51 protein-coding genes (1 of these 51 running past the window's edge) are annotated in these 57,671 nt (G+C 61.8%); 34 read left to right on the top strand and 17 right to left on the bottom strand.

Annotated elements, in window-relative coordinates; genetic code table 11:
* The 4 genes from R2855_14905 to R2855_14890 form a co-directional block, all read right to left on the bottom strand.
* Window positions 1-548 carry the 5' portion of a sigma-70 family RNA polymerase sigma factor gene (locus tag R2855_14905; protein ID MEZ4532290.1) on the bottom strand. 466 nt of this gene lie to the left of the window's left edge, so only the first 548 of its 1,014 coding nucleotides appear in the window; it begins with the start codon at window positions 546-548; its stop codon lies off the left edge, out of view.
* A 424-nt stretch (window positions 549-972) separates the two neighbouring features.
* Window positions 973-1,362 (bottom strand): iron-sulfur cluster insertion protein ErpA, encoded by a 390-nt coding sequence (erpA, locus tag R2855_14900; GenBank protein MEZ4532289.1) that lies wholly within the window; start codon window positions 1,360-1,362, stop codon window positions 973-975.
* Between the two features lie 100 nt (window positions 1,363-1,462).
* The gene (locus R2855_14895; protein MEZ4532288.1) at window positions 1,463-2,356 is read right to left on the bottom strand and encodes a polysaccharide deacetylase; all 894 of its coding nucleotides are present in this window, start codon (window positions 2,354-2,356) and stop codon (window positions 1,463-1,465) included.
* The gene (locus tag R2855_14890; protein ID MEZ4532287.1) at window positions 2,353-3,399 is read right to left on the bottom strand and encodes a hypothetical protein; all 1,047 of its coding nucleotides are present in this window, start codon (window positions 3,397-3,399) and stop codon (window positions 2,353-2,355) included. Before R2855_14890 ends, R2855_14895 begins: the two co-directional genes overlap by 4 nt.
* A gap of 143 nt (window positions 3,400-3,542) precedes the next feature.
* Here R2855_14890 and R2855_14885 point away from each other — a divergent pair, with 143 nt between their 5' ends.
* On the top strand, window positions 3,543-4,340 hold the full coding sequence (locus R2855_14885) for a hypothetical protein (GenBank protein MEZ4532286.1): 798 nt from the start codon (window positions 3,543-3,545) through the stop codon (window positions 4,338-4,340).
* Between the two features lie 378 nt (window positions 4,341-4,718).
* On the opposite strand, the gene R2855_14880 is transcribed toward R2855_14885, so the two are convergent.
* Together R2855_14880 and R2855_14875 are read right to left on the bottom strand one after the other, a co-directional pair.
* Complete coding sequence (locus R2855_14880) at window positions 4,719-7,175, bottom strand: LuxR C-terminal-related transcriptional regulator (GenBank protein ID MEZ4532285.1); 2,457 nt, start codon at window positions 7,173-7,175, stop codon at window positions 4,719-4,721.
* Window positions 7,176-7,273: 98 nt separating this feature from the next.
* On the bottom strand, window positions 7,274-9,268 hold the full coding sequence (locus R2855_14875) for an FAD-dependent oxidoreductase (protein MEZ4532284.1): 1,995 nt from the start codon (window positions 9,266-9,268) through the stop codon (window positions 7,274-7,276).
* 351 nt (window positions 9,269-9,619) lie between these two features.
* Here R2855_14875 and R2855_14870 point away from each other — a divergent pair, with 351 nt between their 5' ends.
* The 6 genes from R2855_14870 to R2855_14845 all read left to right on the top strand — a co-directional run bounded on the left by R2855_14870 (window position 9,620) and on the right by R2855_14845 (window position 16,580).
* Complete coding sequence (locus tag R2855_14870; GenBank protein ID MEZ4532283.1) at window positions 9,620-9,982, top strand: hypothetical protein; 363 nt, start codon at window positions 9,620-9,622, stop codon at window positions 9,980-9,982.
* A 206-nt stretch (window positions 9,983-10,188) separates the two neighbouring features.
* Entirely contained in the window at window positions 10,189-12,912 is a 2,724-nt protein-coding gene (locus R2855_14865) for a LuxR C-terminal-related transcriptional regulator (protein MEZ4532282.1), read from the top strand.
* 263 nt (window positions 12,913-13,175) lie between these two features.
* The gene (locus R2855_14860; protein ID MEZ4532281.1) at window positions 13,176-13,304 is read left to right on the top strand and encodes a hypothetical protein; all 129 of its coding nucleotides are present in this window, start codon (window positions 13,176-13,178) and stop codon (window positions 13,302-13,304) included.
* Window positions 13,301-13,960: a response regulator transcription factor gene (locus R2855_14855; GenBank protein MEZ4532280.1), complete on the top strand. Its 660-nt coding sequence runs from the start codon at window positions 13,301-13,303 to the stop codon at window positions 13,958-13,960. Before R2855_14860 ends, R2855_14855 begins: the two co-directional genes overlap by 4 nt.
* Before the next feature lie 90 nt (window positions 13,961-14,050).
* Complete coding sequence (locus R2855_14850) at window positions 14,051-15,547, top strand: arylsulfatase (protein MEZ4532279.1); 1,497 nt, start codon at window positions 14,051-14,053, stop codon at window positions 15,545-15,547.
* A 115-nt stretch (window positions 15,548-15,662) separates the two neighbouring features.
* On the top strand, window positions 15,663-16,580 hold the full coding sequence (locus R2855_14845) for an HAD family hydrolase (GenBank protein MEZ4532278.1): 918 nt from the start codon (window positions 15,663-15,665) through the stop codon (window positions 16,578-16,580).
* A gap of 98 nt (window positions 16,581-16,678) precedes the next feature.
* On the opposite strand, the gene R2855_14840 is transcribed toward R2855_14845, so the two are convergent.
* The 6 genes from R2855_14840 to R2855_14815 form a co-directional block, all read right to left on the bottom strand.
* Window positions 16,679-17,674, bottom strand: a complete 996-nt coding sequence (locus tag R2855_14840; protein ID MEZ4532277.1) for a D-glycerate dehydrogenase — start codon at window positions 17,672-17,674, stop codon at window positions 16,679-16,681.
* 996 nt (window positions 17,675-18,670) lie between these two features.
* Window positions 18,671-19,327, bottom strand: a complete 657-nt coding sequence (locus tag R2855_14835) for a hypothetical protein (GenBank protein ID MEZ4532276.1) — start codon at window positions 19,325-19,327, stop codon at window positions 18,671-18,673.
* A gap of 332 nt (window positions 19,328-19,659) precedes the next feature.
* Window positions 19,660-20,451 (bottom strand): TerC family protein, encoded by a 792-nt coding sequence (locus R2855_14830; GenBank protein MEZ4532275.1) that lies wholly within the window; start codon window positions 20,449-20,451, stop codon window positions 19,660-19,662.
* A 116-nt stretch (window positions 20,452-20,567) separates the two neighbouring features.
* On the bottom strand, window positions 20,568-21,089 hold the full coding sequence (locus tag R2855_14825; protein ID MEZ4532274.1) for a MarR family transcriptional regulator: 522 nt from the start codon (window positions 21,087-21,089) through the stop codon (window positions 20,568-20,570).
* 24 nt (window positions 21,090-21,113) lie between these two features.
* Window positions 21,114-21,782: a hypothetical protein gene (locus R2855_14820; GenBank protein ID MEZ4532273.1), complete on the bottom strand. Its 669-nt coding sequence runs from the start codon at window positions 21,780-21,782 to the stop codon at window positions 21,114-21,116.
* Between the two features lie 66 nt (window positions 21,783-21,848).
* A complete protein-coding gene (locus R2855_14815; GenBank protein ID MEZ4532272.1) occupies window positions 21,849-23,669 on the bottom strand; it encodes an FAD-dependent oxidoreductase in 1,821 nt (606 codons plus the stop codon).
* 359 nt (window positions 23,670-24,028) lie between these two features.
* Between R2855_14815 and R2855_14810 the strand changes: the two genes are divergently transcribed.
* The 13 genes from R2855_14810 to dgoD all read left to right on the top strand — a co-directional run bounded on the left by R2855_14810 (window position 24,029) and on the right by dgoD (window position 37,404).
* Window positions 24,029-24,484, top strand: coding sequence for a transcriptional repressor (locus tag R2855_14810; protein ID MEZ4532271.1), 456 nt, complete (start codon window positions 24,029-24,031; stop codon window positions 24,482-24,484).
* Between the two features lie 139 nt (window positions 24,485-24,623).
* Window positions 24,624-25,433, top strand: a complete 810-nt coding sequence (sufC, locus tag R2855_14805; GenBank protein ID MEZ4532270.1) for a Fe-S cluster assembly ATPase SufC — start codon at window positions 24,624-24,626, stop codon at window positions 25,431-25,433.
* 113 nt (window positions 25,434-25,546) lie between these two features.
* Window positions 25,547-26,959, top strand: a complete 1,413-nt coding sequence (gene sufB, locus R2855_14800) for a Fe-S cluster assembly protein SufB (protein ID MEZ4532269.1) — start codon at window positions 25,547-25,549, stop codon at window positions 26,957-26,959.
* A 118-nt stretch (window positions 26,960-27,077) separates the two neighbouring features.
* Window positions 27,078-28,415, top strand: coding sequence for a Fe-S cluster assembly protein SufD (gene sufD, locus R2855_14795; GenBank protein MEZ4532268.1), 1,338 nt, complete (start codon window positions 27,078-27,080; stop codon window positions 28,413-28,415).
* A gap of 130 nt (window positions 28,416-28,545) precedes the next feature.
* Entirely contained in the window at window positions 28,546-29,802 is a 1,257-nt protein-coding gene (locus tag R2855_14790) for a cysteine desulfurase (protein MEZ4532267.1), read from the top strand.
* A gap of 6 nt (window positions 29,803-29,808) precedes the next feature.
* Window positions 29,809-30,195 carry an SUF system NifU family Fe-S cluster assembly protein gene (locus R2855_14785; GenBank protein MEZ4532266.1) on the top strand — a complete coding sequence of 129 codons (387 nt, stop codon included), beginning with the start codon at window positions 29,809-29,811 and terminating at the stop codon, window positions 30,193-30,195.
* 101 nt (window positions 30,196-30,296) lie between these two features.
* Window positions 30,297-30,707 (top strand): non-heme iron oxygenase ferredoxin subunit, encoded by a 411-nt coding sequence (locus R2855_14780; protein MEZ4532265.1) that lies wholly within the window; start codon window positions 30,297-30,299, stop codon window positions 30,705-30,707.
* Between the two features lie 190 nt (window positions 30,708-30,897).
* Window positions 30,898-31,593 (top strand): GntR family transcriptional regulator, encoded by a 696-nt coding sequence (locus tag R2855_14775; GenBank protein MEZ4532264.1) that lies wholly within the window; start codon window positions 30,898-30,900, stop codon window positions 31,591-31,593.
* Between the two features lie 237 nt (window positions 31,594-31,830).
* Entirely contained in the window at window positions 31,831-33,180 is a 1,350-nt protein-coding gene (locus R2855_14770) for an extracellular solute-binding protein (GenBank protein ID MEZ4532263.1), read from the top strand.
* 93 nt (window positions 33,181-33,273) lie between these two features.
* Window positions 33,274-34,191 carry a sugar ABC transporter permease gene (locus R2855_14765; protein ID MEZ4532262.1) on the top strand — a complete coding sequence of 306 codons (918 nt, stop codon included), beginning with the start codon at window positions 33,274-33,276 and terminating at the stop codon, window positions 34,189-34,191.
* Window positions 34,191-35,072: a carbohydrate ABC transporter permease gene (locus R2855_14760; protein MEZ4532261.1), complete on the top strand. Its 882-nt coding sequence runs from the start codon at window positions 34,191-34,193 to the stop codon at window positions 35,070-35,072. Before R2855_14765 ends, R2855_14760 begins: the two co-directional genes overlap by 1 nt.
* A 25-nt stretch (window positions 35,073-35,097) precedes the next feature.
* Window positions 35,098-36,198 (top strand): Gfo/Idh/MocA family oxidoreductase, encoded by a 1,101-nt coding sequence (locus R2855_14755; protein ID MEZ4532260.1) that lies wholly within the window; start codon window positions 35,098-35,100, stop codon window positions 36,196-36,198.
* A 42-nt stretch (window positions 36,199-36,240) separates the two neighbouring features.
* Window positions 36,241-37,404, top strand: coding sequence for a galactonate dehydratase (dgoD, locus tag R2855_14750; GenBank protein ID MEZ4532259.1), 1,164 nt, complete (start codon window positions 36,241-36,243; stop codon window positions 37,402-37,404).
* A gap of 142 nt (window positions 37,405-37,546) precedes the next feature.
* On the opposite strand, the gene R2855_14745 is transcribed toward dgoD, so the two are convergent.
* The 4 genes from R2855_14745 to R2855_14730 all read right to left on the bottom strand — a co-directional run bounded on the left by R2855_14745 (window position 37,547) and on the right by R2855_14730 (window position 41,304).
* Window positions 37,547-38,443, bottom strand: coding sequence for an SH3 domain-containing protein (locus tag R2855_14745; protein MEZ4532258.1), 897 nt, complete (start codon window positions 38,441-38,443; stop codon window positions 37,547-37,549).
* A gap of 402 nt (window positions 38,444-38,845) precedes the next feature.
* A complete protein-coding gene (locus R2855_14740) occupies window positions 38,846-39,817 on the bottom strand; it encodes a M23 family metallopeptidase (GenBank protein ID MEZ4532257.1) in 972 nt (323 codons plus the stop codon).
* A gap of 270 nt (window positions 39,818-40,087) precedes the next feature.
* A complete protein-coding gene (locus R2855_14735; GenBank protein ID MEZ4532256.1) occupies window positions 40,088-40,540 on the bottom strand; it encodes an NUDIX domain-containing protein in 453 nt (150 codons plus the stop codon).
* Entirely contained in the window at window positions 40,537-41,304 is a 768-nt protein-coding gene (locus tag R2855_14730) for a hypothetical protein (GenBank protein MEZ4532255.1), read from the bottom strand. Before R2855_14730 ends, R2855_14735 begins: the two co-directional genes overlap by 4 nt.
* A gap of 511 nt (window positions 41,305-41,815) precedes the next feature.
* Between R2855_14730 and R2855_14725 the strand changes: the two genes are divergently transcribed.
* Both R2855_14725 and R2855_14720 read left to right on the top strand, forming a co-directional pair.
* On the top strand, window positions 41,816-42,202 hold the full coding sequence (locus R2855_14725) for a hypothetical protein (GenBank protein ID MEZ4532254.1): 387 nt from the start codon (window positions 41,816-41,818) through the stop codon (window positions 42,200-42,202).
* A 95-nt stretch (window positions 42,203-42,297) separates the two neighbouring features.
* Window positions 42,298-43,527, top strand: a complete 1,230-nt coding sequence (locus R2855_14720; protein MEZ4532253.1) for an AI-2E family transporter — start codon at window positions 42,298-42,300, stop codon at window positions 43,525-43,527.
* A 45-nt stretch (window positions 43,528-43,572) separates the two neighbouring features.
* Here the strand turns inward: R2855_14720 and R2855_14715 are convergent, their stop codons facing one another.
* Window positions 43,573-43,857: a protein-L-isoaspartate o-methyltransferase 1 gene (locus R2855_14715; GenBank protein MEZ4532252.1), complete on the bottom strand. Its 285-nt coding sequence runs from the start codon at window positions 43,855-43,857 to the stop codon at window positions 43,573-43,575.
* A 95-nt stretch (window positions 43,858-43,952) separates the two neighbouring features.
* On the opposite strand from R2855_14715, the gene R2855_14710 reads away from it, so the two are divergent.
* From R2855_14710 to R2855_14655, 12 genes are all read left to right on the top strand, one after another.
* Window positions 43,953-45,152: an amidohydrolase gene (locus R2855_14710; protein MEZ4532251.1), complete on the top strand. Its 1,200-nt coding sequence runs from the start codon at window positions 43,953-43,955 to the stop codon at window positions 45,150-45,152.
* A 101-nt stretch (window positions 45,153-45,253) separates the two neighbouring features.
* Window positions 45,254-46,456, top strand: a complete 1,203-nt coding sequence (locus R2855_14705; GenBank protein ID MEZ4532250.1) for an amidohydrolase — start codon at window positions 45,254-45,256, stop codon at window positions 46,454-46,456.
* A gap of 294 nt (window positions 46,457-46,750) precedes the next feature.
* A complete protein-coding gene (locus R2855_14700) occupies window positions 46,751-47,818 on the top strand; it encodes a LacI family DNA-binding transcriptional regulator (GenBank protein MEZ4532249.1) in 1,068 nt (355 codons plus the stop codon).
* A gap of 123 nt (window positions 47,819-47,941) precedes the next feature.
* The gene (locus R2855_14695) at window positions 47,942-49,702 is read left to right on the top strand and encodes an ABC transporter substrate-binding protein (protein ID MEZ4532248.1); all 1,761 of its coding nucleotides are present in this window, start codon (window positions 47,942-47,944) and stop codon (window positions 49,700-49,702) included.
* Between the two features lie 120 nt (window positions 49,703-49,822).
* Complete coding sequence (locus R2855_14690) at window positions 49,823-50,800, top strand: ABC transporter permease (protein ID MEZ4532247.1); 978 nt, start codon at window positions 49,823-49,825, stop codon at window positions 50,798-50,800.
* Window positions 50,801-50,809: 9 nt separating this feature from the next.
* Window positions 50,810-51,868: an ABC transporter permease gene (locus tag R2855_14685; GenBank protein ID MEZ4532246.1), complete on the top strand. Its 1,059-nt coding sequence runs from the start codon at window positions 50,810-50,812 to the stop codon at window positions 51,866-51,868.
* On the top strand, window positions 51,865-52,905 hold the full coding sequence (locus tag R2855_14680) for an ABC transporter ATP-binding protein (GenBank protein MEZ4532245.1): 1,041 nt from the start codon (window positions 51,865-51,867) through the stop codon (window positions 52,903-52,905). The genes R2855_14685 and R2855_14680 overlap by 4 nt, the downstream gene beginning before the upstream one ends.
* The gene (locus tag R2855_14675; protein MEZ4532244.1) at window positions 52,902-53,909 is read left to right on the top strand and encodes an ABC transporter ATP-binding protein; all 1,008 of its coding nucleotides are present in this window, start codon (window positions 52,902-52,904) and stop codon (window positions 53,907-53,909) included. Before R2855_14680 ends, R2855_14675 begins: the two co-directional genes overlap by 4 nt.
* Window positions 53,910-54,036: 127 nt before the next feature.
* Complete coding sequence (locus R2855_14670; protein MEZ4532243.1) at window positions 54,037-55,134, top strand: Gfo/Idh/MocA family oxidoreductase; 1,098 nt, start codon at window positions 54,037-54,039, stop codon at window positions 55,132-55,134.
* Between the two features lie 30 nt (window positions 55,135-55,164).
* A complete protein-coding gene (locus tag R2855_14665; protein ID MEZ4532242.1) occupies window positions 55,165-55,527 on the top strand; it encodes a nuclear transport factor 2 family protein in 363 nt (120 codons plus the stop codon).
* 117 nt (window positions 55,528-55,644) lie between these two features.
* Window positions 55,645-56,673, top strand: coding sequence for a Gfo/Idh/MocA family oxidoreductase (locus tag R2855_14660; GenBank protein MEZ4532241.1), 1,029 nt, complete (start codon window positions 55,645-55,647; stop codon window positions 56,671-56,673).
* 131 nt (window positions 56,674-56,804) lie between these two features.
* Window positions 56,805-57,671: M17 family peptidase N-terminal domain-containing protein (locus R2855_14655; GenBank protein ID MEZ4532240.1), on the top strand; the 867-nt coding region annotated here is incomplete at its 3' end.

Genomic DNA, 57,671 nt, shown 5'->3' with positions numbered 1-57,671 from the left:
GAATCGCCCATGTGGACCGGGAGGCGGATCGTGCGGCTCTGGTCCGCGATGGCGCGGGTAATGGCCTGTCGAATCCACCAGGTGGCATAGGTGCTGAAGCGGAAACCTTTGCGCCAGTCGTATTTCTGTACGGCGCGCATCAGACCGATATTGCCTTCCTGAATCAGGTCGAGCAGGGTCAGACCGCGGTTGACGTAGCGCTTGGCGATCGAAACCACCAGGCGCAGGTTGGCGCGCACGAACAACTGCGTTGCCGCCATGTCGCCGTCTTCGACCCGCTTGGCGAGCTCGATCTCCTGCGCATGGGTGAGCAGCGGGGTTTCAGCGATCTCACGAAGATAAAGGCGAACCGGATCGTTGATGAAATTGGGATCGAGGCGCTGAAGCACATCGAGATCGCGTTCGAGATCGACCTCGGGCTCGATATCCTCGGCGAGTTGTGTCTGCAACTCTTCGGGAAGATCGAGTTTTTCTTCGGGCGAAACGACCGCGTCTTTGACCAGTTCATCGAACTGGTCCATCCCATAGGTTTGAGTCGAATCACTCATGGGCGCATTTCTCCTTCTGACACCGGTCTTCTGCCGAGACACAGTGCCCGTGGAATAGATCTCGCGTTTCGAGAGGCAATTAGTGTGGGGGCCCGGTCAAGCAACGCCGCTCGTCCACGAGGGCAATCCGCGACCTCTAGCCAACATAATATACGTTCGTGACGGTGCTCCGGATCCATCGGCAGTCTCTCGTTCTGACGGGATTCGACGGAAGCTCACTGCTCTGCAACGGTGCATCGAGGCAAGATCGTTACAGCTTTCACAAACACGGCATTATATCAGAAAAACGCCAAAATCCAACTGTACGTACATGCGCCGAAAGAGCCAGTTTGGCGGGGAGATTGCGGAAAAGTTGACAACTGCTACAAAAAAGAATGCGGCGGGGCGAACCCCGCCGCGATCGGCTCCTCTGGAATCGGGTGAATTAGTGCGAGCCGCAACCGCAGCCGTGGGCGGTTTGCTCGTTTGCGCCGGTGTCGAACGAGTGGCCGCACGAGCAGGAGGCAACGGCGTTGGGATTGCGAACGGTGAAGCCGCCGCCCATGAGGGAGTTGACGTAATCGACCTCGGCGCCCTGCAGGTACATGCCGCTGAACGAATCGACCAGCAGCTTGACCCCGTCGGTTTCGATGACGGTGTCGTCGCTTTCAGCGATCTCTTCGACTGTCATCCCGTACTGCAGCCCCGAGCAGCCGCCCGGCGCCACGAAAACGCGCAGCATCTGGTCGGGAGTTCCCTGCTCGTCCAGGAATTCCTTGAGCTTGGAGACCGCCTCTGGCGTCATCGTGATCAAGGGCTCTGCCGCAACTGACATATCTCTGGTTCCTTTCGGGTTTCTTCAGCACGAACTCGGCATTCGTACGCGAGACGAACGCTTCACAAGAACGTGCTTACAAAATAATAGCGGAGGGTCGTCAACTGTCAAGCGTTTGCGAGCGGCGTGAATCCGGGCCGTCTTGCGGTCCCGATCGTCTTGCGCTGTTCCGCGAGCGGAACGCGTCTGCCGCCGACGCCAGGGTCGAGAAGCGCGCGCCGGCTTCCTTGAAATGGGCGATCAGCCGCTCCAGCATCATCAAGCGATGGCCACGGCCGATGACCTGTGGATGCATGGTGAGGGTGAACACGCCGTCCGGGATCTCGCGCATCATGAAGTCGAACTCGTCACGCCAGATTTCTTCCACTTTGGACGCCGCGGAGAGACCGGGCGAGACCCGGTTCGGCAGGCGGATGTATTCGAAGTGGGGAAAATCGTCGAGCAACCAGGAGACTGGCAGTTCGACGAGATCGACCGTGCGACCGAAGCGATACGGACCGTCAGGGTCGATCGTATCGCCTGTGCGGCACCAATAGGGCGAGAAATCGTCTGCCATCAACGAGCTTTCATAGCGAAAACCGTGCTTCAGCAAGAGGTCGATCGTGTGCGGGCTGTTGTCCCAGGCTGGAGATCGGTAGCCGACCGGACGAACCCCGGCGATTGCGTCCAATGCCGCGAGCCCACGCAGCAGCACGGCTTCTTCTGCTTCCGGAGTGAGATCGATCGGGTTTTCGTGCAGGTAGCCATGATGCCCGATTTCATGACCAGCGTCCGCTATCGCGCGGGTTTGCGACGGGTAGGTTTCGGCGGTGTGTCCGGTGACGAAGAAGGTGGCCGGAATTGCTTCTCGTTCCAGGAGCGAGAGGATGCGTGGCGCCGCGACTGCGCCAAACTCCCCGCGCGAGATCATGGAAGGCGATTTGGCGCCCATCGGTCCGATCCAGAGCGAGATGGCGTCGAAATCGAAGCTGAGGCAGACGGTGGGTGTCGTCACGGTTGCCATCCGCGCGCGGCAGTTTCTTGCATCAATGCCTCCCAGGCTGGTTTCGGCGCGCCGTCGCCTTTCCACCAGCGGAACCCGATCGAGCCGATGAATGCCGCAAAGGCTTCGCTGGTGTCTCCATAGAACGCGCAGATGGCATCGACGTGCGCGGGTCCATAGTCGTGCTGCATGGAGAGCGTGATCGAGAGAATCTGGCCAGCATGGTCATCCCAGGCGGCAAAGAGGGCGTGAATGAACTGCGCCTGCCGCTTGTCCGAGCTGCCATTCGCCGCGCTGGAGGGATAGCCCGCTTCGACGATGCGGATGACGCGGTCGGGATAGAGCGCGGCCAGTGTGTCGAAATCGTCCGTAATGGACGATGGATCGCGTACCTGCAGGTCGTCCATTGGAAAGTACGACGTGGCGATGATGTCGGAGACCTGGTCGATGTTGCTCCACCGGTCCGGATCGAGGATGCGGCTGTCGGTAGAGCTCTGGACACCCACCTCGATGCCGGGCCGGATGCTGTGCACATAGGTGGCCACCGCGGCGGTGAACGCGGCGAAGGCGTCCCAGGCGGTGACATCGTCGCCCAGATACTTGTCGACCTCCACGCCCACGATCAGAAGACGCACATCGGCTTCAGACAGCACGGCCATGACATGCTCGATCAGGTCGAGATATCGCTTGATGACCTCAGGATCGTCGAAGCTGCGGCCCGCCAGGTCGTCCGGCATGACCAGCCGGGAGCCGGCGACTGGTGTGATGGCGACATCGATCGACATTCCCATTGCCGGGAAGAAGAGCGCCGCCAGCGCGAGATTCCCGTCGTCGTATTCGCCTGGTTCCGGCTCCAGCGCTCCCCACGCGTACGTGATCGGAGCGCGGGTGACGCCTGCGGCATGCGCCAGCATGGCGGTGTACTCCGAATCTCCATTTTGAGCGGTGGTGAGCACCATGCCGAGCGAGCGGCCATCGGTCTGATGCGCCAGCAGCGGCGTGCTGGAGGGGACAAGGAGCAGAATCGCAAGGGCAATTGCACGGAAGATCGTCATAGGTCGCCAGGGTACGCAACTACACGGTGACAGGACAGCCGCCTTGCCCTATGACCAATCGCTATACATCATAATGAATTCGTGCGGTCTGGCGCGAACGCCATCAATTCTGAACAACGATTACCGCACCGAGAGGACTTTCGATGAGTGAAACAGTAACCCCGATTTCCGTAGCGTTTCCGGACGATGCCTCTGCGCGTCCCCGGTTGCGCCTCACCCTGGCGCCGATCCGCCTCCGTCTGAGTGCCGCCGACCAGGCGGAGTGGCTCACCGGCTCGTTCACGGATCCAACCGGACAGATGCCTTTGACGGTGCAAACGGATGGCGCCAATGTGCGCATCTCCTCGAGCAAGAATGTCACCGCGTTCCGCAAGTTCAAAGCCCCGGTGCTCGAACTCAAGGTGAGTACACGCCGGCCGTTCTCGCTGTCGATGGACTTGGGCGCTTCCGATCAGTCTCAGGTCGATCTGGGCGGTATTCCCGTCGTCGAAGCGGATATCAAGATCGGCGCAGGGCAGGCGAAGTTCGATTTCTCGCTGCCAAATCCGCATGAGATGGATAGCTTCGCGATGAAAGCCGGCGCAGCCGATCTGGCGCTGGCCGGCCTGGGCAACAGCGGCGCGCGCAAGATCGATCTCGACGGCGGGGCCGCTTCGATGACGGTCGACTTCGGCGGCCAACTGGCGCGCGATCTCGATGCCAGTATTCGCACTGGTATGACGGCTACCGAGGTCATTGTGCCGAAAACCACTGCGGCCCGTGTCCGCACCAAGACGGCGTTGGCCGGTGTCAACGTTGGCGATGGATTCACCGTAAAGGATGGCGCCTACAGCACGTTGGCCTTCCTTGGCGGCCATCAGCCGGTGCTTACCATCGACCTGCAGTCGGCGCTTGGTTCGGTTTCCATCAAGATGGACGACAGCATCGCGCTGCCCGCGTAACGACCAATCTCCAGAAAGCAATCACCGAGGGCCTGGCATTTGCCGGGCTCTCGGTGCGCATGGCCCTTTCCTGGTATCGGAACCTGCCGATAATCCATGGATAGACTAGCCATCGCCAGACAGCCTGCTCCAAGCCGCCACAGTGACCCCAGCGCCTGAACGCGGCCAGCGGCCGCTTGTCTCTTTGCGTGGCTGTAGGGGGATCGAGAGAGATTCACTCGCCCTCAGCTGCATCTCGTCGAGGCGGTCGACGATCTGCAGCTGGAGGCGAGCAATCGAGCGGTGAGACTCGGATGAGAGTGTGCCAAGCCGATGCCCGAATGGGAACCCTTCGAAAGTAGGGTTTTTCTGGTGGGCTGGCTGTTGGCGAGGCGCCAACTACGGACGGTCGAGCAGTCCGCGTTGCACTGCGAAAGCGGCGAGCGCCGTGCGCGAGCTGAGATCGAGTTTGCGCATGATGCTCTGCACGTGGCCCTTTACCGTGGTGAGGCTGATAAAGAGCGCGTCAGCAATGCCTTGATTGGACGCACCCGTAGCAAGCAGGCTCAGCACTTCCAGCTCGCGCGCGGTCAGCCCGTAGGTTGCTGAAGACGGCACGGTCGAAACGGCTGACGCTCCGGCCAGAAAGTTGGCTGCGGCAAGGGCTTCCTCGACCATGAGGTCATCGGGCAACTCGCGCCCAGCTTGCCACGACGCGGCGAAGGCTTCTGGGGTGAGCAACGCGCGCGCACGCGCGACCTCCTGCTCATACTCCGTGCGATAGGTTGGCCACATCGGCGCGCCGAGCCGCTCTTGCAATCCGCTGGCGATCCCATAGAGCCGCGCGCCCAGCGCGCCATTTCCCGTGGCCCCTGCGATATCTGCGAGATTCTCGATGCATTGCGATCCTTCGGTCAGATTGCCGTCGCGAGCGAAGAGCGGCAATGCCTCACCTGCTGCCACGGATGCCGCCTGATAGCGCCCGGACTTGTAGTGGAGATATGCGAGGTGGTTGAGCGCCCGTGCGATGCCCCACTGGTTTCCCAGTGCGCGATAGATTTCGAGCGCTTCATCACATTGCATTTCGGCGACCGCGAGATCGGCCGGGTTGCCCGGCTGTTCCGGAGTGCCCAGATCGCCCAGTTTCGCGAGCTGGATCAGTGTGTATGCGGCGTTGTAGCGGTCGCCTAGCTCCCGATAGATCGCAAGCGCGTTCTCGTATTGATGGCGTGCCGTCTGCTGATCGCCAATACCACGCGCCAGGTTGCCAAGCGTGCAGGCAGTGTCGGCCAGCGCGGCTGGGTCGGAACGTTGCTTCGCGAGCGCGCTCGCCGTTTCCGCGAACTCTGCCGCGCGCTCGAAGTCGCCGACAGTGGTTGCCAGCCGGGTCGCGAGAATTCGGGCGTGCAACGTGCGCTCGGGGAGAGTGCGATCGCCGGAGCGGTCGAGCGTCTGCGTGAGCCATTGCAATCCTTCCCGCTGATGCCCAAGCGCGCTCCACAAAGGGCCGAGCACCACGATCAAGCGGAGGAGTGCATCCGTATCATCCGCTTCGTCGAGCATCGCGAGCGCGACGCGTACATTGGGAAGCTCGCGCTCAAGGATTGCCGCCCATTCCCCCGGTCCATTTCCGATAAAGGCAGCACCAGCCCGTTCGGCGAGCGAGGTCAGCCAGCCGGTGAACCGGTCGACCGTGGCGTCTCGTTCGCCCGATGCGGTCAACTGTTCGATACCGAATCTCCGGATCAGGTCGAGCATCCAATAGCGGGGCGCCCCATCCGGGCGTGGTTCCTGCAGCAGCAAGCTGGCATCGATCAGCGCGACAAGCTCGGGCAAGAGCGCCAGGGGACGATCCGGCGCCGAAACGGCCTGAGCGGCCTCGAGCGAGCATCCACCGGCAAAGAGCGAGAGCTGCCGGAAACGCTGCTGTTGCTCGGGTGGCAACAGGTCGTAGCTCCATTGGATTGCAGCGCGCATTGTCTGATGGCGGGACGGTTGGTCGACGGGGCCACCTGAAAGCACGTCGAAATCGTGCGACAACCGCTCCAGCAGAGCCGGGGGCGAGAGCGCTTTGCCACGCGCCGCGGCCAGCTCGATGGCAAGCGGCACACCTCCGAGGCGGCGACAGATCTCCACAACAGCCGCGCTGTTGTTGTCGTCGATAGCGAACTCACCGCGCACCGCTCGGGTGCGGACCTCGAAAAGCGCGCAGGCGGGCGATCGGGAGAGATCGCCAACACTGCCCGATACGGGCAGTTCGAGCGGAGGAACCGCAAACTCATGCTCTCCGCTGATATGCAACGTCACGCGGCTGGTGACAAGGAAGCGAACCTCGCGCGTGGCGCGCATGAGGGTTGCGAGCTGACCGGCGGCCGCAGCGACATGTTCGAAGTTGTCGATCACGATCAGCATGCGCTGGTGATCGAGCGCGCGCGCCAAACGGTCTGGAATCAGGTGGGTGCCGGGGCCAACGACGCCGATCGCTTGCGCGATGGTCGGCAAGACCAGGTCCGGTTCGGTCAGGGGTGAGAGCGCCACGAATGCAATCCCATCCGGGAACTGCTCGTGCGCTTCGTTGGCGACCTGAATGGCCAGCCGGGTCTTGCCGATGCCGCCAGGACCTGTGAGGGTGACGAGCCGGATCTCCGGCCGAACGATCATATCCAGCACGGTAGCGGTGGCGCGGTCGCGTCCAAGGAAGGATGTGAGCGGCTGCGGCGGTGCTTCGAGAGGCATCGTTTCGGCCGCCCTCGGCATCAGCCGAACAGATGGCTTGGTAACCGCTTCAGGCGCCTCAGCCAACGTGTTCGACTCCCATGACCCTTCGACCAGTTTCTTGCCGGCGATGATACTCAACCTGGCAGACGCTGGGATGGGGGTATGTGCGCGCAATATGCGAAAAGCGGTGTTCCGGAATCTCCGGAACACCCCTTTCGTGCAGGAATTGCGATTCGCTAGTCGGCGACGATGGCCAAGTCCACGCTTTCGCGGGTTTCCGCCGGGGTCAGACGGAAATGGTCCATGGTCAGGCACTCGGTTGGGCACCAGTCGACGCAGATACCGCACCGGATGCAGGAGCGCTCATCGATCACCATGGCGGCGGCGTAGGGTCCCAGTTCGGCACGGGCCAACTGGGCCAGCTCGACGTCATTGTCGATCGAGTAGATGCGGTCCGGCGAGATCATTTCGATGCACCGATGCGGACATGCGTCCACGCAGCCATTGCAAAGGATGCAGCGATGCCCGTCGATGAAGATGTTCAACTGACACTGCAAGCAACGCTTGGCTTCCTCGAACCCGATTGGCTTGGTGTAGCCGATTTCGACTTCGATGGTGGTGTCGCCGGTGCCCATGCCGCGCATTGGCACGGGCAGCACTGGCATCTCCTGGCGGCCGACCGCGGAGTAGTCGTCGCCCCAGACGAGGCGGCGGCTCATGGCGCTCATCGACCATTCCGCCACGCCTTCGGAAAGCAGCGCGTTCGGAGTCGAGATGTACTCGGTGGGCACGCGGGTGATCTCGAGATCGCGCACCTTCGGTTTCGTGCCGCGCATTTGCGCGTCGATCAGCTCGGCGACACGTTTGCCCTCGCCAATCGACGAGATGAAGTTCGTCGGATTGATCACATAGTCGCCTGCGGCCCAGACATTGGGCAGCTCGGTGCGCAGATTCTGGTCCAAGAGCGGCACGCCGCGGCGGTCGCGGTTTGGCAGGGCGTCACCAAGGAAGCGGCTGTCCTGCTTCTGGCCGATGGCGCTGATGACCATGTCGCATTCGATGATGTATTCCGAACCCGCCACGGGTTCCGGCCGGCGGCGACCGCGGGCATCCGGCGCGCCGAGTTCGTTACGGATCATTTCGATGCCGATGACATTGCCATTGGCGTCACCGACGATTCGGTTCGGCGAGACCATGTACTGAATCTCGACGCCTTCGATTTCGGCTTCGTGGAGTTCGTATTCCTCGACCGGAATCTCCTGGATCGAGCGGCGATAGGTCATGACCGAGCGTTCGGCGCCCATGCGCAGGACGGTGCGCACGCAGTCCATCGAGGTGAATCCACCACCGACGGTGACGACATTCTTGCCGACCCAGACATCCTTCTTGCCGAGATTGACATCCTCCAGGAAACCGATACCAGAGACCACGCCGTTCAGGTGCTCGCCCGGGATGCCGATCTCTTGCGCGGTCTGGCAGCCGGCCGAGATCAGCACCACGTCGTACTGGTCGACGAGATCCATGAAGGGAATGTCTTTGCCGATCTCGGTATTGAAGTGGATGTCGATCCCGAGGTCGAGAATCTGCTCGGCCTCCTCGGTGATCACATCGCGCGGGAGACGCCACTCGGGCACGCCCACCCACATCACGCCGCCAGGCACCGGATACCGCTCGAAGATCGTGCAGGTATAGCCCTTGCGTGCCAGCTGGCGGGCCGAGGTCAGCCCGTTCACACCGGCGCCGATGATGGCGACCGTCAGGCCGTTGGGCGGCGGGATGACTTCGCGCCGGGTCTTGTCGCGGAAATCGGACGCCACACGCTTCAGGTAGCAGATGCCAATCGGGGCATCGACTTCCTTGCGGCGGCAGGCATCTTCGCACGGGCGGGCGCACATGCGGCCGAGACAGCCGGGAAAGACGTTGCTTTCGCGGTTGAGCTCGTAGCTATCGGAATAGCGGCCATCGGCGATGAGCGCGATGTAGCGGGAGATGTCGGTGTGCGACGGACAGGCCGTCATGCACGGTATGTTGTCGGAAAACCATTGCGCGTCGCCGGTATAGATGCGGTACCGCTTGCCGGTGCGTTCGGCGTAGGGCGCGAAGAACGACGCATCTACAAACGAGAGCAGCCGGATGCGCCTCGTGTCTTCGACCTCGATGTCGAAGCCCTGCCCGACAATGCCGCGGCTGGCAAGCTCGCCGGTGGCCAACCCAACTTCGGTCGAATCCATCGGGCGGAAGCGATCCGCCGGGGAGCCGCAGGAGGGACATTCGGCCGGGGGAGCGACACCATCGTGAATCCAGCCGCAGACTTTGCATCGAAACATTGCTCAAACACCTTCCGGTTCGTTCGTGCGGACCGGTTCGAAGAGAAGACCCACCACGCGTGTTTCCGACGCGTTCAAGTATACCGGTGGTGACAACTGGGCGGTGCAATGCTCTGCGATCGTGAATCCCGCCCCTGGCGGCCTGCGCATATGGTCGCGCGTGCCCATGCGTGGTACCTTCGAATCTACACATTTCTCAGTAGAAAGAGAGATATGTGCTCCGGCACTCGTTCCGAAGAGCGAAGGGAGACACTCATGGCACTCGGCGAATTTGTCGACAAGATCAAAGAGAAGATTCACGAAGTTTCCGGCGACGTGAAAGGCCACGCGGACAACGTAGGCGACTCTGCTCAGAAGGCTGCGGATGACGCAACCTCCAGTGCCAGCCAGGCGGTCGATGATGCCAAGGCAAAGGTCGACGAGCACACAGACAAGGTCAAAGATGCGGCCAGTGACGCGAAGCAAGCGGCGAGCGATGCCAAGGACAAGGCGGCCGATGCGGCTGGCGATGCCAAGGACAAGGCCAACAAGACCGTCGACAACGCCCAGAAGGCAGCTGGTGACGCCGCGGACAAGGTGTCAGACGCAGCAGACAAGGTGAAAGACAAGGCCGACTAACACGTCCAGGCCTCGCGCATCACATGCCCGCTGCCGTCGCGGTGCGCATCGGACGCACGTGATGACGGCGAATTGGATCCCTGCAATTCCCTGAGCAGCGAACCGGCGCGCCCGGTTCGTTGCTCAGCCGTACTCAATCTGGGCTGGTCTCGGAATCCGGACGGCTCAGTTCCAGACCGGTCTAGTTTGTGCGCCCGATCGACCCAATGATCAAGGCAAGCCCGCGCATCCCGCAGTCAAAGCTCTTGCGCCCGACTCCCGGCATCTGGGAGCTCGACCGGCCGCGCCTGATCGAACGCCTCAACGAGGGACGCACCGCCCCGCTCTCGATCATCTGTGGAATGGCTGGCAGCGGCAAGACGACGCTTGCTCGCCAGTGGGCTACTCAGCTCAAGCAACCGGTTGCCTGGATTACGCTCGACGAAAGCGACAACGAGCTGGGCCGTTTCGTCCTGCTCTTGGTCGAGGCGGTGCGGACCGTCTCACCGGAGTTTGGTTCGGCAACTCTCGGCGATCTTGGCTACGGCGCGCAACTGACCGCTGGCGATCTCGCTCTGAGTTTCTGCGACGAGATTGCCGCGATGGACGAACCGGTGACCGTGGTCATCGATGAGCTCCAGGTGCTGAACTCGACGGCGATTTTCGATTTCTTGATATGGGTGTTTCGCCTGCCGTTGCCGAACCTGCATCTTTGCCTGGTTGGCCGCACCGATCCCCCACTACCGCTCGCAAAATATCGGGCCCACTATCACCTGACCGAAATCCGGATTGCCCATCTCCTGACGACGTTCGATGAAACCAACGAATTCCTGGTGGAGATTGCGCACGCCGCGCTTTCTCCTGAGGCAGTGCGCCGGCTGCATGCCGAAACCGAGGGTTGGATCGCCGGTCTGCACCTCACCGCGCTCGCGCTCCGCGACGAGCGGGAGGATCCAGACGCGAGCGTCCTCTACCAGCGCGCCAACATCGATTCCATGGAGTTTCTGGTCAACGAGGTCATCGAGCGCGTACCACCTTCGTTGCAGCGCCGCATGCTGCTCTTGGCGATCCCTGAGCGCATCAATGCGGAGCTGAGCGGGCATCTGTTGCACACGTCACCGGATGCCGCCAGCTTCGATGTCGAAGCGCTCTTAGCTGATCTCGAAGCCAACGGATACTTTCTGGTTTCGCTGGGCGAGGATCGCACCTGGTATCGCTTCCATCCGCTCTTTCGGGCTGCCCTGATCGACACAACCACTCGCCGATTCGGTCCCGACACGATCAGCGATGGCCACCGGTTGGCGGCCGAGTGGTTTGCAGCCAATAACTTCGTCGATCAAGCGATCCAGCATCTCCTCGCAATTGGCGACTTCGATCGAGCCGCCGATCTTGTCGAGGAACATGCGCAGCACGCGCTTGCCACAGACAATTGGCTGATGCTCGAATGGTGGCTGAACGAACTGCCGACATCGGTTCGCAGTTCACGGCTCGAACTCGTGCTGGCGCAGGCCTGGATTCACCAACTGCGTGGAACGCACAGCGAAATCCCGCCGCTCGTGCTCAGCGCGACACGTCTGGCCGCCAGCAACCACGCGCTTTCCGAGGCTGACAGATCTGCAATCGACCTGGAGATCGAACTCCTCGGAGCGATCAATCCACCACCGGGAGTAGATAGTTCGTACCTCCAATCGATCGGTCAGCGAGCCTGGAAATCCATGGTCGATCGCAATCGCATGGGAGCCGTCTATGCGTTCTATTACGTGTTGCTCGGAGCTGTTGATGAGAACAGATTCGACGATGCCAGTCTTGAGTTCGAGACAATTTCCAACGGGATTTCCGGGCACGATAGCTTCTTCTCGAAACGAGCCGACATCTGGGCACTGACGTTTGCTGCCGTCCTGCGCCTCTGGCATGGCGAGCTCGACGACGCGTGGAGCCATGGGCAGCGGCTTCTTGCAACATCCACCGATCTTGGATTGTCACGGTCGACCGCAGAAGCGCACACGTTGCTCGGTTCGGTCAGTTTGCAGCGTAACGAGCTCGAAGAGGCTGCTCAGCACTTTGGGGTGACGGTCGACGAACCGGCAACAGGTATCCTCTACAAGCGCGAGGCGCTCTACGATTTGGCGCGCATCGCCACCATGCTGGGCGACGATGCTGAGGCGGACCGGATCGTTTCTCGACTCTTCGATCTTCACTATTCGGTGAAATGGATGTTTGGCATTCCGGCCGTTCGGGCGCTTCAGGCCGAGGTGGCGCTGCTTCGCGGAGATCGAAAAACAGCCATTGCCTGGGCAGAATCGGCAGCGGTCGACGCCGAGCAAGATGGTCTGGCGTCCGTGGTGGTGCCCGCGTTGATCAAGGCGCGCATACTCGTGTCCGAACCGATGCGGTCAACTGGCAACCTCAGGGAGGCGGACGAACTGCTGGCCGTACTTGCCAGGCGATTGGCGACGCAGCACGTGCATCGGCTCTGGATTGCCGTCCGCACGTTGCAAGCGGTCGTGCTCGACTTGACTGGAGCCAATCTGAAAGCGCTCCGTCTGCTGGATGACACGATTGCGGCAGCCAAGGGGCACATCCGGCCGTTCCTGGATCAGAGTCCGCACGTATCGGCATTGCTCGAGCAACTGGTGCAACGAGATGGGCGATCGGGCATGCGCGCGGTGCTGCTGGATGCAAGCCGCGCCGACGCGAACCGCCGATCCATCACACGCCCCCCTGATCTCCCGGCGCCCGCCAGCATCCGTCCGTATGAGGGTGTCGAGGAGCTCTCGGCGCGGGAACAAGAGGTTCTTGAATTTCTCGCCGCGCGGTACTCGAACAAAGAGATCGCCCATGAACTCGGAATCTCACCGCTGACGGTGAAACGGCATACGATCAACCTCTATGCGAAGCTCGGTGTGAGCGGGCGTCGCGAAGCGGTGCGGGCCTACTACCGCTCGAGCTGACCAATTTCCCGCGAAACTCGATGGCAACCGGACAATTTGCTCCTTTTTGGACCATGACGGGTCGCGCTCGGGGGCGCATGCTGCTCGTACGCCAGCTCTGATCTGCTGCGTACGTCTTTCGTGAGGTCAAGATGGAAAGCGCGCGGCACCACGCGTCGACTCCCGCAACGTACGAAATCGTGGTCGCCGGTCGGCTGGACGCTCGTTGGTCGAGTCGTCTGGGCGGCATGCGTATCGTCAACAGGCGCGGGCCTGTCGGAGCAGTGACTGTCTTGCGTGGCGAGGTTGCGGATCAGTCCGCGCTGCTCGGTGTCTTGAATACCTTGCACGCAATCGGAATGCCCTTGCGCGCGGTCGAGCAAATCGATGACACCCCGGAGTTCGATCCTTGAGCAGCTTTTCGCCCCCTCGTCCAATTCGCGTTGCGGCGTTGCCGTCACCGGCCGCGCCCAGGCGGGACGCGTCCCGGTCTGTGCAAATCACCGTGCAGGGAGACGGCGAGCTTTTCGCTCTGCTTACCCAGCACATTGCTCGAGGGCGGCCGCTCGAAGCGCTCACACTGATCGACCGTTTGCTGGTCGCCGACGGAGTTTTCCGCGATCCGGCATTGGCTGCGGATCTTCGGGTGCTCCGCAACGTGGCCAATCTCGAGTTGGCCCGTCAGCATGGACCTCGGGGGCGCACTGGGTCAGAATCAGATGGCGGCGTAGTCGATACGATCCTGGACTTTGCGGAGCGCATTCTGCCAGCACTGCGACAATTGGAACTAGCGTCGAGGCAATCGATCCTGATTCATTCGACCGATGACCAGTTGCACCGTCGTTCATCATGTCGTTCGGCACATACGTCGGTAATGGACTTGAGCGATCGGGAACGCGAGGTGCTTTGCCAGGTGGCCATTGGGTTATCGAATCAGAAGATCGCGCGAGCGCTCTTTATCTCCGAGAGTACCGTCAAGAAGCACCTCACCAATGTGTACGCCAAGCTCGGCGTTGAAAACCGCACCGAGGCCGTCGCGATCGCGCGCCGGAGAGGGATGCTAGAGTGACAAGCGTCGACAAGCCAAGGAGGACAATAGATCCGGAAACGTGCCCCCGTCGTTCGAATGCTTGCATCAGACGAAAGGAACGATAACGTCATGGCAAAATCCGCAAAGAAACCGAACATCCTTATTCTCTGGGGAGACGATATCGGCTGGTGGAACATCAGCTACAACAGCCGTGGCCAGATGGGCTATCGCACCCCGAACATCGACCGCATTGCCAACGAGGGTGTGGCGTTCACCGACTACTACGGGCAGCAATCCTGCACCGCCGGCCGCGCGGCCTTCATCACCGGGCAAAACCCCTGGCGCACCGGGTTGACCAAGGTCGGCATTCCCGGAGCGCCCCTTGGGTTGCAGAAGGAAGACCCCACTATCGCTGAATTGCTCAAGCCGCTTGGATATGTCACCGGGCAGTTCGGCAAGAATCACCTTGGCGATCGCGACGAGTTTTTGCCGACGATGCACGGGTTCGACGAGTTCTTCGGCAATCTCTATCATCTCAATGCGGAAGAAGAACCGGAAGATCCTGATTTCCCCAAGAGCGAAGCCTTTCGAAAGCGCTATATGCCCCGCGGCGTCATGCACAGTTGGGCCAATGGTGACGGCACCCAGCGAGTAGAAGACACCGGACCGCTCAACAAGAAGCGCATGGAAACGATCGATGAGGAAATCACCGAGGCGGCGCTTGGCTTCATCGACAAGGCGGTCGCGGATGACAAGCCGTTCTTCCTTTGGTGGAACAGCACCCATATGCATTTCCGCACCCACACCCGCGAGCAGGACCTGGGCCGGTCGGGCCAAGGCTTCTACAACGACGCCATGATGTACCACGACGATCTGGTCGGGAAGATGCTCGACAAGCTCGATGAGCTCGGCATCGCCGACAACACCATCGTCATGTACTCCACCGACAACGGCCCGCACTACAACGCCTGGCCCGATGGTGGCATCACCCCCTTCCGCAGCGAGAAGAACACCAACTGGGAAGGCGCCTACCGGGTCCCTGCCTTCTACCGCTGGCCGGGGCATATTCCCGCGGGTTCGGTGCTCAATGGCATCGTGACCCACCAGGACGCGCTGCCAACCTTGCTGGCCGCCGCGGGTGAGCCGGATATCGTCGAGAAATGCAAGAAGGGCCATACCGTTGGCCACATGACCTACAAGGTCTGCATCGACGGCTTCAACATGATCGACTATTTCACCGGCGAATCGGACGAATGCCCACGCACCTACTACTTCTACGTCAATGACGATGCGCAACTCGTCGCGGTTCGCTATGGGGACTGGAAGTCGGTCTTCCTGGAGCAACGCGCCCATCAGATGCAAGTCTGGGCGGAACCGTTCGTGGAGCTCCGTATCCCAAAACTCTTCAACTTGCGGCGTGACCCGTTCGAGCGGGCGGATATCGACTCCAATACCTATTACGACTGGTTCCTGAGCAAGGCATACATGGTTGCCGCCGCGCAGATCGTTGTCTCCGCGCATGTCGAATCGATGAAGGAGTTCCCGCCGCGGCAGGCCCCTGGATCGTTCAATCTCGATTCCATTCTGAAGACAATGGACAATGCAATGGGGGGCGGGGCGCACTAGCGCGGACGGACCTGACTTGCTACGAACGAACCATGCTGGAGCCGTGGGACGGTTCCATAGTTTCCCTGGGCGGTGTATCGAGCCGCCCAGGTTCCTTGTTCGGAGATTGCCTGACATGAGCGCACCACTCGCATCCTGGAATGACACGCCGACCAAGACGGCGATCGTCGACTTCGTGCAGCGCACCACCACCGAGGGAAGCGCCGACTACCTCGCGCCGAACGACCGCATCGCCGTCTTCGACAACGACGGCACGCTCTGGACCGAGCAACCGGCGTACAACCAGCTGCTCTTCGCCATCGACCGCCTGAAGGCGCTGGCGCCAGACCATCCAGAATGGAAGGACGACCCCGCTCTGGGAGCGATTCTCTCAGGCGACATGGCCGCGTTCGGCAAGACCGGGATGAAAGGCATCTTCACGCTGGTGGCGGCCACCCATGCGGGGATCTCGACCGAGGACTTCGGCAAGATCGTGCGCGACTGGATCGCCACTGCCAAGCATCCGGTATATAAGCGCCCGTATCCGGCCACCCCGTTCGAACCGATGCTCGAATTGCTCGACTATCTGCGCGCGAACGGCTACATCACGTTCATCGTCTCAGGCGGAGGGGTGGAGTTCATGCGCGCATTCACCCAGGAGGCCTACGGCGTCCCGCCCCATCAGGTCATCGGCTCCACGGGGAAGACCGAGTTCAAGGTGGTGGATGGCGCGCCAGTGCTGGTCAAGCTGCCAGAGTTGGATGCCATCAACGACGGCCCTGGCAAGCCGGTTGGGATCGACAAGTTTCTTGGGCGCCGCCCGGTCATGGCCTTTGGCAATTCCGATGGCGATCTGGAGATGTTGCAATACACCGCCGCCGGCGACGGCGCCCGGTTCATGGCGCTCGTGCATCACGATGACGCCGAGCGCGAGGCGGCCTATGACAAGGGCTCGCCGATCGGTGCGCTCGACAAAGCCCTCACCGAAGCGAAGGAGCGCGGTTGGACTGTCATCAGCATGAAGGATGACTGGAGCAGTATCTTCCCCGATTGAACCGACCGCGGCCCGGTGTTTCCGTCCAATGGCAGGATGCCACTGTCCCGCCATCGGACGAGGGCCGAAACCGGCGACGCACGAGCGATCGACGACGTCTACCCCAAGACCTCTGGATTCACCAGATGCGTCGGTCGCTCGCCACGGATTGCCTGCAGGAGATTCGTGGCCGCCATCACCGCCATCTTGTCGCGGGTGTCGACGGAAGCCGAGGCAATGTGCGGCGCAATCACCACATTTTCCATGAAGACCAGCGGATGATCGGGCGGGATCGGTTCGGGATCGGTCACGTCCAGACCGGCAGCCCAGATCGTGCCATTGCGGAGCGCATCGGTCAGGGCATCGGTATCGACCACTGGACCACGGGCGGCATTGACGAGCACCGCGGTCGGTTTCATCTTCGCCAGTTCGTCGCGTCCGATCAATTGGTATGTTTCCGGCGTGAGCGCGCAGTGGAGGGTTACAAAATCGGAACGCTGCAAGAGCTCATCGAGCGAGGTATAGGTCACCCCCATCTCGGCGGCGAATGCCTCGTCCTGATACTCGTCGTAGGCGAGGATCTCCATGTCGAACCCGCGGGCCCGTTTGGCGACTTCCTTGCCGATGCGTCCCAACCCGATGATGCCGAGGGTTGCATGGTGGATATCCCGGCCAAGCAGGAGGGTCGGTCCCCAGGTCTTCCAGTTTCCGGCCCGAACATAGTCGGACGCTTCCACGATGCGGCGTCCAGCCGCCATCAGCAATGCCCAGGCCATGTCGGCCGTTGTTTCAGTGAGCACGCCCGGCGTGTTGCATACCAGCACGCCATGGGCGGTGGCCGCATCGACATCGATGTTGTCGTAGCCAACCGCGAAGTTGCTGACCACCCTGAGCTGCGGTTCGGCATCCAGCACAGCGCTGTCGATCCGGTCGGAAACCAACGTCACTGCCCCGGTTGCGCCTCGCAGCAGGCCGGCCAGTTCAGTTGCGTTGGGTGGTAGTTCGTGCGGCCAGATTTCGAGCTCGATTTCGCCGGTCTGCGCCGCCTCGCGCAGCAGATTCAACCCGGCATCCGGAATCACCCGCATCACGGCTACTCGCGCTTTGTCTCCCACGGTTTCCCTCGTCTCCTGAACCAATCTCCTGCTACAGGATAAATGGTTGCAGCGCCAGACGAATGGTCTGGCGCTGCGAATCGAACAGAGGGCGCCCCTGGAGCATGGCTCAGATCGGAATCACGCAAGCTCCGGCATTGCAGGTGCCTGTCAGGCCACCATCCTGGCAGGGAAGCCCGTCATTGATGTCCGTGAAGACGCACCCCACTTCGGGATCACAGTGTCCCGACCGGCAATCGGTAGTCAAGCAAGCAACGCTGTAGCAGACACAACTGCCGGTGCACGCATCGAAGCTGCACGGTCGGCAGGCGTTCGAAAGACATTCGATCACAGGCGGATCGACACAGACGCCGTCGGAACAGAAGCCATCGACGCATCCAGACGACCGGAAACAACGTGTTCCGTCCGGACGAGGGCCAGTTCGGCACTGACCGGTGGCTGGGTCACACCCAAGCGAGCGGGTGCAACCGAAGATCTCGGCGCATATGACGCCAACCCCTTCGCTGCACACCCCTGATTGGCAGGTGTATGGCAGGCGGCAATGGTTGATCGTCCCGTTCGGTGTGCACTCCGTGCCGTCCGCAAGCCAGGTGGTCTCACACGCTCCGGTAGCCGGGTTGCAGAACAGCTCCTCGCACGAATCGCTTCCGGCTCCGCAGTCAACGCTGGAACAGCAACCAGCGTCGACAAAGGCGCCCGCAGCGAGATAGCCGGGAAGGAGAGCCGTATTGATCGTGATGTGGGTGTAACCACCGGCGCCATCGGGATTGCAGATTGCCGTTGTCGGTGGCTTGCCGCGGCGCGCGGCGTCCACAGGAGACGCCTGGATCAGCCCTCCAGCCGCTGCAACCGCACCGATTCCCCGCCGGAGCAATTGGCGTCGATCTGTGCGCGATGCGAAGATGCGGGCGAGATCGTCGAACCGTCGTCCGTCCACGTCGTGCTTACCTCCTGGCCATGCCAAGCCAGCGCCCTACAACAGGCGCCGATCCGTAGTTACTCCGGCAGTGAAGCGCAGAGACCTGCAATGCAGACACCTTCGATGCCGTAGGTGTCACATGCGCCACCCTCATTGACAGGATAGACCACACAGCCGCCTTGCGCGGCATCGCAGTAGGTGTCTTCGCACTGGTAGTCGTTGACGTAGCATGGCCGTACCCAGCAGTCGCACGAGTGAGCGCAGGCGTCATAGCTGCAGATATTGCAGACGCCGTCGCCGGGGCAGTAGTAGGGGATGGGATCCACGCAGGCGCCTTCGAGGCAGCGCCCATTGGCGCACCCCGGACGGGTGCAAGAGTAGCCGTCAAGATTGTCGACCGCGCACGCGCCCGCTGCAAAATCGCAGTAGACGTTGGAGCATTCGCTCGACGAACCGCATTCCGCGTGCGCGCAGCAATCGGAAATGATTGCGCCGTCGTTGAGCGCTGCCTGCAACTGAATCGTGGGAACCGTATCGCGGTAATACCCACCGGCTCCGTCAGGGCGGCAAATGGAGGAAATTCCATTGCTACCGCGCCGTGCGGCGCTCGTGGAATCGATGCCTGCAAGCGCCACTGCTCCGGCTCCGAGAACCGCGCCCCGTTTCAGAAGCCATCGCCGTGACGCCCGCTCTGCAAACGCGCGCGTCAATGAATCGAACTGCCGACCGTCCACCGTACTGCACCTCCGGTTGACAAAACTCGCCGGCGCTTGCCGGCGAAGATCGTTGGTTATGGCCGGAGAAAGCCCGATTTCAGGGTCGACACCCTTCCAAACGAACGTGCGAGCTCACCCATCGCCATTCGATCTTTGCGTAGCGTAGAGGTTCCTGTGAGCGTTGTGAGCCCAGAGCAATTCGATATCGCATTCATTGCACCTTGTATACAAATGGCGCGCTTGATTTGCATAGATTTCTGGATTCGGTGTCCATAGTTATGCGACAAGCGCCAAAAGACGGAGCCAGGCGGCTCCGTCTCTGGGTCTGATGCATCATCTCTGAAGGGGGCTCAGTGTTCTGCAACGGCGCCTGGCGCGGGAAGCTCCGATTCGTAACTCGCGCGCTCCGAGTCGCGGAGTTCCACGACCGTTTCCGCCTTGCTGCGCATCTTGAGATTGAGAATCTCGACGAAGACCGAGAAGGCCATGGCCGCGTAGATATAGCCCTTCGAGATATGGAAGCCCCACCCTTCCGCCACGAGCGAGGTGCCGATCAGCAGCAGGAACGAAAGCGCCAGCATCTTGACCGTCGGGTGCTTGGAAACGAAATTGGAAAGCGGGCCAGACGCGAAGAGCATGACCAGCACCGCGATCACCACGGCCGCAATCATGACCTCGATGTCTTCCGCCATGCCGACTGCCGTGATCACAGAGTCGAGCGAGAAGACGATGTCCAGCAGCAGGATCTGCACGATTACCCCGCTGAACGATGCGTGCTTGACGGGGCCAGTCTGCGCGTGATGCTCATCGCCTTCGAGCTTGTCATGGATTTCGGACGTCGCCTTGTAGATAAGGAAGAGACCGCCCGCCAACAAGATCAAGTCGCGTCCGGAGAACCCATGCCCGGCAATCGAGAACAATTCGTTGGTGAGGTTCGCGATCCAGTTGAGGGTCAACAGCAACGCGATACGCATGAACATGGCCAGCGTCAGGCCGAGCAACCGCGCGCGTTTTCGTTGTTCCGGAGGGAGCTTGTCGGCCAGGATCGAAATGAAGATGACGTTGTCGATGCCCAGCACAATTTCCAGTGCGGTCAGCGTCAGCAACGCTATCCACACATCAGGATTGCTTAGCAATTCCAAGCAGGATCTCCCTCTCCCCCTGTTTCTGTATCAAGGAGGAGCGAATACGCGCGCCCCAATGTGTGACGCGGGAAAACTGTACTCGCCGTCAGGCGCTCTGGGCCACTCATCGCGAGTTAGCGTTCCGAGTCGCCAGATGGCGCTCGCTGGGTGCGGCCCAGGTGCAGGAGATCGAGACGCTCGGCGATCGAGCTCAGGAGTTCGACCGAGGCCTGGAGCTGGTCAATCTCGGCATCGTCGATGGGCGCCAGCGCGCAGAGCAGATCGTCTACGTAGAGTCGTTCGATATGGACGCTGATGGCGTGTCCCGCGGGCGTGATCGCGATGCGGGAAACGCGCGAGTCTTGTGGATCGATGGTGCGCGCGATGTACCCACCGCATTCGAGCTTCGCCAGAGCGCGGGTCACCACGCTTGGTTGGATGCGGAAGAAGTTGGCGAACCCGGTGGGGGTCATCTCATCCGGAGGCAGGAGCTGATAGCGCAAGACCCAGAGGATGGCTGCCTGGCGATAGCCGATGGCGCCGAATGGCGTCTCGAACTCGCGCATCGAATCGGCCCAATGACCGAACCGCGGCAATGCGTCGAGCATCATTCTTGCCAGGGCGAGCCGGGACGCGTCTCGCCGTTCGTCGGTCATTCGGTCCTCGAGTAGGTGGATTGCCTATTGGTCCGCCACAGGATAGCCGAAACGGGTCGTTTGCCTGGCGATCCAATCCGACATCTGCCGATCCCGCTCTGCATCGGAGTCTGGGTTGCTCCAGTGGGCGCTTGCACCCCAGCTCTCGAGACGATGCGCCAGTTCGTCGCCGCGAAGCACGGGAGCGTCCGAGGTCACCGGCAAGTCGCCGAGGAGTAATACCGGCAACTGCTCGAGCGGCGCAAGCGGCGGATCCCAACCGGGAACGAGCGGGAGCGCGCCATCGATGGCAATGACACCCGAGATGAGATCCGGCACGGCCAGCCCCGCGGCAAGCGCCATCACCGCGCCCTGCTCCACTCCGAGCAGGAACGGCCGCTCCGGGTCGCCGGTTGGCTGGCGATCGAGTTCGTCCCAGAGAAATCGCTCGATTTCAGCGAGCGCATCGCCGAAGAAGACCGGCGACGGCCGGTCGTTCGGGCCCACATACCAGGTGTATCCGACGACCTGACGGCCAACATAAACCCCCTTATAGGATTGAAGGCCGATGATCCGCCCATGCGGCGCAGCAGCCTTTCCCAGCGGCGCCGGATCTTCTCCGTGTCCCTTGTGGCCATGCAGGGTGACGATGCGCGGCGAAGCGGGGATGTCCTGGATGCGCGTATAGAGCAGTTGACTCAGTGTTCGTGACATTCGGGTCATCGATAGGTGAGGAGCCGAACCGTCTGACCGATCGGCCAGACGGTTCGTGACTCAGTGCTACTCGGACGTCCCGGCCGATGCATGCGCGTGCTTGGCCGCGGCATATCCCCAGGTGTGCGCGTGACCCAGCGTCGCGCCGCCCGCCCAGTAGGCATTCACGCTCGGGCACGCCACGCAGTTGCCCGCGCCGTAGAGGCCGACAACCGGTTCGCCTTCCCAGGTGATGACCTGGCCGTTCTCGTTGATCACCGGTCCCCCGCTGGTGTCCACCGCGGAGGCAGTCATGATCTGCGCGTAGTACGGACCGGTGTCCGACAGGGGGTACATGGAGGCATTTGGCTGATCGGGAGATGGCCACTCGGTCAGTTTCATCGGGAATGAGTTCCAGGCGGAGTCGTACGGAGACAATCCGCGATAGAAGTCGGGGTCGACGCCCGCCGCCGCATACTCATTGAATTTCGTGACCTCGGCAACCATTGTCTCGGCGAAGTCCGAGGTGAGCGCCATTCCTGGAGTCACCTGCGGGATGGATGCCACTCGCTCGATAATCTTTGCGGCCAGGTCTTCCAGCGTCTCACCGATCAGCACGAAGGGCGACGTGGTGGGATCGACGGGCAGCGGGAACCCGGTCGCCCAGTTCTCCTGTTGACGGGTGTCCCAGATCAGGAACCCGAGCAGGTTGTCATAGGTAGCGCCGGTGGCGAGCCAGTCGAGATGGGCCGTCGGGCGATCCTGGTAATTGGCATGCTCGTTGGTGAAACGCTTGCCGCGGCGGTTCACCATGAGGAACGAATCGCCGTTGTAATAGAAGACGCAGTTGTACGCGGCTTCGCTGGCGAGCGCCTGTTCCCAGATGCCTTCGTTGCGCCAGACCTGGTAGAGATTGCCGAGCTTCGCGTTGACCGCGGAGGACATCTTCAGGAAGTCACCCTCGTTGGTCGGAGCGCCACAGCCACCGTAGTAGGGACCGGGCATCATGTGGCGCATGAGGTCGGCGTTGCGGGAGAATCCGCCGCTGCCGAAGATGACTCCCTTGCGCGCGCGGAACGTCTGAACCGTCGTGACAGCGGCAGCCGGAGTCGCCTCCGGGGTTGCGCCCTCTTCGGTTACCGCAACCTCGACGCCGATCACCTCGCCGGCGGCATTGAGCAGCAGCCGTTCTGCCCGGTGCCGCAGGAGCACTGGCAGCCCGTTCTCGGCAGCCCAGGCCTCATAGCCAGCGATCAGGTTGCCGCCGCCCGACTGGACGCCATCGGGGTCCAGCGAGGCAAGCGTGCCGCCCTCTTTCATGACGTCTTCGGCAAACTGCGCCTGGTAATCGACGTTCAGTTGGCCATCGGTGCGGCCGTAGATCGTCTGCAGGGTCCATTTCGCCGCGCCGACGTCTTCCAGATAGGCCATCGCCTCCGGGGAGAGATCGTAGTAGGCATTGATCATGGTCCAGTCGTGGTCGTCGAGACCGAGCTGGGGATCGTCCGGGTTGTAGAGGTGTGGCCACGCATAGCGCGCCATGTACTTGAGGCGATCCTCTTTGGGATCTTCCAGCCCGGCCTCTGCCATCTGCCGGCTGTTCGGGGTGTACATGCCGCCACCGGAGACGACCGTGGTGCCACCGACGTAGGTGCCCTTCTCCAGGATCACCGTATCGCTGCCAAGGGACTTGGCCGTGATCCCGGCAGCGAATCCCGCGCCGCCAGAACCGACCACCACCACGTCGTATTCGTGATCCCAGCCGTTCTGCGCGAAGGCTTTCGACTGTGAGAGGGGGATGGCTCCCAGAGAACCGGCAGCGGCCACCGCTCCGGCGCCGCTCGCCTTGAGGAAGTTGCGTCGCGAAACACGGAGACGTGATTCGCGCGTCAGATCGTGATCCGACACGAGTCGATCCCTTTCAGGGCGCGGTGGGAACCTGCAGTTGGGCCAGCCGTCGCCCGTTGTTGCCGATCATCTGAGAACGGCACGCGAGAAAGCGCCCCACACCGCGCGATCTTCCGATCGCACGCGACGCTCTTGATCCATATCCTACGCCAGGGCAAGCATCATGTAAAGACCTGGCGAAACGATGATGGGCACATGATCAGCGGGGTGACTGGGCCGCGCATGTATGCGACGCACGGCATCAGCGCCATGAAATTCGGCCCAAGACGATATCCAATGATTGAATAGGTGTATACTGTCCAATGCGTAAACGAGACTCATTCTCAACTAGAGGGTGAGCGCAGGAGAACCGAGCATCGATGGACGCCCGACCGGCGCCGAAACGCGAATATCGCCAAACCGCCCAGCGCGCGATGATCCTCGAAACCGTGCAGGAGGCCGACGGCCACCTGACCGCGGGCGAGATCTTCGAGCGTGTGCGCCGGCGCGATCCGCGCATCGGCTACGGCACCGTCTATCGCTCGCTCCACCTCCTGGCCGAGCACGGTCTCATCCAGGAGCTCACCTTCGCCGATCAGGCCAGCCGCTACGACGGCCGGTGCGAACGGCACGACCATGTGCACTGCTCCATTTGCGGCGCCCTGGCCGATGTCGACGTTCCCGAGGCCCTGATGGCCCGTCATGTTGCCGAGGAGCGTTCCGGCTTCTCGATCTCCCATCACCACACCGTCTTTGTCGGGCTCTGCCCGATCTGTCGTGCCGCAGGACGGGATGGCGCGCGGGAGGACGGGTCTCGTTCGCGCAAACCGAACTAACGGTCCAGAGTCCAGGGTCCAGTGTCCAGGGCAATGAGAATCGCTCTGGGCATCGGATTCTGGACACTGGACCCAAATCAACCAGTTGTATTTCCGGCGGTCGGCGCCGGACCGTGTACGAGGAGGAACGTTTCCCTATATGTCGCAGACACCATTGTTCGAGGTCGAGAATCTTCACGTCTCCATCGAGGACAAGGAAATCCTCAAGGGCATCAATCTGACGGTCAACGACGGTGAAGTGCACGCGCTGATGGGCCCCAACGGTTCCGGAAAGAGCACGCTGGCCTACGTCATTGCCGGACATCCTGACTATGAGGTGACCGAGGGCGCCATCCGCTACAAGGGTGAAGACATCCTCGAATGGTCGCCGGATGAGCGCGCCCAGAAGGGTCTCTTCCTGGCGTTCCAATACCCAACCGTCATTCCCGGCGTCTCGATGGCGTCCTTCCTGCGCATGGCCGTCAAGAACGTGCGTGAGGCGCGCGCCGAAGAGATCGCGCTCAACGGCGGCGAGGCCAAGCCCTTCACCCCGCGCGAGTTCCGCAAGCTGATGCGCGAGAAGATGGAGATGCTGAAGATGGACGACTCGTTCGCCACCCGGTATCTCAACGAAGGCTTCTCCGGCGGTGAGAAGAAGCGGGCCGAGATTCTGCAGATGGCCCTGCTGGAGCCCCAGCTGGCGGTTCTCGATGAGACCGACTCGGGTCTCGACATCGATGCGCTCAAGGTCGTTTCTGAAGGGGTCAACGCCCTGCACGACAGCAGCGGCATGGCGATGCTGCTCATCACCCACTACCAGCGGCTGCTCAACTACATCAAGCCCGACTTCGTCCACATCGTCATGGACGGCCGCATCGTCCGCGAAGGCGGTCCGGAGCTGGCCCTCGAGCTGGAAGAGAAGGGCTACGAGAACATTCGCAACGAAGTCGCCGCTGCGGCCGGCGCGTAGCGCCGGAGGCAATAGGGAATAGGCAACAGGCAAGAGTCCAAGCCGAGCGCCTCGAGCATTTCACTATTGCCCATTGCCTTTTGCCTATTGCCCGTTTGACGAAGGAGAACCAAATGGTTGCACCACCACGACAGGTCGCGCAGGTCGAGATTGCCGACTATCAGTACGGCTTCCGCGACGAAGAGGACTACGTTTTCAAGAGCGAGAAAGGGCTGACGCGCGATACCGTCATCCAGATCTCGAAGATGAAGGGCGAACCCGAGTGGATGCTCGAGTTCCGCCTGAAGGCCTACGATCACTTTCTCAAGCGGCCGATGCCGACCTGGGGCGGGAATCTGGGCGAGATCGATTTCGACGACATCTACTACTACATCAAGCCGGCCGAAAAGCAGGGCAAGACGTGGGACGAGGTGCCGGAATACATCAAGAACACCTTCGAAAAGCTGGGCATCCCCGAGGCGGAGCGCAAGTTCCTGGCCGGCGTTGGCGCGCAGTATGAATCGGAAGTGATCTATCACTCGCTGCGCGAGGACCTGCAGAAGCAGGGCGTGATCTTCCTGGATATGGACGCCGGTGTGCGCGAGTATCCGGATCTGGTCAAGCAGTACTTCGGCACGGTCATCCCCGCCAACGACAACAAGTTTGCCGCGCTCAACAGCGCGGTCTGGTCGGGCGGCTCGTTCATCTATGTGCCGGAAGGCGTCAAGGTCGAAGTACCGCTGCAGGCCTACTTCCGCATCAATGCCGAAAACATGGGCCAGTTCGAGCGCACGCTCATCATCTGCGCTCCCGGGTCCTATGTGCACTACGTCGAGGGCTGCACCGCTCCGACCTACAGCACCGACAGCCTGCATTCCGCCGTGGTCGAGATCATCGTCCAGGAGGGCGCGCGGTGCCGCTACACGACCATTCAGAACTGGTCGAAGAACGTCTACAACCTGGTCACCAAGCGGGCCGCGGCCTACAAGAACGCCACCATGGAATGGGTCGACGGTAACCTCGGCTCCAAATTGACCATGAAGTACCCGGCGGTCTGGCTGATGGAAGAAGGCGCCCGTGGCGAGATCCTCTCGGTCGCCTTCGCCAGTGACGGCCAGCATCAGGACGCCGGTGGCAAGGTGGTGCATGTCGCGCCGAACACCTCCTCGCAGATCATCTCCAAGTCGATCTCCAAGGGAACGGGCCGCTCGTCCTATCGCGGTCTGGTGAAGGTCTACAAGGGCGCCGAGGGCGTGAAGAGCAACGTCGTTTGCGACGCGCTCCTGCTGGATGAGACCAGCAAGACCGACACCTACCCGTACATCGAGATCGAAGAGGAGCGCGTTTCCGTCGGTCACGAGGCAACCGTTTCCAAGGTGGCGGAAGAGCAGATCTTCTATCTGCAATCTCGCGGTCTTTCCGAGGACGAGGCGATGAGCATGATCGTCAATGGCTTCATCGAGCCGATCGCCAAGGAACTCCCGCTCGAATACGCGGTGGAGCTGAACCGCCTGATTCAGCTCGAGATGGAAGGATCGGTTGGCTAGTGGAAATAGGAGATAGGAAATAGGAAATAGGAAGCGCCTCCTGGCGAGTGAGCTTCCTCAAGGCGATCTGAGCCATTTCCCATTTCCCATTTCCCATTTCCGCTCCATGAGGAGCACTATGTCCGCAACACTTACTCAGGAAACCGGATTTAGCCGCGACGCGGTCGTGGCGCTTTCGGAACTCAAGAACGAACCCACCTGGCTGCGCGATGCGCGCCTGCGCGCGTGGGACACCTACGAAGCGATCCCGATGCCGGCCCGCACCGATGAGGAGTGGCGCCGCACCGATTTCCGCGCCCTCAAGTTCGGCCACCTGCAGCCGTTCTCGCCGAACGGTCACAAAGAGCGGTCGTTGGAGGCGTTGCTTTCCGGATTCGAGAACAACGGTGTCTCCGACTCGGCCGCCCAGGCCGGCATTCTGGTCCAAAAGGACGCTGCCACCGCCTGGTCGGAGGCGAATCCCGATCTGGTCGCCAAGGGCGTGATCTTCTGCGATCTCGATACCGCCGTCCGCGAGCATGAGGACCTGTTCAAGCAGTACTTCATGACCCAGGCGGTGCCGGTCGATTTCGGCAAGTTCGAGGCGTTGCACGCCGCGCTTTGGCAGGGGGGATCCTTCCTCTATGTGCCGAAGGGCGTGACCATCGACGAGCCGTTCCGCTCGTTCACGACCAGCACACACCCGTCCAATTCGGTCTTCACGCACACGCTGATTGTGCTCGAGCAGGGCGCTGAGGCCTTCCTGGCCGACGCCTATGGCTCCGAGACCTTCGGGGGACAGTCGTTCGCGTCGAGTGTCGTCGAGCTGATTCTGGGCAAGGCCAGCAAGCTGCGCTATGTCCAGATGCAGGACTGGGGACGCGACATGTGGAGCTTCATGACGGAGCGCGCCACGCTCGCCAGCGACGCGACGCTCAATTCGTTGCATGTCACGCTCGGCTCGAAGTTCAGCAAGAGCTCGATCGGTTCGCACCTGCAGGGTGAGGACGCGCTGGCCGAGATGCTGGGCATCTCGTTCGCCGATGGCGACCAGTTCTTCGATCATCACACCTGGCAACTGCATGAGTCGCCGTATGCGACCAGCGACCTCGAGTTCAAGACCGCGCTCAAGGAGAACGCGCGCACGGTCTATTCGGGTCTCATCAAGGTTTCCGAAGGCGCGCAGAAGACGGACGCCTACCAGCAGAACCGCAACCTGGTGCTCAGCCGCGAGGCGCGCGCCGATTCGATCCCGAACCTCGAGATCGCGGCGAATGACGTGCGCTGCACCCATGGCGCGACCATTTCGCAGGTCGTCCCGGAGCACATTTTCTACCTGCAGGCGCGCGGCGTGCCGTACACGGAAGCGCAGAAGCTGATCGTCGAAGGCTTCTTCCGCCCCGTTATCGACCGCATCCCGGTCGAGGAAATCCAGGGCTTCCTGGAAGGCGCCATCGCCCGCAAGGTGGGGATCTAGACGGGGAGTGGAAATGGGAAATAGGAGATAGGAAATAGCGGACGGCGATCGGCGAAGATCGGTCGTCAGAAGGGCAATCTATTTCCCATTTCCCATTTCCTATTTCCGCTCCCTTTGGGAGCCAAGAACCATGACCGCAACAACGCAACCTTCGACGATTGACGGTCTCGCCATTCGCAAGGACTTCCCGATCTTTCAGCAAGCGCTGACCGATGGGCGGCTGCCGCTGGTCTTTCTCGACAGCGCGGCGTCGTCGCAGCGTCCGGCAGTCGTTATCGACACGGTCAGCGATTTCTATCGCCGCACCAATGCCAACATCCACCGCGGCGTCTACCAGCTCTCCGAACAAGCCACGATGCGGTACGAGGAAGCGCGCCACATCGCCGCGCAGTTCATCAACGCCGCGAGTCCACGCGAATGCATCTTCGTGCGCAACACCACCGAGGCGATCAACCTGGTTGCCAGTTCCTGGGGGCGCGCGAATCTGAACCCCGGTGACCGGATTCTGCTCACGGTCATGGAGCACCATTCCAATCTCGTTCCCTGGCAGATGATTGCCGAAGAGCGTGGCGCCACTATCGACTACATCCCGCTCACGGGCGACCAGACGCTCGATATGGAAGCGTTCGAAACTCTGCTCAAGAACGAGCCGAAGCTGGTGGCGGTTGCGCATGTCTCCAACGCCGTCGGCACCATCAACGACATTCCCACCATCGTCGAGAAAGCGCATGCCGCAGGCGCGCTGGTGCTCGTCGACGGCGCCCAGTCGGTCCCGCACATGCCGGTCGACGTGCAGGCGCTCGATGTCGATTTCATGGCTTTCTCCGGTCACAAGATGCTTGGTCCGATGGGCAGTGGCATCCTCTACGGCAAGCGCGCGCTGCTGGAATCGATGCCTCCCTACATGGGAGGGGGGAGCATGATCCGCAAGGTGACGTTGGAGAAAACCACCTTCGCCGATCTCCCGGCCCGGTTCGAAGCCGGAACCCCGGCGGTCGCCGACCAGGTTGGACTCGGCGCGGCCATGCAGTATCTGGCCGGGCTGGGCATGGACAAGGTGCGCCAGCACGAGATCGAGTTGCTCGACTACGCCCTGGAGCAACTTCCGGGCGTTCCTGGGCTGAAAGCGTTCGGTCCGGACGATGTCGATCAGCGCGCCGGCGTGATCTCGTTCACGCTCGGCGACATCCACGCGCACGATGTGGCCGCGATTCTGGACGGCGAGAACGTTGCCGTCCGTGCCGGGCATCACTGCGCGCAACCGTTGATGGCTGATCTCGGCGTGGTCGCCACCACGCGAGCCAGTCTCTACGTCTACAACACGAAGGACGATGTGGATCGTCTCATCGCCGGCCTGCACAAGGCCAACAAGATTTTTGGGCTCTAGACGACTATGAGCGACGATCTTTACCGAGACATCATTCTCGACCACTACCGAAGTCCCCGGAACAAGGGAACCCTCGATCCTGCGGACTATTCCTACGAAGACGTCAACCCGCTGTGTGGGGACGAGATCCGTATCGACGTGCGGGTGAAGGACGACAAGATCGACGAGATCGCCTTCTCCGGTCGCGGTTGCGCCATCTCGCAGGCCTCGGCCAGCATCTTGATGGAGATGACCGAAGGCAAGTCGCTGGACGAAGTGAAGGCAATCACCAAGGAGGACCTGCTGGAAGAGCTGATGGTTCCCATCAGCCCGGCGCGCATGAAGTGCGCGCTGCTCAGCCTGAAGGTCCTCAAGGCCGGCATCTATGGTGTTGGCCACGACGAGGATTTGTAGAGGTTTGGTCCAGAGTCAAGGGCCCAGGGTCCAGTGACAGTCACTCTGGACTCTGGACCCTGGGCACCCGAATCGGTATTCACCATCACGCAGAGGTCGCAATGGTTCTCCGCAAACTTGGCCGGGCTGTCAAAGCCGGAACCCAACCGTCACAAGCCCCGTCCCGCCCGGGCGGCGATGTCGATGACAGCGAACTGAACTTCTATGTCGTCGCCAAGGTGTCCGACGTTGCGCCGGGCGAGCTGAAGTACGTCGAGGTCGGGCCGAATTTCGAGCCGCTCGTGTTGATCAACTTCGAAGGCGACTTCTACGCGCTCGGCGATCTCTGCACCCACGAGGAAGCGTCACTCTCCGATGGGGAGCTGGTCGGGGACGAACTCGAATGCCCGCTGCACGGCGGCGCGGTCGAGATCAAGACTGGACTCCCGGCGAACTTCCCGATCGTCGTGCCGTCCACCACCTATCGAACGCGGGTGGTGGGCGACGAAGTGCAAATCGGTCTGCCGAAATAACTCGGGTGCATTCCGATCCGACTGGAATGGCCGCTCCGGTTAGGGGCGGTCTTTTTTCGTCTGCGATATCTCCATTCCGGCAACTCCTGTTTGCGCGCCGGCCACAGATTGCATACACTGCATACAATCCTTTCCGTATCCAGCGTGGACGCCACCAAGCCACATTCGTGCGATGTACGACGGAGCATCCGTGACCGACACCTACGCAGCGATCGAATCGAAACGCTCACCACGCCGCTCTCGCCAGAGCTCACGCGAAGTTGCCTACGATTCGATCAAGCGCGCCATCCTGTCGGGCGAGATCGCGCCGCATGAACGGCTGGTAGAGGAGCGGGTCGCCGAAGCGCTCGGCATCAGCCGGACTCCTGTGCGCGAGGCGTTCGCGATTCTCGAGCATGAAGGGATGCTGGAGTCGGAACCGTACAAGGGATTGGCCGTGCGGCCAGTCACGGTCGACGAGTTCCTGAACATGTATGAAGCGCTCGGCATCATCGAAGCCGCTTTGGCCCGCCTGGCGGCCACCAAAGCCTCCGCCGGCGATATCCGCCGCATGGACGACGCATTGCAGCAGGCGGAACGCGGCATTCCGAACGATGTTCCCGAGCACCTTTCCGGCAACCGTGAGTTCCAGGCATTGCTTGGCGCCGCAGCGGATGCACCGTTTTTGACCCGGGTGCTGCTCGGAATCGAAGAACGCTCGGACATGTATCTCATCAATTCCGGCTTGACGCTTTCCGAGGGGAATATGCGCGCCGCGGTGGCGGACCGGCGAGCCATTCTCGATCGTGTTCGCCAAGGAGACGCCGACGGGGCGGCGGAAGCGTCGCTCATGCACGCGGCGCGCATTCGCGAGCGTTGGCAGCAGTTCTATCCGGGCGCTGCGTAGCGATCCTGGGGCGCGCATGAACCCGAGGGCGGAGCAAGAAGCCGGAAGTGTATGCAATGCATACGAAAGAAAGTTTCGAACCGTTGAAAGTCATCGGGCTGAGCCCGATTCGCATGGAAAGGAGATCTTCGAGCCGCACGGTTGTCCGTTGGATCGTCTGCAACGGCCAACGATGGTCGCTGAGCAGGGTGCAGTGCCCTGCACGCAGTATCGCTGAGGAGTAGAACCTTGGAACGCATGTGGAATCGTCGATCGCTTCTTCGAACTTCGGCTGCCGGTATGGGGCTGGCGGCGAGCGGTCTCTGGCTGCCAACGCTGGCACAGGATCCGACTGCCGTCCCGACCCCGGCGCCGGTCTCGGTTGGTGAATCCGGCACGGAAATCACCATGTGGGTGCAGGACTTCGGGCCTGCCATCGAGGCATTCCGGGTTGCCGCGCAGAACTACATCGATGCGGGCAACGATGTGAAGGTCACGGTCCAGCCGATCGCATTTGCCGATCTGCTGGCGAAGATGCTCCCCTCGATTGCCGCGGGTACCGAGGCGGACATCATGATGGGCTATACCGACTGGTATGTGGCTACCGATGTCTCGAAGCTCTTCCTCAATCTCGAGGGGCTGATCGGCACGCAGGAAGAGCTCGAAGCATCGCTCTTCCCGCAGACGCTGCAGACCATCGACATGCCAGAGGGCACCATCTACTACCTTCCCTGGTTGGCTGGAGCGAACGGTGTGATCACCGGATACAACGGCGCCATCTGGGCGGACAAGGGAATGGATCCGACCACGATCACGACCTGGGACGATCTGGTCGCCGCCGGGCAAGAACTGACCGTCATGGACGGCGATACCATGACAGTCGCCGGTCTCTCGTTGATGACGCCCATGCTGACCCTGATCAAGAACTGGATCTGGCAGATGGGCGCCGACTTCTACGATGGCGAGACTGGCGCGTGGAGTCTCAACACCGAGGCGGGACAAGCGTCGTTGCAGATGATCGTGGACGCGGCCCAGGGCGAAAAGCCGACGATGTCCTACGATCTGTGCGACATGGTAAACGAGTACGACGTGTGGCTCACGGGCAAGATCGCCACGCAGCAAATGGGCGCCTGGACCGTTGGCACCGCGCCGGACGAGCTGCAAGCAAACGCGATGTCGCTGCCGAAACTGGCCAACGCGGCTACCGATGTGGTGTATCCGGCACATATCGGCGTCATCACGCTTTCTCGCCGCCTGAGCGATGACGAAGCCAAGCTGCAGCACTGCCTTGGCATCGCCAAGCAACTCATCAGCGCAGATGCATTGATCGATGTGACGAATTCCTACACCGGCTTGATCTGTGTGCAGGATGTCTACAACGATCCGCGCATCGAGGAGACCAAGTTCGGCGCAATCTCGAAGCGGTTGGCGGAGACGACCTGGCCGCGCTCGCAGTGGCCGAAGGACCATATCGCCAATCCGATGCCCGCCAGCCAGGAGCTCGACCGGGCGGTTCGTGGCGAGATTTCCGTTTCGGACGCGCTCGCCAACGCGGACGAATACCTCAATACACAGGAAAAGGAAGCGCGAGAGCGGCTGGGTCTCTAGCGCAAGCAACGCAACGCCCGCGCGAATCCTTCGCCCGGGCGTTGCGCACCGTCCGCTTCAGCCAACAGTACATGGCCGGGTAACGGAGTCGTCATGGCAACAGCATCGATCGGAACACGCAGCGGTAGCGCGCCCCGGGCACGTCCATTTCGCAACGTCTCCGTCATGGGAGTGCTGGTCGCGCTTGGGTTGATTGCGTACTACGCGGTCGTCTTCATCTACCCCTTCTACCGCGCCGTGTGGCTCTCGTTTCACAACTGGGATTTCATCGTCGATCCGATTCCGGTGGGAACGCGCAACTACCAGCGAGCGTTCGAGGACGAGTATTTTTGGAAAGCGCTCAAGGTCACGGTCATGTTCTCGGTGGCCGAGATTGCCGCGGGAATCTTCGCCTCGTTCCTGGTCGCGCTCGGCGTTAGCCAGTTGCGCGGAGGTCGATTGCAGCGGGCATTCCTGGGGATCTTCTACCTTCCGGTCATCATCCCCAGTATCGTGACCGTGCTCCTTTGGCGATTCCTGTATTTGCCAAGCGGCGGCGCCTTCAACAGCATGCTGGGAAAACTCGGCATCCCTCCCCAACCGTTCCTGAACAGTCCCGACCAGGCTCTGTGGTGCATCGTGCTCATGGTGGTCTGGGCCAATGTCGGTGGCTCGGCGATCATCTTTTTCGCCGGTATCAATGAAGTGTCGACCGACCTGCTGGAAGCGTCGCGTCTCGATGGGGCCGGGCTCTGGCGCCAGACCATCGACATCATCGTGCCAATCATGAAACCGATCTTCTTCTACCAGATCGTGGTTTCTGTAATCGGCACCGTGCAGATGTTCGAGCAGTTCTACCTGCTGACCGGACCCGCATTTTCCACCCGCACGCTGGCGGTTTACACCTATGACCTTGGCTTCAAAACGCTCAGCCTCGGATACGGCGCGGCGGTCTCGATCCTCATCTTCCTCCTGTTGTTGATTGCCACAGCCGTGCAGTTCCGCGGGTTCCTGATGGCGAGGGGTGACTAATGGCTGTCCAAACGATGACCGATCATCACGCGATCACGTTTCCACGCACGCTCTGGGCCAACGGGGCCTGGGTGAAATCGGTGATCGTGGTGCTGCTCAGCCTGTTCGCGCTGGTCATGATCATTCCGCTCCTCTGGCTTGTCTTCGGGGCATTCAAGACCAACGTCGATATCGTCACGACGCCGATTCAGCTCCTCCCACGCGAGTGGACCACCGAGGGCATTCGGATGGTGTGGAACACCTCGGGGCTGCCACGCGCATACGCGAACAGCTTGATCATCAGCGCGCTCGTGGTCGCCTCGACCCTGTTGACCTCGTCGTTAGGCGGCTACACCTTCGCGCGGCTGCATTTTCCGGGCCGTGACCTGATCTTCTATTTCATTCTCTCGACCACCATGATCCCGTTCGTCACGCTGCTCATTCCCTTGTATCTGGTCATGCTGGATCTGAATCTGCTCAACACCTATGCCGGCATCTGGTTGCCGGCGGCAGTGTCGTCGTTCGGCATTTTTCTTTGCCGTCAGTTCATTCTGGGGATCCCCAACGATCTCTACGATGCGGCGAAGGTCGATGGCGCGAGCGACTTCCGCATCTACTGGCAAATCATTCTTCCGTTGATTCGTCCCGCGCTTTCCGCGCTCGCCATCTTCTCGTTCCTGGGAGCGTTCAACATGTATCTGTGGCCCCTGGTGGCGCTGAATGACACGTCGCTCTACACCCTGCCGCTGCTTCTCGTACAGATTGGGACCACGATGGGAGTCACCAACTACCAGGCCATCATGGCGGGCTCGCTGCTGGCGAGCATTCCAACAATCGTGGTCTTCATCATCTTCCAGAAGAACTTCGTCAAGGGCATCGCGCTTTCAGGTATCAAGGGATAGCTCGCTCGAACAGGAGGAAGCATTCGTGACCGTTCGATTCGGTGTGGTTGGCTTGCGCCGGGGCGCAAGCTTTGTGCGGGTGTGCTCCGCGGCGACCGGGGCAACCGTGTCCGCGCTCTATGACATCAACGCAGAGGCAGTTGGAACCGCCGCGGCCGAGATCGGTGCACGGCCGTTCTCCGACTACGAAGCGTTCCTGAACTCCGATATCGACGCGGTCGTGATTGCATCTCCGCTGGCATTTCATGCCGGACAGGCGGCGCAAGCGCTGCGAGCCGGGAAGCATGTGTTGAGCGAAGTGACTGCATGCCTGGATTTGGCGCAGGCGGCCGAGCTCGTGGCGGCAGCGCGGGAAAGCTCGGCGGTCTACATGATGGCCGAGAACTATCGCTATCTGGATGAAGTCGAGCTGCTCAAGCGGCTCGCGGACGACGGCCGCTTCGGCGATCTCTATTTCCTGGAAGGGGAGTACCTGCACGATTGCAAGGATCTCTGGTTCGACCGGGACGGGAATCTGACCTGGCGTGGCCGCGGTGAGCTCGGGGTCTACTGTACCCACAGCCTGGGACCGCTGCTCTATATCACCGGAGAGCGGGTGGACACCGTCTCCTGTGTCGAGGTGCCCGGCGGAAAATTCCGGGAGGACATCCAGAACCCGACCATGCACCTGATGCAGATGGTGACCGACAAGGGGACCGTCTTCCGGGTGCGGGTGGACCACGTTTCGCCCCGTCCACACCAGATGGCCTACTACTCCGTCCAGGGCACCCGCGGGTCGTTCGAATCGTGGCGTGGCCACGGCGATACGAGCAAGCTCTGGCTCGAAGACGAGCACGAGCCATCGCGCGTCAGCGGCGAGGGCGCGCAATGGCATGCCACTGGCCCATATGCCGAACGCTACATCCCGGAACGGTTGGCCGTCCCGGCGGAAGCGTCCTTCGGCGGACATGGCACCAGCGAGTATTGGATGCTGCGGGATTTCCTGGCAGCGGTCAAGGGCGAAATCTCGTCGCCCATCGATGTCGACCGGGCGATGGACTACACCTTGCCCGGCATCGTCGCGCTCGAATCGGCGCGCACCGCGGGCACACCGATCGCGGTGCCGGATTCGCGGCTGTTTTCCTAGTTCGTACGAACTGCACGTCGGAAAGGACAATCAGGGCACGGAATGAAGATCACGCGTATTTCGAGCACCGTCGTCAACGCCAACATGCGCAACTGGATTTTCGTCAAGGTCGAAACCGACCAGGACGGACTCTATGGCTGGGGCGAGGCGACGCTGGAATGGAAGACCGCCGGAGTGGTCGGCTCGGTGGAAGACATCGGCCGGCTGCTGATCGGCGAGGATCCGCGCCGTATCGAGCATCTCTATCAGATCATGACGCGCCAATACTTCTGGCGGGCCGGCATCGAAGGGATGAGCGCGATTTCCGGCATCGAGCAGGCGCTTTGGGACATCAAGGGCAAGGCGCTTGGGGTGCCGGTCTATGAACTCCTCGGTGGACGCGTGCGCGACCGCATCCGGTTGTACAACCATCTTGGCGGCGGCCAGATGAACGTCATGTACGAAAGCACGGAAACGAGGCAGTTCGCCGAAAACGCGATCTCCATCAAGGAATCGGGCTATACCGCCATCAAGTTCATGGCGGTGCCGCGTACAGAACCGGTCGAAGGGGTGCAGCAGGTCAAACAGGCCGCGCGTTACGTCGAAGCGATTCGCGATGCGGTCGGCGATGACATGGATCTGATGGTCGACTTGCATGGCCGCACCTATCCCGCCATGGGTGTCGAGTATTGCCATGCGCTCGAACCCTACGGCTTGCTCTTCTTCGAAGAACCGTGCACCACCGAAGACATCGATGCGACGTTGGAAGTCACGCGCAAGTCCAGGATCCCGATCGCTACCGGCGAGCGGCTCGTGGGCAAATATCAGTTTCGCGAGCTGATCAGCAAACGCGCCTGCCACATCATCCAACCCGATCTTTCGCATTGTGGCGGTCTTTGGGAAGCGCGCAAGATCGCTGCGATGGCGGAAGCGCATTCGATTGCGGTCGCGCCGCACAATCCGAACGGTCCGATCGCCACGGCGGTGACGATACATTTCGCCGCCGCCACCCCGAACTGGTTCATTCAGGAAGCGATCACCAACGATGTGCCCTGGCGCAACGAGGTGGTTATCGATCCGGTCGTGGCCGTGCAGGGCTACGCGGAGATTTCAGACCGCCCAGGGCTCGGCATCGATATCGACGAGAAAGAAGCGGCGAAGCACCCCTTCAAACCGGAAGCGATCCAGCGCTACTTCCACCCGGACGGTTCGGTGGCTGATTGGTAGTCAGTCGTCAGTCGCTAGTCGTTAGTAGGCAGTCGTCGGTAGTTGGTCGGCAGAGGGGAAACGCGAGGACCGTGCCTGGCAGCACGGTCCTCACGCAACCCCCCGGTTTTCTGTCCCGCACGCGGGACCCCCGCGTAGTGATCTAGGATGGAATCTCGACGAACTGGGCCGAGACGTAACCGCTGAGGCCAGAGACTGGATCGTCGACCGGGACCCAGTCGCCAACCGGCGACCCCGTGACCGTCAGCTCAGTGCCGGCGGCAACCACCGTCAGAACCTCGCCATCCGTGGCCGGTTCCGCGCGGAGATTGATGTCGGCTGTCGCGATGACGGTGGAACTGACCGCAGCCGGGGCGGTGGTGATGGTGCTCAATCCGCGTCCGAGATAGATATAGACCAGCGACGATTCGTCCGCGCCACGGATGACCGAGATGCCGGAGAATCCCGAGTCGTTGCGCTCGCGCAGGCCGACGGCCAGCTCGTCTCCATCCTGGATTCCGCCGATTTCACCGCATGCCACCAGGGTGGGATCATCCGCGCTGACGCGAATAGCAATCGAGTGCCGCTCGCCGATCAGGTCGTCCAATGGCGAGCGAACCGTGGTTACGCTGCGGGCCACCAGGGCCGCAGGCGGCACGCCCACGACGCCATCGGCATCGCTGACCTCGAGCAGTTCGAAGACTGTGGCGCCGGAGGCGGCATCGCAGGTGCCCTGGATGATTTCTGCGTAATAGGGTGGGAGCGCGGCATCCTCCGCGCCGGTCTTGGCGATCGGGAGGCAGACGGAAACACCGCCCGTCCCGGTGCCAGTCCCGGTTCCGGTGGTCGTGCTGGTGCCGCCAGTGGACGAACCACCGACCGCAGCCGGAGTAGGTGTGGTCACGATGACCTGGGCGCCGCCGGAGGTGGTGTCGGCGGAGGCGAATTTGGGGCCCAAGGCTGCGACGCCAGCGAGAATCGGGAGCTGGCGAAGCACTTGGCGCCGTGAGGGCGCGTACGTCAGCGCTCGGGCGAGGGCGTCGAAACGACGGGCATCCATCCTACGTTAGGCTCCTTCCATACCGTGCAGCGGGAAGGGCCTTGGGGGATGGCCTATTGAGCACGAATCATTGACTGTGTACATGCTACTCGTTCGTACAGAACGTGCAAGATTTTCCTGTCGGGCACGTTTGTACGCTAGCAACGTCACTTTGCAGGCGTTCGTACGCATTGACAATGCGGCACACTCGACGATAACGATGCAGAACGTACAAATCGAACGTTCAGAATTCCCCAGACTTTGCGGTTAATGTGCGCGCAACCGAGGGCGAAACAGCAACGAACAACCGAGAGGCGGGGAGGACGTTGCGAGGGCTTTTCGGGAACGCGGAATGACAGGACTCCCTCGATTCTTCGCGGGAATCGAGGATCCGCCGCATGGTGCGGCCCCTTGACGTGGATGCTACGGCAGCACCGGGAGCAGCGCGAACCGGATCGACGACGGCCGCCCGTCCGAACCGGTGTCGCCGTAGTCGGCGACCGCGGCGCGTACCCAGCCGGTGGAACCGTCGCCGAGGTCGATCAGGTACGAGAGCTGATAGGCATCGGCACTGGTGCCGGTGCTGGCGGATTGCCCTGCATCGACGGCCAGGACGTTGTAGCGCGCGCCGGGATAGAGATCGAGCAGCCCGATGCTGGTCGCGTCGGCCCATTGCCAGGGAAACGATGTCAGGTCCACCGGAGCATTCCAACCCGACGGGACAACTACCGTCAGCGGACCATCTGACAGGAGGCGGTTGCCGATTTCGTGCGTCGGGTTGCGCCAGCCCATACCGGACGGAAGTTCGGGCGCTTCCATTGGCCAGTATCCGGGGCCGGGCGCGCAGTTGTAGCCACAACCATAGGGATAACGCGGTGTCTCGCCGTTGATCTCGGCGCTGTAGAGGAAGGTGCGCAGCTCGAAATGCAGGTGGCTTGGCGCGATCCATCCTGGCACGGAAGCGACCGTAGCCAACTGTTGCCCCCGGGTGACGTGCGATCCCTCGGCAACGGTGACCGATTCCGGGTTCAGATGGCCATACATCGAAAAGAGCGTCGGGGAATGCTGGACCACGACGACACGGCCGGGATAGTCGGACCCAACGAAGACAACATCCCCTTCGGCCACTGCCAGGACGCTGGCCCCAGCGGTGTCGGCTCCATCCTGGCGATACCAGTCCTCCGCGGTGTGCCAGTTGCCTGGGTTGTACCAGGTGTTTTCTGTCTGGAATCCGTGACGAACCAGGAATCCGTCACCGGGGATACCGCCCGGATTGGCGATCGGAAGCCCAAAGGCAAAGGTCGACTGCGCTCTCCCTGTTCCCCGAAACGCAAGCGCCAACCCCGCGGCGCCCAACCCACCGAGCAGCCGTCTGCGATCGAACCCCGAACCCATGCACTGCCTCCTCTACGTTCGAATTCGGCAAAATAGTACGCTGGCAGCGTCATGTTTGCGATTTCTCCCCAAGAGCGTGAGGAGGGTACCGCGTGTGTGATCACGGGTAGACCGGTGGGTTTCACTTTCCGCAAGTGTTCTTTCAGCATGCTCGGGACGTTGGAGCGCGGTGGGTTCGAGCGTCTTGCGCTGCTGATCCGGAAGGAGCGGCTGACGAGAGCCAGAGAGGCTTCTCCGGAATCGACATGAAGCAAGTGGGGAAGAATGGGTTCAGGATTGGAGGGCGTGGTCGGCTGCCTCGATGGCAAGGCGGCATCGGACGGTGATTTCTTCCGTGAGATCGAGCGGTCCGAGCTCGCTCAGCGCGAACCAACCAACCTTGTCCATTGGTGAGGCGGGTTCGCCAGTGGCGTAGTAGATCAGGTCGATGTGCTGGTGATTCGGGCCGATCTGCTCGAGCTGGATTCCGGCAGGCGTCACGAGCTGCATCGGCAGTGCCGGATCGTCGAATGCCAGGGTCGAGCCACGCAGAAGCGTGCAGGCCACACCCGTCTCCTCCATGACTTCGCGCACCGCAGCCTCATCCGGCAGTTCGTTCGGCTCGATGTGGCCGCCTGGCGGCAGCCAGCGATTCAGCTTTGCATGGAAGTGCAGCAGCACCCTATCGTCATGTACGACGAAAACGGCTACCGTGAAATCGCGGGTCTGCGGCGATTCGATCATGCGGGGCCGGGCGAATCAGTCGCGCCGTTGGACGATGCGTCCCGCTTCGTCAACCACGCGCTTGCCGCAGCTTCGACCCATTTCCATTCGATTTCGGGTTCGAGCTCGATCGTCTCGTACTCGCTGGCCTGCGCGGCCGATCGAAGCGGATCGACCTGTTCGGGAGCCGGAGTGAGGTACTCGGACGCTTGCTCGTCCAGCCAGTCGGCCAGGATTGCCTCGGCATCGATCGACGACGGTCGTTGCGCCGGCGCTTCCGGCCAGGGGGTGGCGCCAACCGGTGCGGTTGGATCGTACGCGGCGCCTGTGTAGCGGGCCGACATCGCCTCCGATTGCTGAACCATTGCAGCGGCTTCCGCTCGATCGTCATCCAGCCAGCGGCGCGCCCATTCCTGCGCCAGGAGGGTCGATGCGGTTTGATGGCTCGTTTGTCCACTCGGCTGGGTTGGCGCCGACCATCCGGAACTGGCGCGCAGGCCGCGTTGCGGCGCGGGGGTTTCGGGTTCCGGCGAGCGGACGATACCGCGCGCCAGAGCGATTGCCCCGACCACCAGCGTGTGGAACGTCAGAATGAACACCCAGGTGCGCAGTGGCTGCGCGACCCAGAGATCGCCAGGAGAGCTATAGAGATTCCAGGGCAGCAAGACCATGAGCGCAACAAAAAACGCGCCAGCGTCGACCGCCAGGAACCCGGTTCCGGTGAGCCAGTCCAAGATGGTGCGCCCGCTCGGCGCGCGAAACTGTGAAGTACGTGCGTACGCCATGATCGTTGGTTTTCCTATCGGTGCGTTCCGGTAGCTCCGGGCGGAGCACAACTGGAACCCTCCCGGCCTTTCTTGCGGTTAGCAGCCGCGACCGAAGGGCGAACGACACCGTTCCCTCATCGCTCAGTGTAGTAAAGAAACCGATCCGGGTCCAGACTGAACGGTCGCCTTTCCTGGCCAGATCGACGGCAATTTGCCTCGAAATGACCCACAAACCAGCGAATCGGAGCGCACAACACTGCTCGTCTCGAAATCCAGCGCACGCAATTCGATTGGACTGGACAATTCCCGCGGATTTGCTCGCTCACGGCACGACGCATGATTTGTCCGCAAGAGATGAGCGCGAACTTGAGAAGCGGGTCGGTACGGTATGATTTCCCGCAGCGCGAAGCAACGTTCATCCGGCGCGGTTTTCGTGCTGTCTTGCGTCAGGGGAGTTCCTGGCGCGCCAACGATAACTGGTCACGTCCGCCTGTACCGACCTGGCCCAGGCAGCGGAGTGCGCATAGGCATGGATAGCTTCGTTCCCGTTCCACCCAAAGAGGCGTATACGCCGAAAACGCCAATGCGTTGCCCGGTTTGCGATCAAGAGCTGACCGATGTTCAGATCCGCGATTTGGGGGGTGTGACGGCCGACATCGTCTGGCAGGTGCACGCCGGTTACTGCCCGGTGGACGGCTGGTTCCAGGCCGAAGTCGTCTCGCGGCCGCCGCGGGAGATCTTCCCGGTGCATCGCCCGTTTGGCGCGGCGCGACGGCTCATGCTCAACAACAATGAGATTTTTGCTTTTGCCACTGTGTGGAACGACGTTCCGTCGGACGTCAAACGTTCACGGGTCGACCCGCTCGATCCGCAATACTGGCGTGTCCGGAGCCGCAAGGCCGAAGGCGCGCGCTGACCGTTTTCCCGCCCGCGCTCGTTCGTCCGCCCACCTCGCACTATCCGATCCGATCTGGGAGTTGGTCCTGATCGATCGCTAGAGCACGTTTCAGGATGGAAAGCCGGCCAACCGCTCCAGCACCAGTGCCACCGGATGAACTCCCTGTTGCCCCCGACCCGTTGACCGAGTCGTTGTTTGCGAAAGCGCGGGGCATCACGCCCATTGCGCTCTTGCTGGTCCTGCTACTCGCCTACTTCCTCATCGAAATCAAAGCGGTGCTGATGCTCATCATCATCGCGTATCTCTTCGGAACCATCATCGAGCGGCCGGTCAACCACTTGCAGCGGCGGCATCTGCCACGCGGGCTTAGCATCCTGCTCATCTATGCGGCCATCATCGCCTGCATCGCCGTGCTGGTCTATGTGCTTGCTCCCACCATCTCGCAGGAGGCCGACATCTTCCGGCGCGAAGCGCCGGATCAACTGCGTGAATTGCAGGGGACCTGGCGATCGAGCGACAACGGCATTCTGAGCGGCCCGGGTGTGGACGGCCTGCAGAACCTGATCGAGGCCATTCAGCGGCCGCCCGATATCCCGGACGATACCGCGCGCGGGCTCGTCTTCGGCGTTACCGGCGGACTGCTGGGGGTCATCAGCGTCTTCGTCATCACCTTCTACTACTTGATGGAGAAGGACTTCACACGCAGTTTGTTGTTGATGCAGTTTCGACCGTCGACGGCCTCCCGCATCCGGCGCACGCTCGACAATGTCGATCAACAGCTCGGCCGCTGGATGCGCGGCCAACTGACCCTTTGCCTCATCATCGGCATCACGTCCACTATTGCCTACGGATTGCTCGATGTCCGCTTCTGGCCGGTGCTCGGGCTGATCGCCGGAGTCACTGAGGCCATTCCCATCATTGGGCCGTGGATTGGCGGTATTCCCGCGGTTGCCATGGCGCTCACGCAATCGTGGGAAAAGGCGCTCATGGTGGCTGGCGTGGCCATTGCGATCCAGTTCACAGAAAACTGGGTGCTGGTGCCGCGGGTGATGAAGGGCGCGGTCGGCCTCACGCCGCTCACGGTCTTCCTGGCGTTGCTGGTTGGCACCGAGTTCATGGGTGTCATCGGGGCGTTGCTGGCCATTCCCATCGCGGCGGCGATCCAGGTGATCGTTTCGGAATACATCCGCGCGCGCCGTGAGGGTGACAACATTCCCGCGACGTCGAACTGGCGCTGGCTTGGCGACCGCCACTTCCTTGGGCGCACAACACGCCCGCCCACCACCGTCCCGCCCCCGGCGAGCCCATACACCTGGCCCACCTCGGACGATCGAGGCGAATAGTCGTCAGCCAGCGGAAAGCGGCAAGAACGGGCGGCTCCCGACTGCCTACTGACGACTTCGTTTCACCGGCCGCATGAGGAGCTCTACGGCTTCTTCGTGGATCTCGAAAACCCAGCCCTCGACAGTGACGATGGCTGGCGAGCTGATCTCGCCGTGCCGCAATTCGACCTTGCGGCCGGAAAGCTCATATATCGTGGCCGGTTGCAGCGCGAAGGGGTGGCGCGGGTTGCGATAGACCTGGCGTGTGCCGCCCGCGAGCTCGACGGCTTCCTCGGCCAGCGCCTGGGCCTCTGCTTCGGTCAAGAGTGTCTTGGTTTCGTCGCTCGCCATCCTGCCCCGCGATCGTTTCGCCGAATCGTCTGGCTAATTCTGCTATGTTCCTGCAAAGAGCGCACCGACTCTGCACTGGAAGGATTGCATGCCCTATGCCGACCGACTCGTTCGACTATCAAGCGACGATCGACGAGATGATGCCCGGCGTCATTGCCGATCGCCGTCATCTGCACCAGCATCCCGAGCTGGCATTTCATGAGTTCGAAACTGCCGCCTTTGTGGCCGACCGTTTGGCCTCGCTCGGGCTCGAGGAGATCAAGACCGGTGTCGGAAAGACTGGCGTGACCGGTTTGATCAAGGGCACCGGTTCCGAGGGAAGCGGGAAAGTGCTCATGCTACGCGCCGATATGGACGCGTTGCCGATTCTGGAAGAGAACGAGGTCGAATACGTTTCGCAGAATCCCGGCGTGATGCACGCCTGTGGACACGATTCGCATGTCTCCATGTTGCTTGGCGCCACCAAAGTGCTGATGGACCGGCGGGGCGATTTTGCGGGCACGGTGAAAGTCCTCTTTCAGCCCGCGGAGGAGGGGGGCGGCGGCGCATCGGCAATGCGCGCCGACGGCGCGCTCGAGAACCCCACCGTCGACGCGGCAATGGGCATTCACATTTGGCAGGATGTCCCGTGCGGCGATGTTTGGGTACGGGAAGGCACTGCCATGGTGGGAGTGACGGGGTTCACCATCATCGTCAATGGCAAAGGCGGGCACGGCGCAAGTCCGCATCTGACGTTCGATCCAATTGTGGTCGGCTCCGCGATCGTCAATGGATTGCTGACGCTGGTGTCACGCGAAAAGGACCCGGTGGTGCCCGAAGTGGTCAGCATCGGGTACTTCCGCAGTGGCAATGCGGCCAATGTCATTCCGGACACCGCCGAACTGCGTGGCACGATCCGCTCGGTGACCAAAGCGCAAGGCGAGGAGGTGCGAAACCGCCTCGAAGCGCTGGCAACGGGAATCGCCGCATCGATGGGAGCGTCGGCCACGGTGATCTTCGGAGGATCCGCGCCACCGCTGGTCAACGATCCGGAGATTGCGGCCATCGTGCGTGATGCCGCCATCGAGGGCTTCGGGGACGAGCGCGTCTCCGCTGGAAAACTGATGAGCGTATCGGAAGACTTCGGTGAATTCCTCGATCCGGTGCCCGGTTGCTACTTCTTCATCGGTAGCCGCAACGAGGAGAAGGGGTTCGTTTACGGGCACCACCACCCGCGTTTCGACATCGACGAAGAAGCGATGGCCACCGGCATCGAAGCGATGTCGCGCGCGGCGATCAAGTATTTGCAGAGCTGACGAACGTCCAAAGTCCGGAGTCCATGGTCCAGCGCAATGCTGGGCGCTCTGGACACCGGACACTGGACCCGGGACGTGAACGAGAAAGGACAACAACACGCATGGTCGCTTCCACGCGGGACCTGAAGAACGATATCGACGAGATCATGCCCGGTGTGATCGCCGACCGGCGGCATCTGCACGAGCACCCAGAACTGGGGTTCCAGGAGTTCGAAACCGCCAAGCTGGTGGCCGAGCGGCTGGAATCGATGGGGGTCGAGGATATCCGCACGGGCATTGCGGTCACCGGCGTGACCGGGCTGATCAAGGGCACGAAAACGGGTGGCCCGGAGAAAGTCGTGCTCGTGCGCGCCGATATGGACGCCCTGCCGATTCTGGAAGAGAACGACGTCGACTACCGTTCCAAGATCGACGGCAAGATGCACGCCTGTGGGCACGACGCGCATACCTCGATGCTGCTCGGCGTGGGCCGGCTGCTGCTCGACCGGCGCGATGAGTTCAGTGGCACAGTCAAGTTGCTCTTCCAGCCGGCCGAAGAGGGCGGCGGCGGCGCGCGTGTCATGATCGAGGAGGGAGTGCTCGAGGATCCGCCTGTCGATCTCGTCTTCGGTCAGCACGTGGCGGCTGAGATCCCGGTTGGAAAAATCGAGCTGCGCGGGGGACCGTGCATGGCGGCCGCGGACCGGTTCGATATTCTCATCAAGGGACGCGGCGGACACGGGGCGCAACCGCACCTGACGGTCGATCCGATCGCGGTGGGCGCGCAGATCGTGACCGCGTTGCAGACCATTGTGGCGCGCGAGGTCGACCCGACCAAGGAAGCGGTCGTCACGGTCGGAGCATTTATCGCGGGCGATGCCTCCAATGTCATTCCGGACACCGCCACCATGCGCGGCACGCTGCGCTCGTTCGATCCCGAGGTGCGGGCGTTGCTTGGGCGCCGTGTGGGCGAGATCGCGACTGGCATCGCGTCGGCCATGCGCGCCGAGGTGGAGTACCGCTACGATCCGGGCTATCCGGCCACTATCAACGATCCAGTCGAGACCGAGAAGGTGCGCGAGATCGCGGCTGAGGTCGTCGGCGAGGAGAACGTCATTACCCACGACCTGCAGATGGGAGCCGAGGACTTCAGCTACTTCCTGGAGCGGAAACCAGGTTGCTTCTTCTTCACCGGAACGCGGGATGAAGAGAACGGCATCTACTGGGGACACCATCATCCGAAGTTCGATGTTGCCGAAGATGGCATGGCGGTCGGCATGGAGGTAATGGTCCGCACGGTCCTGAACGCCTTGAACGAGGAGTAACCGCACGCTTCGAGCGGGTTGGTGCGGGCACACCGGGAGCCAGGACTGGCTCCCGGTTTTCTATGTCTGGATGACGTGATTGGTGCGAGACACCGTGCGAATCGCGCGAAAAAGGGCGTACAACTTACCGCCCGGTCTGTGAACGGTTCACAACTCACGATCTTCTTGACACCGAAAACGGGGACTGCGTAGTATTTTGCCCATTGATTTGGGAGCGCTCCCACAAATGGGAGCTGATAGTGCCAGTAGCGCCGCGATTTTCGTGGCCGCGCTCTCACGGCGATGGAGCCGGATGTGACGACGCTGGAAGAGATTGCAACGCTTGCGGGAGTCTCGCGATCGACCGTGTCCCGGGTCGTGAACGGAGACCCACGGGTGAGCGCCGCGGCACGTCAACGCGTCGAGGCAGTGATTTCCGAGCGTCACTATGTGCCCAACGCAGCCGCGCGCAGTCTGGCGTCGCGCCGTACCCGCATCATCGGATTGCTCATCTCTCCCTCGGTTGGCGTGATCCTCACCGATCCCTTTTTCACCCAGTTGATCGAGGGCGCGGTGCGCGCGGGCAACGACTCGGACTACATCCTCACGATCCTGATGGAGACCGGCGATTCGCCGCACACCGCCGATCGCATCTACCAACGCTTCATCCGTAGCCGGCATGTCGATGGCGTGGTGATTCTCTCCAGCGTGGTGGAGGACCCCATCGTTGCGCGTCTGCAAGGGGACAACTTTCCGTTCGTGCTGATCGGGCGTCATCCGCATCACACGGTGAACTTTGTCGATATCGACAATCGAAGCGCGGCGACCACTGCCGTGGCCCATCTGCTCCAGCACGGCTACCGCCGGATCGGCATCATCACCGGCCCGGCGAACATGATTGCCTCGATCGACCGGTATGCCGGCTATGTGAACGCGTTGCAGGAAGCCGGGCGCGTGCCCGATCCCGCGCTCACGGTCTATTCCGATTTCACCCGGCGAGGCGCCTATCGCGCGATGTCGCACCTGCTCGACCGGGGCAACGAACCGCCCGATGCCATGTTTGTGGCCAGTGACACCATGGCGTCTGGTGTGCTCCAGGCGCTGCGCGACCAGGGGTTGCGCGTGCCTGAGGATGTCGCCGTGATGGGGTTCGACGGTTTGGACGAGGCCCTGGTTTCGCAACCGATTCTATCGACCGTCTTCCAGCCGATTCGCGAACTTGGATCCGAGGGGGTCCGCGCGCTCATCGAGTTGTTGGAGCATCCCGATTCGGCTCCCATTCATCGATTTCTTCCCTATCGATTGCAGATCCGCCGGTCGTGCGGCTGCGTGGAAGAGAACAGCGCCTGCTCGGCAAACCCTGAAGGAGGTGCTGCGGCCTGACGCATTCGGGTTCACAGGTGAGCCCGATCTCACTCTTGGTTCGAACCATCCACATGGTGTGGAGGACGAAACGCGGACCGGCATCTGGGCCGGCCGCATGAAGACCAACGGAGGACTTCATCGATGACCGACGAACGGCTCAAGACACTCGAAACGATTGGAAGGCTCGTTAGCGAAGGCAAGATCGATCGCCGCCGCCTCTTCCAGACCGCGGCCGCGCTTGGCCTCACCGGCGCTGTCGGCGGCGCCTCGGTCGCCAGCACCGCATCATCGGCAATGGCGCAGGACAGTGGTGATCTCAACTTGGTCACGATCTCCCAGGAGCAGCAGGCGACCTGGATCAAGAACTTCAACCCGCTCAACTCGGCGGATACGTCCCGCTGGCCGACGCAGGGCGGTATCTATGAGCCGATGGCGATCTACAGCACGCCGCAGGGGCAGCTCAACCCCTGGCTGGCGGACAGCTGGGAGTTCAGCGAAGACGGCCTGACGCTCACCTTCCACATGCATCCGGGCGTGAATTGGTCGGACGGGACGCCGCTGACCGCGCAGGATGTGAAGTTCACCTTCGATCTCCTGATGTCGAACGAAGCGCTTGTCGGCACCGGCGCCATCCGCACCGCGTTGCCACATCTGTCTGGCGTCGAAGCTCCGGACGATGCCACGGTGGTCTTCACCTTTTCCGAAGTCTTCACGCTGGCGCTCTACGACATCGCCGAGCAGATGATCGTGCCGAAGCACATCTGGGAGACCATCGAAGATCCCGTGGCCGAACTCAACGAAGTGCCGGTCGGGTCGGGTCCGTTCACCAACGTCGGCCGGTTCGAGGCGCAGTACTGGGAACTGTTGAAGAACGAGAACTACTGGCAGGAAGGCAAGCCGATGATCGACGGCTTCCGCTTCCCGTCGTATCCCACCAACGATGCCGCCATGCTGGGCAGCCTCAACGGCGAGAACGACTGGTTCGCGAACTTCATCCCGGATATCGAGAACACTTTCGTCTCGAAGGACCCGGAGAACTTCCACTATTGGTTCCCCTCGTATGGCGCCACGGTTCACCTCTGGCTGAACACCACGGTGGCTCCGTTCGACAGCGTGGACGTCCGCAAGGGCATCAGCCAGGCGATCGACCGCGCGCAGATCGTGAACATCGCCATGTACGACTACACCCACCCGGCCGACTCCTCCGGGTTGAGTGACGCCTTCCCAGCGTTCAAGACCGAGGACGCTTCCACCCAGGGAGCGTGGGTCACGCTCGATGTCGACGCCGCGAACGCCGCGCTCGATGCGGCCGGCTTGACCAAGGATGGCGATGTCCGCAAGACCGCTGATGGGACGTCCATGGAGTACGAGCTGCTGGTGGTGACCGGTTGGTCCGACTGGGTGGCCGCGTGCGAGATCATGGCCGCTAACCTGGCGGAAGTCGGCATCAAGGCCACGGTCACACCCCTCGACTTCAACGCGTGGTACGACAAGGTGACCAAGGGTGAATTCGACATGAGCATTGGATGGAGCGATGGCGGCGCCACGCCGTACAGCTTCTACATTGGGTGCATGTCGACCGCCACAGTTCAGCCGGTTGGCACCCTGAGCCCGCAGAACTGGCAGCGCTTTGGTTCGGAGGAAGCCGATGCGCTTCTGGCCGAGATGGCAGCCACCAGCGACCTCGAAGCCCAGAAGGCGATCGTTGCGCAACTGCAGGAGCTGTACAACCAGAATGCGCCGGGCGTGCCGCTCTTCCCGGGTCCGCAGTGGGGCGAGTTCGTTACCCTCCGCTTCGACGGGTTCCCCAACGCAGACAACCCGTACGCGATTCTCTCGACGTACGACAACCCGGAGCGGCTGACGGTCATGACGACCATCGCGCCGATTGCCGCGGAGTAACGACCATCGGGAGCGCACCTGGCCCCGCGCATCTCGCATTCGCGGGGCCAATCGGAGTAGGATGGCGCCCAAAACGCCATCCTGCTCCCACGCTCCAACGGCGCTAGCGAGGGTTGACTCGTGAGATACATTGGCCGGCGGCTTGCCTTTTACGTTCTGGCATTCTGGGCGTCGATCACGCTCAATTTTTTCCTACCCCGTCTCATGCCGGGTGACCCGGGAACTGCCATGTTCGCCCGGCTGCAAGGCCAGGTCGATCCCTCGCAGCTCGAGTCGATGCGCAAGGCATACGGACTTTCGGACGAACCGCTGATCAATCAATACTGGAACTACTTGACCAGTGTGCTGCGAGGGGACTTCGGCACGTCCATATCTTCGTTCCCGGCGCCGGTCATCGATGTGATCCGCACGAGCTTTTTCTGGACCATCCTGCTCGGATTGGTCGCGCTGGTCATCAGTTTCGCGTTGGGGAGCCTGCTGGGCGTGATCGGCGCCTGGCGCCGCAACGGGTTCGTCGATTCGGTGCTCCCTCCCGTCTTGCTCTTTACCGGGTCGTTTCCCTATTTCTGGATCGCCACGGTGGCGCTCTTTTTCATCGGATTCAAATGGCAGTTGCTCCCGTTGCGGCATGCCTATTCAGACCAGCTCTCGCCCGAGTTCAGTCTCGAGTTCATGCTGAGTGTGGGAAAGCATCTGATCTTGCCGGCGGGCACCATCATCCTCGTCGCCATTGGTGGCTGGATGTTGGGGATGCGCAATGCAATGATCTCCATCCTGTCTGAAGATTACATAATGATGGCTGAGGCGAAGGGGCTGTCGCAGCGAAGAGTCATGTTTAGCTACGCCGCCCGCAATGCGTTGCTGCCGAGTGTCACTGCGTTTGGCATGGCGCTCGGCTTTGTCATTAGCGGCGCGCTGGTGACCGAGGTGGTGTTCGCCTATCCCGGGCTGGGGTATAGCCTGCTGGTGGCAGTGCGACAGCTCGACTACCCCTTGATGCAAGGGATCTTCCTGATGATCACGCTGGCGGTGCTGGTCGCCAACCTGATCGTGGATCTCCTTTATGTGCGGCTCGATCCGCGTGTGCGAACAGGCTAGGGGCACGCAATGTCGTTGCAGATACCGGTTCTCGAGCTCGAATCGGAGGAAGTCCGCGAAATCGGGCAAGAGCTCCCCGAACCCGAGCAATCGCGCTGGGCCTCGATCAAGTCGTACGCGCCTGGCTGGATCGCGCCGCTCTTTCACAGCAAGAAGGCCGTCCTGGGGATGGTGATCCTCTTCGTCTACGTCGCGCTGGCGTTGTTGGCGCCGGTCATTTCCCCCGGTGATCCGAAGGCGATGGTGGGTCAGCGTCATTTGCCGCCGTCACGCGAGTTCCCGCTCGGCACCACGGGATTGGGACGCGATGTTTGGGCTCAGACGATCTGGGGGGCACGGTTCACCCTGCAGATCGGCTTCCTGGTTGGTATTGCAACCACGATCGTCGGCTGCGCGATTGGCATGACCGCGGGGTACTTCCGGGGAAAGGTCGATGATGCGCTTTCGCTGATGATGAACGTCTTTCTGATCATTCCCACCATCCCTCTGCTGGTTGTGCTGGCCGCATTTGTCGGCAGCAAGAACTTGCTCTACTTCGTGGCGGTGCTCACGCTCACCGGCTGGGCCTGGCCGGCGCGCGTGATCCGGTCGCAGACGCTTTCGTTGCGGGAGAAGGACTTCGTCGCGGCGTCAGTGGTGGTTGGGGAAAAGGGTTGGCGCATCATCTTCCGGGAGATCCTGCCCAACATGCTCTCCATCATCGTGGCCAGCTTCATCGGGTCGACCATCTTCGCCATCGGCGCGCAGGCGGCGCTCGAGTTCCTGGGACTTGGCAATCCGAGTCAGGTGAGCTGGGGGACGAATCTCTACTGGGCGCAGAACGACTCGGGTTTGATTACCGGCGCATGGTGGACCTTCGTCCCGGCGGGCGTTTGCATCGCTCTGGTGGCATTTGCGTTCGCCATGATCAACTACGGCATCGACGAAATCACCAATCCGCGGCTTCGCGCCCGGTCCGGCATCGACAAGGTGCTCAAGCAACGAAAGGTGAAGACGACTGGAACCCGGGCCACACCCGTGCTCCAGCAGGCTGCGGCCACGCCAGTGGCGCCACGGAGTGTCTCATGAGCGAGGTCCAGCCCATTCTCGACGTCCGCAATCTGCGGGTCGAATACATGAGTCCGCGCGGCCCGGTGGTGGCGGCGGACAATGTGACGTTCTTCATCAAACCCGGCGAGGTCTATGGGCTGGCAGGCGAATCTGGCTGCGGGAAATCGACTGTGGCGCTGGCGCTCTTGCGCGTTCTTGGACCGCCGGCAGTGATCACTGGCGGAGAGGTCTGGTTCCGGGACACCAACGTATTGACGCTCGATGACCGGGAACTGGAGGCGTACCGCTGGCGCGATGTCGCCATGGTGTTCCAGTCGGCGATGAACTCGCTCAATCCGGTGATGCGGATTGGCGACCAGATCATCGATGCGCTGCAGGCGCACGAGCAGATGTCCGACCGGGGAGCGCGCGAGCGTGTGAAAGAGCTGCTCCAGATCGTCGGCATCGATCCGCGCCGTATCGACGCCTATCCGCATGAGCTTTCCGGCGGGATGCGGCAACGCGCCGTTATTGCCATGGCGCTGGCGCTCAACCCTCCACTGCTCATCATGGACGAGCCAACGACCGCGCTGGATGTGGTGGTGCAGCAGGAGATCATGCAACAGCTCTCGGATCTCAAATCGCAATTTGGTTTCTCGGTGCTCTTCATCACGCATGATCTCTCGTTGCTGGTCGAGTTTTCCGACCGGATCGGCATCATGTATGCCGGCGAGATCGTGGAAGAGGCTCCGGCGAAGGAACTGTTCAAGGACCCGAAACATCCCTACACCTTTGGACTGATGCATTCGTTTCCGCTGGTGCATGGTCCGCGTCGCGTGCTGACGGGGATTCCCGGCGCGCCGCCGAACCTGCTCGATCCACCGGTCGGCTGCCGGTTCAACAGCCGATGCGCGCTGGCGTTCGCGCCGTGCCCGGCGCAACGGCCGGAACTGCTCCAGCTGCCGGGCAATCGACAAGTTGCCTGTTTCCTGCAGGACGGCGTGCATGATTTCGATACCTCGAAGGCGATGCGCGCCACGATCGACGATTCGAATCTGATTGGAGCACGCCGGTGAGCGCGCAGGATCCCCAGCAGGACGAGGTCCTGCTTTCCGTTCGCAATGTCACGAAGTACTTTCCGGTGGGAACCGCTTTTCATCGGATGCAGTTGCGCGCGCTAAGCGACGTCAGTTTCGATCTGAAACGCGGTCATGTGCTGGCGCTGGTGGGAGAATCAGGTTCTGGCAAGAGCACGGCGGCGCGCTGCGTGGCCCGGTTGATCGAACCGACCAGCGGAGAGATCTGGTACAAGGGGCGGAATGTTCTGCAATCGGAAAAGACCGCGTCGCTGAGCTATCGCGGTGATGTGCAGATGATCTTTCAGGACCCGTTTGGATCACTGAACCCGGTCAAGACGATCGACCACACCCTGCGCCGCTCTCTACAAATCCACAAGAAAGCGCACGGCGGTAAAGACGCGGCTGCCAAAGTGACTTCGTTGCTGGACAGTGTGGGGCTTTCGCCGGCCGAACAGTATGTCAGCAAGTATCCCTACGAACTCTCCGGTGGACAGCGCCAGCGTGTCTCGTTCGCGCGGGCGCTGGCGGTCGAGCCGGAGATCATCCTGGCGGATGAGCCGATCTCGATGCTCGATGTCTCGATCCGCATGGGCATTCTCAATCTCATGGAGCGCCTCAAGCAGGATCGTGGACTGTCGTATCTCTATATCACCCACGACCTGGCCAGCGCGCGCTACTTCGCCGACGAAACCACGGTCATGTATGGCGGTCAGATGGTGGAGGGATCCGAAAGCGAGGAGTTGGTCACCCATCCGGCCCACCCATATACGCAGCGGCTGCTCGATGCTGTGCCAGATCCTCTGGCAGAGCACGGGGCCCTGGCCGGGCATCAACGGTGGGAGCCGCCGGTGCTGGTCGATGCACCACCCGGTTGCCCCTACGCGCCGCGCTGCCCACATGTCATGCCGGTCTGCCGGGACATGATGCCGGGCAGAACCCAGCTCAACGCGCAGCACTGGGTGAAATGCCATTTGCACGGACCGGGCGAGCCAAAGGCGTAAATCGATTCCCAGCGGGAATGGCGACGAATCGATATCGATCTGATCGATCGTTCGGGAGCGGGACAGAGGTCGCAGGGTCGAGGATCCCTGCGCACGCGCACGAGAAGACGAAAGGAAACACCAGGAAATGAAGATGCTCGGACTCATCGGATGCGGGGATGTCGCGTTTCGCACCTACATCCCCGGGATTCTGGCCGACGCCGCCCGCGCCACCGTGGTGGCCACATTCGATCCCATGCTGGAGCGCGCGCAGGCAGCCGCGGCCAAGTTCCCGAACGCGACCGCATATTCCGAGTTCGAGCCGTTCCTGAATCACGCTGGACTCGACGCGGTGTTCAACCTGACGCCAGCGCCGCTGCATGCCGAGGTTACCGGCACCGCGTTCGATCATGGGCTGCATGTCTTTTCCGAAAAGCCGATTGCCGCGACGGTTGCCGAGGGGCAGGCGCTTGCCAAACGCGCGAAGGATGAGGGGCTGGTCTATCTCTGCGCGCCGGCCACGATGGCGACCGACCGGTTTCAATGGATCAAGCGCTTCCTGGACGAGGGGCGGATGGGCACACCGACGGTTGCCGTGGGGCAAATGGCCAATCTCGGTCCGGCCAACTGGCGGCAGTACACTGGCGATCCGTCCGTTTTCTATAGGAAAGGCGTCGGGCCGATTCTCGATATCGGTGTTTACGTGCTGCACGGCATTACCGGACTGTTCGGGCCCGCCAAGCGCGTGCAGAGTTTCGCTGGTATTACGATTCCAGAGCGGACCGTGCTCATCCCGCGGCTGCAGGGCGAGAAGATCAGCGTAGAAACACCGGATGTCTCCATGATCCAGCTCGACTTCGGCAACAACAGCTATGCGCAGGTCCTTTCCAGCTTTGCGGTACCCGGTTCACAGGCGCCGGCGATGGAGGTGCATTGTTCCGACGCAAGCCTGACCATCTGGCTGGAGGACTGGTACAACGCAGCTGGCCCAATCGACTACTTCCAGCGCGACCCGTCCCCGGCCGGACTCGCTGGCTGGCAGAAACGGGTTGGGCCGCCTTCCCCGATCGGGCATCCAAACGAGAACCTGATCTGGTCCGGACCGCGTCATTTCGTGAGTGTGCTGAATGGCACGCAGGATCCCATCTTGACCGCGGAGCATGCCATTCATATTCTGGAGATCATCTTGTCATCGGCGGAATCTGCAACCAGCGGCAAGGCCATCGCGCTGAACACGTCGTTCTAGCCGCCAGAATTCGCCATCGGGAGGGTTCGCATGGCGAATCAGGACGCGCTTTCTGTTGTCGAGCAGTTCGGCGACGCGCTCAACGCGAAAGACATCGATGCGGTCATGGCGCTCATGACCGACGATTGCCTCTTCGAGAACACCTCCCCGTTTCCTGATGGGGAGGTGTTTCGCGGTCAGGAGGCGGTGCGCGCATTCTGGACCGACCTGGCGAAAACGCCAGGCATGCGCTTCGACGCCGAAGAAGCCATCGTTGCCGGCGACCGGGTGATCGTTCGCTGGCGCTATACCTGGACCAACGCCGACGGTTCCGAGGGGCATGTGCGAGGTGTCGACCTTTTCAAGGTGCGCGATGGCAAGGTTGCCGAGAAGCTTGCCTATGTGAAGGGGTAGCGAGCGGCGCCGTTCGACCGAAAAGCGAAGAGTACCCCGAAGCGCGACGGAGCCTGATGTGTTCCAATGCCGCAAGACGACAAGCGGCATGTTCGATGCGAAGGGAGCGGCGCAGAGGTGGTTTCGGCAAACGATCGGATTGGGGTGGCGATTTTCGGCGCTGGCAATGTCTCCAGCGGGCATCTCGACGCCTATCTGCACAGTCCGCGCTGTGAGGTGGTAGCTATTGGCAGCCGAACGAAGGCGGGGGCGGAGGCCAAGGCACACGAAGTCGGAATCGATCCGTCCACGATCGGTATCTACGACGATCTGGACGCGCTTCTGAGCGACCCAAACCTGGATGCGCTTTCGATCACCACACCCCACAGCCGGCATGCCGCCGATGTCATCGCTGCCGCCAACGCGGGCAAGCATTGCCTGGTCGAGAAGCCGATCGCAATGAACCTCGAGGAGCTCGAGGCAATGGACGCAGCCGTCACAAAGGCCAGCATTCGCACGGTCTGCGGGTTCGTGCTGCGCTTCAATCCGGCCACGTTGGCAACCAAAGCGCTGATCGAGGAGGGGATGCTGGGGGAGGTTCTCTATGTGCAGACCGACTACTGGCACAACCCCGAGCAAAGCGGGTATCCGGGATCGGAGGATCACCTGTCGAAGATGGACGCCACCGCCATGCTGCTTGGCGGGTGCCATGCGCTCGACCTGGCCCGCTACCTGATGGGGAGCGATATCGTCGAAGTCAGCGCGCTTGGCTTCCATGGTGCCGAGGACATCGTGCACTTGCCGGGGCAAACGGCTATCGTCCGCTTCGCCAACGGCAAAGCGGGCAAGGTTTCGGCTGCGGTCGAGCAATGGATGCCGTACCAGTTCAATGTCGATGTGCTCGGCACCGACGGCGGTTTGCGCGACAACCGCTTCTTCAGCCGCAAGCTTCCCGGTGTGACCGGCTGGATCGAGTTCCCGACCGTGCTGCCGAACAGCGGAGCGGTCAGCCATCATCCCTTCCAGGGGGAGGTCGACCATTTCCTCGATTGCATCCTCGAAGGCAAAGAGAGTCACGTAAACGTTCACGATGGGGTCAACACGCATCGGGCGTTGTTTGCGATCGATCGTTCGTGCGCCGAGGGCGGAGCGACGATTGTTGTTTGAGTTCGGAGGCGAGAGTCCAGGGTCCAGAGTCCGGCGCCCAGAGCGGGCGCGATCGGGGGAGACTGGACTCAGGGCGCCGCGTGTCGCGTGCGAGAATTGGAACCGCAGGACGGCTCGATTTGGGGCCGCACATGGAACAGGACAACGCGATGACCTTTACGCTCTCGTATGACTCCGGCAATCCGCTCAAGGTCGAGGCAGACGCGCTGATTCTGCCCATTCGCACCGACGCCTCGGGAGAATTGATCTTTGCGGGAGCGACCGCCGAAGCCAATTCGTCGCTCAAGGGCGAACTTCGGCAACTGGCCGCGGACGCCAGATTCAAAGGCAAGCCGGGCAGCCAACTGGTCATTCCGACGGTTGGCCGCATGAAGGCGCGCCGCGTGGTGCTTGCCGGGATCGGCGCCAGCGAAACGCTCGATGCGGAGTCGCTTCGCCAGGCGTGGGGCGCGGCAGTCACCGCCGCGCGCGACGCTGGCGCGAAGAAGGTCGTTTCTGCATTGCCGGAGGGAAGCTCGGGGGCCACGCTGGAAGGCGCGGTGCAAGGGGCGCTGCTCGGAAGCTACCGTTTTCAGACCTACAACGGCACGGTCAAGAATGAATCGCCTTCGAACGAGGTCGATTCGCTGACCTTCGTCGATCGCCAACTGGACGAGGACACGGTCAAGACCGCGCTGACCCGCGGGGCTGCGTTGGCCGATGCGGTCAACTTCGCCCGCAGCCTTACCCATGAGCCGGGTCATGTGCTCACCCCCGCCCGAGTGGGCGAGATTGCCAAGGAAGTGGCCAAGAAGGCCGATCTTGGCTGTGAGGTGTTTGGGCCGAAAGAGTTGGCCAAAATGGGCGCCGAGGCGATCCTCACCGTTGGGAAAGGGAGCGCGAGTCCGCCATGCATGATCCATCTGACCTATAAGCCGAAGGGCGCCAAGAAGGGGATCCGCTCGATCGGGCTGGTCGGCAAGTGCATCACGTTCGATACCGGCGGGTACTCGATCAAG

Source organism: Thermomicrobiales bacterium, from assembly GCA_041390825.1.
Taxonomy (GTDB): domain Bacteria; phylum Chloroflexota; class Chloroflexia; order Thermomicrobiales; family UBA6265; genus JAMLHN01.
Note: the sequence above shows the minus strand (reverse complement) of the source record. Positions and strands in the feature narration are given on the sequence as shown.

Coding starts and splice junctions, on each gene's coding strand:
- R2855_14730 (MEZ4532255.1), bottom strand. CDS start 41,304: ATGGCGTACGCACGTACTTCACAGTTTCGCGCGCCGAGCGGGCGCACC.
- dgoD (MEZ4532259.1), top strand. CDS start 36,241: ATGAAGATCACGCGTATTTCGAGCACCGTCGTCAACGCCAACATGCGC.
- sufD (MEZ4532268.1), top strand. CDS start 27,078: ATGTCCGCAACACTTACTCAGGAAACCGGATTTAGCCGCGACGCGGTC.
- R2855_14885 (MEZ4532286.1), top strand. CDS start 3,543: ATGAGTGAAACAGTAACCCCGATTTCCGTAGCGTTTCCGGACGATGCC.
- R2855_14810 (MEZ4532271.1), top strand. CDS start 24,029: ATGGACGCCCGACCGGCGCCGAAACGCGAATATCGCCAAACCGCCCAG.
- R2855_14710 (MEZ4532251.1), top strand. CDS start 43,953: ATGCCGACCGACTCGTTCGACTATCAAGCGACGATCGACGAGATGATG.
- R2855_14740 (MEZ4532257.1), bottom strand. CDS start 39,817: ATGGGTTCGGGGTTCGATCGCAGACGGCTGCTCGGTGGGTTGGGCGCC.
- R2855_14705 (MEZ4532250.1), top strand. CDS start 45,254: ATGGTCGCTTCCACGCGGGACCTGAAGAACGATATCGACGAGATCATG.
- R2855_14695 (MEZ4532248.1), top strand. CDS start 47,942: ATGACCGACGAACGGCTCAAGACACTCGAAACGATTGGAAGGCTCGTT.
- R2855_14845 (MEZ4532278.1), top strand. CDS start 15,663: ATGAGCGCACCACTCGCATCCTGGAATGACACGCCGACCAAGACGGCG.
- sufB (MEZ4532269.1), top strand. CDS start 25,547: ATGGTTGCACCACCACGACAGGTCGCGCAGGTCGAGATTGCCGACTAT.
- sufC (MEZ4532270.1), top strand. CDS start 24,624: ATGTCGCAGACACCATTGTTCGAGGTCGAGAATCTTCACGTCTCCATC.
- R2855_14850 (MEZ4532279.1), top strand. CDS start 14,051: ATGGCAAAATCCGCAAAGAAACCGAACATCCTTATTCTCTGGGGAGAC.
- R2855_14680 (MEZ4532245.1), top strand. CDS start 51,865: ATGAGCGAGGTCCAGCCCATTCTCGACGTCCGCAATCTGCGGGTCGAA.
- R2855_14870 (MEZ4532283.1), top strand. CDS start 9,620: ATGGCACTCGGCGAATTTGTCGACAAGATCAAAGAGAAGATTCACGAA.
- erpA (MEZ4532289.1), bottom strand. CDS start 1,362: ATGTCAGTTGCGGCAGAGCCCTTGATCACGATGACGCCAGAGGCGGTC.
- R2855_14875 (MEZ4532284.1), bottom strand. CDS start 9,268: ATGGATTCGACCGAAGTTGGGTTGGCCACCGGCGAGCTTGCCAGCCGC.
- R2855_14785 (MEZ4532266.1), top strand. CDS start 29,809: ATGAGCGACGATCTTTACCGAGACATCATTCTCGACCACTACCGAAGT.
- R2855_14735 (MEZ4532256.1), bottom strand. CDS start 40,540: ATGATCGAATCGCCGCAGACCCGCGATTTCACGGTAGCCGTTTTCGTC.
- R2855_14685 (MEZ4532246.1), top strand. CDS start 50,810: ATGTCGTTGCAGATACCGGTTCTCGAGCTCGAATCGGAGGAAGTCCGC.
- R2855_14780 (MEZ4532265.1), top strand. CDS start 30,297: ATGGTTCTCCGCAAACTTGGCCGGGCTGTCAAAGCCGGAACCCAACCG.
- R2855_14715 (MEZ4532252.1), bottom strand. CDS start 43,857: ATGGCGAGCGACGAAACCAAGACACTCTTGACCGAAGCAGAGGCCCAG.
- R2855_14720 (MEZ4532253.1), top strand. CDS start 42,298: ATGGAAAGCCGGCCAACCGCTCCAGCACCAGTGCCACCGGATGAACTC.
- R2855_14820 (MEZ4532273.1), bottom strand. CDS start 21,782: ATGTCACGAACACTGAGTCAACTGCTCTATACGCGCATCCAGGACATC.
- R2855_14745 (MEZ4532258.1), bottom strand. CDS start 38,443: ATGGATGCCCGTCGTTTCGACGCCCTCGCCCGAGCGCTGACGTACGCG.
- R2855_14760 (MEZ4532261.1), top strand. CDS start 34,191: ATGGCTGTCCAAACGATGACCGATCATCACGCGATCACGTTTCCACGC.
- R2855_14670 (MEZ4532243.1), top strand. CDS start 54,037: ATGAAGATGCTCGGACTCATCGGATGCGGGGATGTCGCGTTTCGCACC.
- R2855_14765 (MEZ4532262.1), top strand. CDS start 33,274: ATGGCAACAGCATCGATCGGAACACGCAGCGGTAGCGCGCCCCGGGCA.
- R2855_14665 (MEZ4532242.1), top strand. CDS start 55,165: ATGGCGAATCAGGACGCGCTTTCTGTTGTCGAGCAGTTCGGCGACGCG.
- R2855_14725 (MEZ4532254.1), top strand. CDS start 41,816: ATGGATAGCTTCGTTCCCGTTCCACCCAAAGAGGCGTATACGCCGAAA.
- R2855_14790 (MEZ4532267.1), top strand. CDS start 28,546: ATGACCGCAACAACGCAACCTTCGACGATTGACGGTCTCGCCATTCGC.
- R2855_14865 (MEZ4532282.1), top strand. CDS start 10,189: ATGATCAAGGCAAGCCCGCGCATCCCGCAGTCAAAGCTCTTGCGCCCG.
- R2855_14825 (MEZ4532274.1), bottom strand. CDS start 21,089: ATGACCGACGAACGGCGAGACGCGTCCCGGCTCGCCCTGGCAAGAATG.
- R2855_14770 (MEZ4532263.1), top strand. CDS start 31,831: ATGTGGAATCGTCGATCGCTTCTTCGAACTTCGGCTGCCGGTATGGGG.
- R2855_14890 (MEZ4532287.1), bottom strand. CDS start 3,399: ATGACGATCTTCCGTGCAATTGCCCTTGCGATTCTGCTCCTTGTCCCC.